Source organism: Tabrizicola thermarum (assembly GCF_003574395.1).
Taxonomy (GTDB): Bacteria; Pseudomonadota; Alphaproteobacteria; order Rhodobacterales; family Rhodobacteraceae; genus Tabrizicola; species Tabrizicola thermarum.
The window spans coordinates 227,417-282,094 of the sequence record NZ_KZ984536.1; the positions used below are offsets into that span (position 1 = coordinate 227,417).

General features: G+C 67.8%; 58 protein-coding genes and 1 tRNA gene (2 of these 59 only partly in view). 33 read left to right on the forward strand and 26 right to left on the reverse strand.

Annotated elements, in window-relative coordinates; all coding sequences use genetic code 11:
• Both D5084_RS01695 and D5084_RS01700 read right to left on the reverse strand, forming a co-directional pair.
• Window positions 1–317, reverse strand: partial view of a glycosyltransferase family 2 protein gene (locus tag D5084_RS01695; RefSeq protein WP_128513769.1) — the 5' portion only. It extends 631 nt beyond the left edge of the window; the window shows 317 of its 948 coding nt (coding positions 1–317); its start codon is at window positions 315–317; the stop codon falls past the left edge of the window.
• Complete coding sequence (locus D5084_RS01700) at window positions 314–1,057, reverse strand: WecB/TagA/CpsF family glycosyltransferase (RefSeq protein WP_238382487.1); 744 nt, start codon at window positions 1,055–1,057, stop codon at window positions 314–316. Before D5084_RS01700 ends, D5084_RS01695 begins: the two co-directional genes overlap by 4 nt.
• Window positions 1,058–1,289: 232 nt before the next feature.
• On the opposite strand from D5084_RS01700, the gene D5084_RS01705 reads away from it, so the two are divergent.
• Window positions 1,290–2,192, forward strand: coding sequence for a glycosyltransferase family 2 protein (locus D5084_RS01705; protein ID WP_162302352.1), 903 nt, complete (start codon window positions 1,290–1,292; stop codon window positions 2,190–2,192).
• 9 nt (window positions 2,193–2,201) lie between these two features.
• The gene (locus D5084_RS01710) at window positions 2,202–3,446 is read left to right on the forward strand and encodes a glycosyltransferase family 4 protein (RefSeq protein WP_128513772.1); all 1,245 of its coding nucleotides are present in this window, start codon (window positions 2,202–2,204) and stop codon (window positions 3,444–3,446) included.
• 9 nt (window positions 3,447–3,455) lie between these two features.
• On the opposite strand, the gene D5084_RS01715 is transcribed toward D5084_RS01710, so the two are convergent.
• Window positions 3,456–4,427 carry a glycosyltransferase family 2 protein gene (locus D5084_RS01715; protein ID WP_238382488.1) on the reverse strand — a complete coding sequence of 324 codons (972 nt, stop codon included), beginning with the start codon at window positions 4,425–4,427 and terminating at the stop codon, window positions 3,456–3,458.
• 175 nt (window positions 4,428–4,602) lie between these two features.
• Here D5084_RS01715 and D5084_RS01720 point away from each other — a divergent pair, with 175 nt between their 5' ends.
• Window positions 4,603–6,087: a hypothetical protein gene (locus D5084_RS01720; protein ID WP_128513774.1), complete on the forward strand. Its 1,485-nt coding sequence runs from the start codon at window positions 4,603–4,605 to the stop codon at window positions 6,085–6,087.
• On the forward strand, window positions 6,084–7,298 hold the full coding sequence (locus D5084_RS01725) for a glycosyltransferase family 4 protein (RefSeq protein WP_128513775.1): 1,215 nt from the start codon (window positions 6,084–6,086) through the stop codon (window positions 7,296–7,298). The genes D5084_RS01720 and D5084_RS01725 overlap by 4 nt, the downstream gene beginning before the upstream one ends.
• Window positions 7,299–7,304: 6 nt before the next feature.
• Here D5084_RS01725 and D5084_RS01730 read toward each other — a convergent pair whose 3' ends face one another.
• On the reverse strand, window positions 7,305–8,144 hold the full coding sequence (locus D5084_RS01730) for a 2OG-Fe(II) oxygenase (RefSeq protein WP_128513776.1): 840 nt from the start codon (window positions 8,142–8,144) through the stop codon (window positions 7,305–7,307).
• 84 nt (window positions 8,145–8,228) lie between these two features.
• A complete protein-coding gene (locus D5084_RS01735; protein ID WP_128513777.1) occupies window positions 8,229–10,046 on the reverse strand; it encodes an ABC transporter ATP-binding protein in 1,818 nt (605 codons plus the stop codon).
• Window positions 10,047–10,490: 444 nt separating this feature from the next.
• Between D5084_RS01735 and D5084_RS01740 the strand changes: the two genes are divergently transcribed.
• On the forward strand, window positions 10,491–10,700 hold the full coding sequence (locus D5084_RS01740) for a hypothetical protein (RefSeq protein ID WP_128513778.1): 210 nt from the start codon (window positions 10,491–10,493) through the stop codon (window positions 10,698–10,700).
• Between the two features lie 411 nt (window positions 10,701–11,111).
• Here the strand turns inward: D5084_RS01740 and D5084_RS01745 are convergent, their stop codons facing one another.
• The 4 genes from D5084_RS01745 to D5084_RS01760 all read right to left on the reverse strand — a co-directional run bounded on the left by D5084_RS01745 (window position 11,112) and on the right by D5084_RS01760 (window position 15,235).
• On the reverse strand, window positions 11,112–11,804 hold the full coding sequence (locus D5084_RS01745) for a sugar transferase (RefSeq protein ID WP_128513779.1): 693 nt from the start codon (window positions 11,802–11,804) through the stop codon (window positions 11,112–11,114).
• Between the two features lie 550 nt (window positions 11,805–12,354).
• Window positions 12,355–12,936: an isopropylmalate isomerase gene (locus D5084_RS01750; RefSeq protein ID WP_128513780.1), complete on the reverse strand. Its 582-nt coding sequence runs from the start codon at window positions 12,934–12,936 to the stop codon at window positions 12,355–12,357.
• Window positions 12,937–12,962: 26 nt separating this feature from the next.
• The gene (locus tag D5084_RS01755; protein WP_128513781.1) at window positions 12,963–13,793 is read right to left on the reverse strand and encodes a PIG-L deacetylase family protein; all 831 of its coding nucleotides are present in this window, start codon (window positions 13,791–13,793) and stop codon (window positions 12,963–12,965) included.
• The gene (locus D5084_RS01760) at window positions 13,790–15,235 is read right to left on the reverse strand and encodes a mannose-1-phosphate guanylyltransferase/mannose-6-phosphate isomerase (protein WP_128513782.1); all 1,446 of its coding nucleotides are present in this window, start codon (window positions 15,233–15,235) and stop codon (window positions 13,790–13,792) included. Before D5084_RS01760 ends, D5084_RS01755 begins: the two co-directional genes overlap by 4 nt.
• Window positions 15,236–15,600: 365 nt before the next feature.
• On the opposite strand from D5084_RS01760, the gene hisB reads away from it, so the two are divergent.
• From hisB to D5084_RS01775, 3 genes are all read left to right on the forward strand, one after another.
• Window positions 15,601–16,188 (forward strand): imidazoleglycerol-phosphate dehydratase HisB, encoded by a 588-nt coding sequence (gene hisB, locus D5084_RS01765; RefSeq protein WP_128513783.1) that lies wholly within the window; start codon window positions 15,601–15,603, stop codon window positions 16,186–16,188.
• Window positions 16,189–16,266: 78 nt separating this feature from the next.
• A complete protein-coding gene (gene hisH, locus D5084_RS01770; protein ID WP_128513784.1) occupies window positions 16,267–16,908 on the forward strand; it encodes an imidazole glycerol phosphate synthase subunit HisH in 642 nt (213 codons plus the stop codon).
• 2 nt (window positions 16,909–16,910) lie between these two features.
• Window positions 16,911–17,807 carry a glutaminase gene (locus tag D5084_RS01775; protein WP_435532653.1) on the forward strand — a complete coding sequence of 299 codons (897 nt, stop codon included), beginning with the start codon at window positions 16,911–16,913 and terminating at the stop codon, window positions 17,805–17,807.
• Here the strand turns inward: D5084_RS01775 and D5084_RS01780 are convergent.
• Window positions 17,804–18,646: a DMT family transporter gene (locus D5084_RS01780; protein WP_238382489.1), complete on the reverse strand. Its 843-nt coding sequence runs from the start codon at window positions 18,644–18,646 to the stop codon at window positions 17,804–17,806. The genes D5084_RS01775 and D5084_RS01780 overlap by 4 nt on opposite strands.
• 73 nt (window positions 18,647–18,719) lie before the next feature.
• Window positions 18,720–19,109, reverse strand: a complete 390-nt coding sequence (locus D5084_RS01785; protein ID WP_128513787.1) for a DUF2147 domain-containing protein — start codon at window positions 19,107–19,109, stop codon at window positions 18,720–18,722.
• 143 nt (window positions 19,110–19,252) lie between these two features.
• On the opposite strand from D5084_RS01785, the gene hisA reads away from it, so the two are divergent.
• Entirely contained in the window at window positions 19,253–19,972 is a 720-nt protein-coding gene (hisA, locus tag D5084_RS01790) for a 1-(5-phosphoribosyl)-5-[(5-phosphoribosylamino)methylideneamino]imidazole-4-carboxamide isomerase (protein WP_128513788.1), read from the forward strand.
• A gap of 39 nt (window positions 19,973–20,011) precedes the next feature.
• On the opposite strand, the gene D5084_RS01795 is transcribed toward hisA, so the two are convergent.
• Window positions 20,012–20,929, reverse strand: coding sequence for an HNH endonuclease (locus D5084_RS01795; protein WP_128513789.1), 918 nt, complete (start codon window positions 20,927–20,929; stop codon window positions 20,012–20,014).
• A gap of 104 nt (window positions 20,930–21,033) precedes the next feature.
• Between D5084_RS01795 and hisF the strand changes: the two genes are divergently transcribed.
• The gene (hisF, locus tag D5084_RS01800; RefSeq protein ID WP_128513790.1) at window positions 21,034–21,795 is read left to right on the forward strand and encodes an imidazole glycerol phosphate synthase subunit HisF; all 762 of its coding nucleotides are present in this window, start codon (window positions 21,034–21,036) and stop codon (window positions 21,793–21,795) included.
• Window positions 21,792–22,097: a phosphoribosyl-ATP diphosphatase gene (locus tag D5084_RS01805; RefSeq protein WP_128513791.1), complete on the forward strand. Its 306-nt coding sequence runs from the start codon at window positions 21,792–21,794 to the stop codon at window positions 22,095–22,097. Before hisF ends, D5084_RS01805 begins: the two co-directional genes overlap by 4 nt.
• A gap of 48 nt (window positions 22,098–22,145) precedes the next feature.
• On the opposite strand, the gene D5084_RS01810 is transcribed toward D5084_RS01805, so the two are convergent.
• The gene (locus D5084_RS01810) at window positions 22,146–22,559 is read right to left on the reverse strand and encodes a CoA-binding protein (protein ID WP_128513792.1); all 414 of its coding nucleotides are present in this window, start codon (window positions 22,557–22,559) and stop codon (window positions 22,146–22,148) included.
• Between the two features lie 168 nt (window positions 22,560–22,727).
• The gene (gene rlmB / locus D5084_RS01815) at window positions 22,728–23,516 is read right to left on the reverse strand and encodes a 23S rRNA (guanosine(2251)-2'-O)-methyltransferase RlmB (protein WP_128513793.1); all 789 of its coding nucleotides are present in this window, start codon (window positions 23,514–23,516) and stop codon (window positions 22,728–22,730) included.
• A gap of 119 nt (window positions 23,517–23,635) precedes the next feature.
• Here rlmB and D5084_RS01820 point away from each other — a divergent pair.
• The 3 genes from D5084_RS01820 to D5084_RS01830 all read left to right on the forward strand — a co-directional run bounded on the left by D5084_RS01820 (window position 23,636) and on the right by D5084_RS01830 (window position 25,672).
• Window positions 23,636–23,719, forward strand: a tRNA-Tyr gene (locus tag D5084_RS01820).
• Between the two features lie 196 nt (window positions 23,720–23,915).
• On the forward strand, window positions 23,916–24,707 hold the full coding sequence (locus D5084_RS01825; protein WP_128513794.1) for a dimethylarginine dimethylaminohydrolase family protein: 792 nt from the start codon (window positions 23,916–23,918) through the stop codon (window positions 24,705–24,707).
• Window positions 24,704–25,672 carry a GT-B fold glycosyltransferase domain-containing protein gene (locus D5084_RS01830; RefSeq protein ID WP_128513795.1) on the forward strand — a complete coding sequence of 323 codons (969 nt, stop codon included), beginning with the start codon at window positions 24,704–24,706 and terminating at the stop codon, window positions 25,670–25,672. Before D5084_RS01825 ends, D5084_RS01830 begins: the two co-directional genes overlap by 4 nt.
• Window positions 25,673–25,675: 3 nt before the next feature.
• Here the strand turns inward: D5084_RS01830 and D5084_RS01835 are convergent, their stop codons facing one another.
• The gene (locus D5084_RS01835) at window positions 25,676–26,251 is read right to left on the reverse strand and encodes a phosphatase domain-containing protein (protein WP_128513796.1); all 576 of its coding nucleotides are present in this window, start codon (window positions 26,249–26,251) and stop codon (window positions 25,676–25,678) included.
• Window positions 26,252–26,331: 80 nt separating this feature from the next.
• Complete coding sequence (locus D5084_RS01840) at window positions 26,332–26,934, reverse strand: LysE family translocator (protein WP_128513797.1); 603 nt, start codon at window positions 26,932–26,934, stop codon at window positions 26,332–26,334.
• 73 nt (window positions 26,935–27,007) lie between these two features.
• Here D5084_RS01840 and D5084_RS01845 point away from each other — a divergent pair, with 73 nt between their 5' ends.
• Together D5084_RS01845 and D5084_RS01850 are read left to right on the forward strand one after the other, a co-directional pair.
• Window positions 27,008–27,460, forward strand: coding sequence for an Lrp/AsnC family transcriptional regulator (locus tag D5084_RS01845; RefSeq protein ID WP_128513798.1), 453 nt, complete (start codon window positions 27,008–27,010; stop codon window positions 27,458–27,460).
• A gap of 46 nt (window positions 27,461–27,506) precedes the next feature.
• On the forward strand, window positions 27,507–27,959 hold the full coding sequence (locus tag D5084_RS01850; RefSeq protein ID WP_128513799.1) for an acyl-CoA thioesterase: 453 nt from the start codon (window positions 27,507–27,509) through the stop codon (window positions 27,957–27,959).
• Here D5084_RS01850 and D5084_RS01855 read toward each other — a convergent pair.
• The gene (locus D5084_RS01855) at window positions 27,956–29,716 is read right to left on the reverse strand and encodes a monovalent cation:proton antiporter-2 (CPA2) family protein (protein ID WP_128513800.1); all 1,761 of its coding nucleotides are present in this window, start codon (window positions 29,714–29,716) and stop codon (window positions 27,956–27,958) included. The two genes, D5084_RS01850 and D5084_RS01855, sit on opposite strands and share 4 nt — an antisense overlap.
• 160 nt (window positions 29,717–29,876) lie before the next feature.
• On the opposite strand from D5084_RS01855, the gene D5084_RS01860 reads away from it, so the two are divergent.
• Complete coding sequence (locus tag D5084_RS01860; RefSeq protein ID WP_128513801.1) at window positions 29,877–30,341, forward strand: hypothetical protein; 465 nt, start codon at window positions 29,877–29,879, stop codon at window positions 30,339–30,341.
• 7 nt (window positions 30,342–30,348) lie between these two features.
• Here D5084_RS01860 and D5084_RS01865 read toward each other — a convergent pair whose 3' ends face one another.
• Window positions 30,349–30,762 carry a VOC family protein gene (locus D5084_RS01865; protein WP_128513802.1) on the reverse strand — a complete coding sequence of 138 codons (414 nt, stop codon included), beginning with the start codon at window positions 30,760–30,762 and terminating at the stop codon, window positions 30,349–30,351.
• Between the two features lie 223 nt (window positions 30,763–30,985).
• On the opposite strand from D5084_RS01865, the gene D5084_RS01870 reads away from it, so the two are divergent.
• Window positions 30,986–32,275 carry an O-acetylhomoserine aminocarboxypropyltransferase/cysteine synthase family protein gene (locus tag D5084_RS01870; protein ID WP_128513803.1) on the forward strand — a complete coding sequence of 430 codons (1,290 nt, stop codon included), beginning with the start codon at window positions 30,986–30,988 and terminating at the stop codon, window positions 32,273–32,275.
• A gap of 16 nt (window positions 32,276–32,291) precedes the next feature.
• Here D5084_RS01870 and D5084_RS01875 read toward each other — a convergent pair whose 3' ends face one another.
• From D5084_RS01875 to D5084_RS01885, 3 genes are all read right to left on the reverse strand, one after another.
• The gene (locus D5084_RS01875) at window positions 32,292–33,107 is read right to left on the reverse strand and encodes a hypothetical protein (RefSeq protein WP_128513804.1); all 816 of its coding nucleotides are present in this window, start codon (window positions 33,105–33,107) and stop codon (window positions 32,292–32,294) included.
• The gene (locus tag D5084_RS01880) at window positions 33,107–34,297 is read right to left on the reverse strand and encodes a hypothetical protein (protein ID WP_128513805.1); all 1,191 of its coding nucleotides are present in this window, start codon (window positions 34,295–34,297) and stop codon (window positions 33,107–33,109) included. The genes D5084_RS01875 and D5084_RS01880 overlap by 1 nt, the downstream gene beginning before the upstream one ends.
• 124 nt (window positions 34,298–34,421) lie before the next feature.
• A complete protein-coding gene (locus D5084_RS01885; RefSeq protein ID WP_128513806.1) occupies window positions 34,422–35,117 on the reverse strand; it encodes an SIMPL domain-containing protein in 696 nt (231 codons plus the stop codon).
• Window positions 35,118–35,277: 160 nt separating this feature from the next.
• On the opposite strand from D5084_RS01885, the gene D5084_RS01890 reads away from it, so the two are divergent.
• Window positions 35,278–38,268, forward strand: a complete 2,991-nt coding sequence (locus D5084_RS01890; RefSeq protein ID WP_128513807.1) for a hypothetical protein — start codon at window positions 35,278–35,280, stop codon at window positions 38,266–38,268.
• 148 nt (window positions 38,269–38,416) lie between these two features.
• Here the strand turns inward: D5084_RS01890 and cobT are convergent, their stop codons facing one another.
• Window positions 38,417–39,424 carry a nicotinate-nucleotide--dimethylbenzimidazole phosphoribosyltransferase gene (gene cobT / locus D5084_RS01895; RefSeq protein WP_128513808.1) on the reverse strand — a complete coding sequence of 336 codons (1,008 nt, stop codon included), beginning with the start codon at window positions 39,422–39,424 and terminating at the stop codon, window positions 38,417–38,419.
• 83 nt (window positions 39,425–39,507) lie between these two features.
• Here cobT and D5084_RS01900 point away from each other — a divergent pair, with 83 nt between their 5' ends.
• The 6 genes from D5084_RS01900 to D5084_RS01925 all read left to right on the forward strand — a co-directional run bounded on the left by D5084_RS01900 (window position 39,508) and on the right by D5084_RS01925 (window position 43,814).
• Complete coding sequence (locus D5084_RS01900) at window positions 39,508–40,260, forward strand: adenosylcobinamide-GDP ribazoletransferase (RefSeq protein ID WP_128513844.1); 753 nt, start codon at window positions 39,508–39,510, stop codon at window positions 40,258–40,260.
• A 182-nt stretch (window positions 40,261–40,442) separates the two neighbouring features.
• The gene (gene ribB / locus D5084_RS01905; RefSeq protein ID WP_128513809.1) at window positions 40,443–41,525 is read left to right on the forward strand and encodes a 3,4-dihydroxy-2-butanone-4-phosphate synthase; all 1,083 of its coding nucleotides are present in this window, start codon (window positions 40,443–40,445) and stop codon (window positions 41,523–41,525) included.
• Window positions 41,526–41,528: 3 nt separating this feature from the next.
• Window positions 41,529–42,029 (forward strand): 6,7-dimethyl-8-ribityllumazine synthase, encoded by a 501-nt coding sequence (locus D5084_RS01910; RefSeq protein ID WP_128513810.1) that lies wholly within the window; start codon window positions 41,529–41,531, stop codon window positions 42,027–42,029.
• A complete protein-coding gene (gene nusB / locus D5084_RS01915) occupies window positions 42,026–42,493 on the forward strand; it encodes a transcription antitermination factor NusB (protein ID WP_238382490.1) in 468 nt (155 codons plus the stop codon). Before D5084_RS01910 ends, nusB begins: the two co-directional genes overlap by 4 nt.
• A gap of 41 nt (window positions 42,494–42,534) precedes the next feature.
• A complete protein-coding gene (locus D5084_RS01920) occupies window positions 42,535–42,960 on the forward strand; it encodes an META domain-containing protein (RefSeq protein WP_128513811.1) in 426 nt (141 codons plus the stop codon).
• 77 nt (window positions 42,961–43,037) lie between these two features.
• A complete protein-coding gene (locus tag D5084_RS01925) occupies window positions 43,038–43,814 on the forward strand; it encodes an ion transporter (RefSeq protein WP_128513812.1) in 777 nt (258 codons plus the stop codon).
• Window positions 43,815–43,821: 7 nt separating this feature from the next.
• On the opposite strand, the gene D5084_RS01930 is transcribed toward D5084_RS01925, so the two are convergent.
• Together D5084_RS01930 and D5084_RS01935 are read right to left on the reverse strand one after the other, a co-directional pair.
• On the reverse strand, window positions 43,822–44,739 hold the full coding sequence (locus tag D5084_RS01930; RefSeq protein ID WP_238382491.1) for an alpha/beta fold hydrolase: 918 nt from the start codon (window positions 44,737–44,739) through the stop codon (window positions 43,822–43,824).
• Window positions 44,740–44,777: 38 nt separating this feature from the next.
• Entirely contained in the window at window positions 44,778–45,065 is a 288-nt protein-coding gene (locus D5084_RS01935) for an SCP2 sterol-binding domain-containing protein (protein WP_128513814.1), read from the reverse strand.
• Between the two features lie 66 nt (window positions 45,066–45,131).
• Between D5084_RS01935 and D5084_RS01940 the strand changes: the two genes are divergently transcribed.
• From D5084_RS01940 to D5084_RS01960, 5 genes are all read left to right on the forward strand, one after another.
• Window positions 45,132–45,695 (forward strand): tetratricopeptide repeat protein, encoded by a 564-nt coding sequence (locus D5084_RS01940; protein WP_128513815.1) that lies wholly within the window; start codon window positions 45,132–45,134, stop codon window positions 45,693–45,695.
• Window positions 45,696–45,698: 3 nt separating this feature from the next.
• Window positions 45,699–48,548 (forward strand): helicase-related protein, encoded by a 2,850-nt coding sequence (locus D5084_RS01945; protein ID WP_128513816.1) that lies wholly within the window; start codon window positions 45,699–45,701, stop codon window positions 48,546–48,548.
• A complete protein-coding gene (locus D5084_RS01950) occupies window positions 48,549–48,872 on the forward strand; it encodes an RNA-binding S4 domain-containing protein (RefSeq protein ID WP_128513817.1) in 324 nt (107 codons plus the stop codon).
• 51 nt (window positions 48,873–48,923) lie between these two features.
• A complete protein-coding gene (fdxA, locus tag D5084_RS01955; protein WP_128513818.1) occupies window positions 48,924–49,262 on the forward strand; it encodes a ferredoxin FdxA in 339 nt (112 codons plus the stop codon).
• Between the two features lie 289 nt (window positions 49,263–49,551).
• The gene (locus tag D5084_RS01960) at window positions 49,552–50,061 is read left to right on the forward strand and encodes a CarD family transcriptional regulator (RefSeq protein ID WP_128513819.1); all 510 of its coding nucleotides are present in this window, start codon (window positions 49,552–49,554) and stop codon (window positions 50,059–50,061) included.
• Window positions 50,062–50,111: 50 nt separating this feature from the next.
• On the opposite strand, the gene D5084_RS01965 is transcribed toward D5084_RS01960, so the two are convergent.
• Together D5084_RS01965 and D5084_RS01970 are read right to left on the reverse strand one after the other, a co-directional pair.
• Window positions 50,112–50,663, reverse strand: coding sequence for a hypothetical protein (locus tag D5084_RS01965; protein ID WP_128513820.1), 552 nt, complete (start codon window positions 50,661–50,663; stop codon window positions 50,112–50,114).
• A 107-nt stretch (window positions 50,664–50,770) separates the two neighbouring features.
• Window positions 50,771–51,367, reverse strand: coding sequence for a riboflavin synthase (locus D5084_RS01970; protein ID WP_128513821.1), 597 nt, complete (start codon window positions 51,365–51,367; stop codon window positions 50,771–50,773).
• 142 nt (window positions 51,368–51,509) lie between these two features.
• Between D5084_RS01970 and D5084_RS01975 the strand changes: the two genes are divergently transcribed.
• The 3 genes from D5084_RS01975 to D5084_RS01985 all read left to right on the forward strand — a co-directional run.
• Window positions 51,510–52,790: a capsule polysaccharide biogenesis protein gene (locus D5084_RS01975; RefSeq protein WP_128513822.1), complete on the forward strand. Its 1,281-nt coding sequence runs from the start codon at window positions 51,510–51,512 to the stop codon at window positions 52,788–52,790.
• Window positions 52,791–52,888: 98 nt separating this feature from the next.
• Window positions 52,889–54,031: a polysaccharide biosynthesis/export family protein gene (locus D5084_RS01980; RefSeq protein ID WP_494337058.1), complete on the forward strand. Its 1,143-nt coding sequence runs from the start codon at window positions 52,889–52,891 to the stop codon at window positions 54,029–54,031.
• Window positions 54,028–54,678, forward strand: partial view of a capsule polysaccharide biogenesis protein gene (locus tag D5084_RS01985; RefSeq protein ID WP_238382492.1) — the 5' end (the start) only. It continues 1,386 nt past the right edge of the window; only the first 651 of its 2,037 coding nucleotides appear in the window; the start codon lies at window positions 54,028–54,030; its stop codon lies off the right edge, out of view. The genes D5084_RS01980 and D5084_RS01985 overlap by 4 nt, the downstream gene beginning before the upstream one ends.

Genomic DNA, 54,678 nt, shown 5'->3' on the forward strand with positions numbered 1-54,678 from the left:
GGGGCCGGAAAGGCGTCCGAGTTCAGGATGTAGACATAGTCCGGCCGCACCCCCCCCGGCAGACCCAGCCGGATGCCAACGTTGTTGCCCGCACCGAACCCGCCGTTGCGGCCCGACTGCACCACGCGGACCCGGGGGTGGTCCTTCAGCGCCTCGCTCATCTTCTCGAACGATCCGTCGCCGGAATCGTTGTCGACGACGACGATCCCCCCCGCGATCCCCTCCATCGCGCGTTCGGCAAATTCGGCCGCACGCAGGGTCATGTCGGCTGTCCGCCAGTTCAGAATCACGGTCAGGACCGTCGGGCCGTCGCTCATTTCCCCGCCCCCCCGTTCCGCGTCTTCAGCGCCGTCACCGTCATCGAGGGCAGAACCAGCGCACAGTCCAGATAGCGTCTGGCCAGCCGCCGCGGGTTCGACAGCATCCGCCACAGCCACTCCATCGCGATTCGGCGCACCCAGACCGGCGCCCGCGTCTGGTGCCCCGCGATGAAATCCAGTCCCGCCCCGATGGACAGGAACCCCAGCCCCGGATGCCGCGCCAGCCCCCGCGCTGCCAGAAGCTCCTGCTTCGGTGCGCCAAGCGCCAACAGACAGATCCGCGCGCCCGAGGCCGCGACCTGATCCAAGAGCGCATCCGCCGCCGCACTCGCCGGATCGAACCCGAAGGGCGGCGCAAGGCAAGCGGCGACCTCCAGCCCCGGATGATCCGCCTTCAACTGTGCCGCCGCCGCCTGCAAAACCGGCTCGGTCGACCCCAGAAACGCCAGCGGCGCGCCAATCCTCGCTGCCATCGCCGCAACCGGAGCGATCAGTTCCGACCCCGGCACCAGCGCCACGTCGCCCCGCCCCGACAGCCGCGCCATCCAGACGATGGGGTTGCCATCCGCGACCACATGGGTATGCGCCCGGTAGGCCGCCAGAAACGCCGGGTTCCGCCGCAGCTTCACCACATGGTCCAGGTTCAGCGTTGCCACCGCAAAGCCGCGCCCCTGCGCCAGACGGGCCTCCATATCGGCCAGAAGCGCCGCTTCGGTCGGAAAATTGACCAATGTCATCGGATCCAATCGCACATCTCCGGAAACAGCCAGATCACCCGCCACAACTCTATCCCTTGCCATCCTGTCGCCACACAGCTCTGGCACCGCTGCTGACTGACAGGCGATTGTTCATTCGCCGTCAAGACGATAGTCTGCGACATACAGGGTTTGGCAGGGCTTTTTCGTGGCATTCGCGCAAGAGACATTCAGTCCGGGGAACGATCCCGCGCCCAAAGCCGCATTGTTGCCGGTGTCGCTTTCAATCATTGTCCCGACCTTCCGGCGTGAGTCTCTGCTGCCCGCCCTCTTCGCCGCCGTCGCCGAAGAACGCGCCTCGATCCCCGAACCCGTCGAACTCCTCCTGATCGACAATTCCCCCGAAGCGTCCGCCCGAACCGCCGCCGCATCGGCCCCCGGATTTGTGCGCTACATCCACGAACCCCGGACCGGAGTCGCCCGCGCCCGCAACCGCGGCGTGGCCGAGGCGACAGGGACCCACATCATCTTCCTCGACGACGACGAAACCCCCGCCCCCGGCTGGCTCGCCGCCTTCGCCGAGGCCGCAAGACACGGCGCGCAGGCCGCCTTCGGCGCGGTCGAACCCCGGTTCCAGACCGACCCGCCCGCCCCCTTGCGCGGCCCCCTCGACCGCCTCTTCAGCCGACGCCTGCCCGCCGCCGACGGGGCCGAGGTTCAGCACCTGCGCGCCTATCTCGGCTCGGGCAATTCCATGTTCGCGCGCGAAACCCTCGCGCTCGTCGATCCGCCCTTCGACCCCGCCTTCGACCGTGGCGGAGAGGACGTCTGGCTCTTCCGCCACCTCGTCGACGACCACCGCATCCCGATGCTCTGGTGCCCCGGCGCACTCGTTCACGAAATCGTCCCCGCCTCCCGCGCCAGCCTGTCCTTCCTCCGCGCCCGCCGATACTCCGACGGTCAACTCCGCTGCCTGGTCGAAAGCGGCCACGGCGGGCTGCGCGGTGCCGCCCGCGTGGCGCTCTGGATGGCGGTCGGCGCGGCGCAACTTGCAGGGCACGGCCTCGCCGCCCTTCTGACCCGCCCCTTTTCCCCCAGCCGCTCCACCCGGTTCCAGCTTGCCGCCTGGGGAGGGGCGGGCAAGCTCTTCTGGTGGCGGCGCAAACTTGCGCGGTAAACACCCGGCATGACCCAGACCCCCGCCCCCCAGCCCGTCGCCTATCTGACCGGCGACTACCCCAAGGTCTCGCACACCTTCATCCTGCGCGAAGTGCAGGCCGTCCGCGCTGCCGGGGTCCCCGTCATCACCTGCTCGATCCGCCGCCCCCCGGCCTCCGAGTTCAAGGGGGCCGAGGAACAACAGGCCCGGGCCGAGACCTTCTATGTCATCGCCGCCGCGAAGAACCCGCTGCGCCTCCTCAAGGCGCATGGCCGCGCGCTCATTCGCGCACCGGGCATCTGGTTTTCCACCTTCGCGCTGGCCATCCGCATGCGCTCCCCCGGCCTCAAGGCCTTCCTCTGGCAGCTCTTCTACTTTCTCGAGGCCGGGGTCCTTGCCGATCACCTCCGCGCGCAGAACGTCCGCCACCTGCACAACCATTTCGGCAATTCCAGCTGTTCGGTCGCCGTCCTCGCCGCGAAACTCGCCGACATCCCCTTCAGCTTCACCGAACACGGCCCCGCCATCTTCTTCGAGGTCGACCGCTGGTCGCTGCCGGAAAAGATCGCCCGCGCGCAGTTCGTCGTCGCCATCACCCATTTCTGCCGCTCGCAGCTGATGCTGTTCTCCGACCCCGTCCACTGGTCGAAGATCGCCATCGTCCATTGCGGCCTCGACCCCGCGCTTTACCGCCGCGAAGCCCCCACCTTCGGCAAACGCGTCGCCTTTGTCGGCCGTCTCGACCCGGTCAAGGGCGCGCTTCTGCTGATCGAGGCGATGGCAACGGTCCTGAAAACCCACCCTGACGCGACCCTGACCCTGGCCGGCGACGGCCCCGCCCGCGCCGCCGCCGAAGCCCGGGCCAAGGCGCTTGGCATCGCAAACGCCGTCCATTTCGCGGGCTTCCTGACCCAGCCGCAGGTCGCGGACCTTCTGGCCAATTCCGACATGCTGGTCCTGCCCTCCTTCGCCGAGGGACTGCCCGTGGTCTACATGGAGGCGCTGGCCTCCCGCATTCCCGTCGTGGCCAGCCGCGTCGCGGGCGTGCAGGAACTGGTGGAGGACGGCGTGACCGGCTTCACCGTTCCCCCCGGCGACGTGCCGACACTGGCCGACCGCATGGCGCGCCTGATGTCCGACCCCGACCTCTCGGCCCGGATGGGCGAGGCCGGGCGCAGGGCGGTCGAACGCGAACATGACATCACCCGCGAAGGCGCCTGGCTGGCCGAGCTTTTCCGCAACGGCGGCCCGAACGGCAAGCTGCGCCCCTGACCGCCGCCGCTATTTGTACTCGATCAACCCGGCCTTCCGTCGCCGCAGCCGGTTCATCCAGTACTGCAACACCCCAACCGCCTCGGGCACCTTGGCCAGCACCATGAACACTCCGCGTTCCCAGCCGTGGCGACGGGCCAGCCGCAGCATCTGAAGGGGATACAGCAGCAGCAACAGCAGCGCCCAGGGGCTGACCAGCGCCCCAATCAGCGTGACCAGCGGCAGGACCGCCCCCCACAGGACCGCCCGCCGCGTCTCGGCCACCCAGTGCCGCTCGGGCGGGGCGCCATGCAGCGCAGCCCCTTCGGCAAAGGCATGCCCCCCGCGCCGCGTCCGCTTCCACCACTGGCCGATCCGGGTCATCGCCGCGTCGTGCAGCGTCATCTCCTCGTCGATCCGCCAGACCTGCCAGCCCGCCGCCCGCAGCCGCACGCAAAGCTCCGGCTCCTCGCCCGCAATCAGCGCCGGGTCATAGCCCCCCACCGCCTGCACCGCCGCCACCCGCATCAGCGCATCCCCGCCGCAGGCCAGGGCCCGCCCGACCGGAGTATCCCATTCCGCGTCGCAGAGCCGGTTCCAGATCGACACCTCGGGCCGGATCTCCCGCCTGCGCCCGCAGACCACACCCACCTCCGGGTGCGCCCGCAGGAACGCCTCGGCCGCGGGCAACCATCCCGGCTGCAACACGCAGTCGCCGTCGACGAACTGCACGAACTCCGGCGCGCCAAGCTGCATCAGCCGCGCGAACCCCTCGTTGCGCGCCCGTGCCGCGGTGAAGGGCACCGACATGTCCAGCGCCACCACCTCGGCGCCCGCTGCCCGCGCCGCCGCCACGCTGCCGTCGGTCGAGCCCGAATCGACATAGACCAGCGGTCGCACCGAGGCAGGGAAGGACGCCAGGCAGGCCACCAGCCGCGCGCCTTCGTTGCGGCCGATGACCACGGCCCCAAGGCCCCTGGGTCCAGGCGGCAGGTCGGTCACGCGGCACATCCGGGTCTTGCGGCTTTCATCCCGCCAGAATGCACAAAACCCAAGCGCTTCCAAGGGCGGCGGTCACGAGAAATCCGTCCCCTTCCCGCCCCGCGCGACGACTTGGCATTTTCCTTGCGCGCCAGAGCGGCTACAAGAAACCACCCAGAAGCCCGGACGGGTCCTGATGCCGAATATCTTTGCCTATCTGGTCCTGTTCGCCTCGCCGCTGGCCGCCGTGGTGCTGTTCCGCGTCCTGTCGCTGGAACGCGCGCTGGTCTGGACGATCATCGGCGGACATCTCCTGTTGCCGTCGGAAACCGCGATCAAGTTCCCGATGATCCCGGCGATCGACAGGGCGCTCGTGCCGGCGGTCTCGGCGCTCCTGTTGTGCCTGCTGATGGCACCGCGCAGAACTGCGCCGATGGACGCCGCCTCCCGGACCGGCAGACAGGTCCTGGTCATCCTGCTGCTTCTGGTCGTCGTCACCCCGGTGCTGACCGTCCTGCAGAACACCCAGCCCATCATCGACGGCCGCGTCTTCCTGCCCGGACTGCGGCTTTACGATGCCTGGGGCCTGATTTCGGTGATCCTCGTCGCGCTGATCCCGTTCTGGCTTGGCCTGCGCTACCTCAACAGCCAGGCCGGCCACCGCGCGCTTCTGGAGGCCTTCGCCTTCGGCGGCCTCGCCTACACCATCCCCGCCCTGATCGAGGTGCGCCTCTCGCCCCAGTTGCACACCTGGGTCTACGGCTTCTTCCCGTCGGACTTCGTCCAGCACATTCGCGCCGGAGGCTTCCGGCCCGTCGTCTTCCTGAACCACGGCCTGATGGTCGGCATCTTCTTCTGCATCGCGATCATCGCCTCGGCGGTCCTTTACAAGGAGGCCCGCCGCGAAGGTCGCACCGCCTATGGCTGGTTCGTGGCGATGCTCTGGCTGATCGGGGTTCTCTACCTGTCGAAAAGCCTTGGCGCCTTCGTCATCGCCATTCCCTCGGCGCTGATCGTGCTGTTCCTCGGACGCAGGCTCCAGGTGGCGCTGGCCCTGGGGATCGCCGTGATCGTGATGCTTTACCCCATGCTGCGCGGCGCGGGCCTGATCCCGGTCAACACCGCCCATGAACTGGCGCTGATGGTCAGCGAGGAACGCGCTGCCTCGCTGAAGTTCCGGCTCGACAACGAAGACGCGCTCCTGGACCGGGCAAACCTCAAGCCGATCGCCGGCTGGGGCAGCTGGGGCCGGAACGCGATCTTCGACCCGGCGACCGGCCGGATGACCAGCATCACCGATGGAATCTGGCTGATCTTCATCGGCGTCTACGGCTGGCTCGGCTATATCGGGCGCTTCGGCCTTCTGACGGTGCCGATCCTGCTGTATGCGCTGCGCCGCAAGATCACCGGCCCCTCATGGATCACGCCGGGGCTGACCGTCGTTCTGGCGGCGATGCTGATCGACCTCCTGCCGAACGCGGGGCTTGTCAACTACGTCTGGCTCACCGCAGGCGCGGTCGCAGGCATTGCCGTCTTCCGATCTGCCAGCGACAGCGCCGGTTCTGACGGGGCGGCGATGGCCGGGTCGGGCGAATACCGCGCCAGCTGGCTGATGCCGGAAACGACGCCAGCCGCCCAGGGGCGCCGGAAACGGTCTGGCCAGCAGGGCGCGCTGAGGTGAGCGTGTCAGCCCCGGTCGGCGGGTTGCGCATCGGGCTGGTCACTCCGGCCTGGCCCGGGACCACTGCGGCGAACGGCATAGCCTCGGCCGTCGCCCCCCTTGCCGCAGGACTCGAGGCGATCGGCCATCAGATCACCATCATCGCGCACCGGATCGACGCCCCGCATCAGGACCCCCGCGTCATCGCGCTGCCAGCGCGGCCGATGCCGCTCCTCGACCGGGCCCTGTTCCGGGTGATGCCCGACCGGATGATCCGCCGCATGATCGTCGCCCAACTGATCGCCGCCACGCGCCAAGCCATCGCAGAGAACGGCATAGAGGTGCTGGTGATGGAGGAAAGTTTCGGCTGGGCCGGAGACCTGCGCCGCGCCGTGCCGATCCCGGTCGTGGCCACCCTGCACGGGCCGCAATGGTTGCACCGCGCCCTCCCCGGACGCCCGCGCCGCGGCCCCGATGCCCGCCGCGAAACCTGGGAGGCCGCGGGCCTTGCCCGGGCCGACGGGATCATCTCGCCCTCGCGCGCGGTTCTGGAACAGACGCGGCAGGAATGGGGCCTGCCCGACGTGCCCACCGCCGTCATCGGCAATCCGGTGACTCTCGGAGCACCGCAAGATCCCGCCGCCCGGTCATCCGCGCCGCGCCTGTTGTTCGTCGGGCGCTTCGACCGCATCAAGGGCGCCGACATCGTGCTGGACAGCTTCACCCGGATCGCCGGACAGCACCCAAACTGCCGCCTGACCCTGGTCGGCCCCGACCAGGGCATCCGCCGTCCCGATGGCTCGGTCCTCCATCTGCCGCAGGCTCTGGCCGCCCTGCCCGCCGCCGTCCGCGACCGCATCGACGTTCTGGGGCAGAATACCCGCGCCGAGGTGGCCGACCTGCGCCGTCACCACCCGATCACGCTCATCGCCTCGCGCTACGAAACCTTCGGCGTCGCCCTGATCGAGGCGATGGTTGCAGGCTCTGCGGTGGTCAGTACCCGGGTCGGCGGCTGCGCCGAAATCCTGCGCGATGCCGAAACCGGGCTCCTGGTCCCGCCCGAAGACCCGCAGGCCATGACCGAGGCCTGCCTGCGGCTCTTGCACGACCCCGCGCTTGCCCTGCGTCTCGGCCAGGCCGCGCAAACCGATGTTGCGGCGCGCTTCGCCCCCAAGGTCATCGCGCGCCAGGTCGCGGCCTTCCTTGCCCCGATCTGCCGCCCGCAGGGCTAGGCTGCCTCAGATCCCCAGCTTGCGCAGGCGGTGCCCCAGCCGACGATAGATCACCGGCGGCAAGAAGTCCTGCATCAGCCGATGCCGCTGCTCCAGCCGGTCGGCCTGGTCCTTCGTGCCGGGGCGCGGCTTGAACAGCGTCGAATGCGCCACCTTCGTCGAATCCCAGGTCGCGGTGTAATAATACAGCGCGATCGACATCCGCGGTTCCTTGTCGGGATGGTTCACCGGCTCGGGGTTGCCATGCCAGGTGTTGGACCCGGTGTTGAAGCAGCACATCCGGTTGAACAGCGGCACGAAACCGGCGACCTTGGCGGTCATGTCCTCATTCCAGACCTCGAACGACCCGCCGTATTCTTCCTTCCAGTCCTTGTTCAGGTAGATCAGCACGTTCAGCCGCCGTTCCAGGTTCAGCTTGCCCTGCCGGTTGAAGTCGGCGTGGATGTCCAGATGCCCGCCGTTCGACACCACATGGATGCCGCCGCCCGCGTAATAGGGGTCAGGGATCAGCCCGTCGATGCCGGTCAGCTCTTCCAGGAAGGCCAGGAAGCCCTTGGAGTTCAGCGAATGGAACAGCGCCCGGGTATAGGGCCCCAGCCTTTCCGGCATGTAGGCGGCCTTCAGCTTTTCCTGCGGCCGGTTGAAGAAACTTTCCGCCGCAGGCAGGTCCCGCAGCTCTTCGCGCACACGGTCCAGGATCTCGGGCGGCATGAAATTGTCGAAACAGCCATAGGGATAGGGCTTCTTCGCCCGGTAGGCTTCGGCAGCGGCCTTGCCGAACTCGCGCGCGCCGTCGGCGTCGATCAGCAGCGTTTCGGGATCGATCGGCAGAGTGCTAACGGACATGATTACCTCTCAGTCTGATGCTCACGGGGCTTTGCTTGGTCGGGGCCCGCGCAAGGTGCGGGCTTGAGGTCGGGACACTCTCGTTCATGTCGTGGCATGGGCTTCTTCGCCCCCTGCGACCATTCGCCGGAAAACGGCATTCCCGGCAAGCAGTTCATCATAGCTGCCCTGCGCCAGAAGCCTGCCCCGGTCCATCAGGAAGATCGTGTCGCAGGTCTTCACGGTCGTCAGCCGGTGGGCGATCAGGATGATCGTCTTGTCGGCGCGGATGCGGTCGACGGCCTCCATGACCACTCTCTCGGTGATGTTGTCCAGGGCAGATGTCGCCTCGTCCATGATAAGCAGCGTCGGGTTGCGGTACAGCGCGCGGGCAATCCCGATCCGTTGCCGCTGGCCGCCCGAAAGCCGCACGCCGCGTTCGCCGACGAAGGTATCATAGCCCTGCGGCAGGTCCGACACGACAAAATCGTGCAAGGCCGCGATCCGTGCCGCGCGCTCGACCGCGGGCAGGTCGATCTCGTCCTTCGGCACCCCGAAGGCGATATTCGACGCGATCGTGTCGTCGGTCAGGAAGATCGTCTGCGGCACATAACCCAGCGTCCCCTGCCAGGCGCGCAGATTGTCCGGCGTGATCTTCTGCCCATCCACCCGGATCTCGCCATCGTCCGGGGTCAGAAGCCCCAGGATCAGGTCGACCAGCGTCGTCTTGCCCGCCCCCGTTCCGCCGACGATCCCCACCGTCGTCCGCGCCGGGATCACCAGATCGACCCCCCGCAGCGTGGGCTTGTCGGCCTCGGCATAGGCAAAGCTCACCCCGGACAGCTCCAGCTTCCGCTCCAGCCGCAGCGGCTCGGTCCGGGTGGCATCCGCCAGGGGCAGCGGCGGCGTCGAGGCGAAATCCGCCACGATCGCATCCAGGATCGCCGTTGCGCCACGCACCGATACCAGCGAGTGATAGATCTGCTGCAACGAAGGCAGCAGCCGCATGGTCGAAAAGGCGATGACCCCCAGCGTCGGCACGATGTCGGTGACATTGCCGCCGCTTTTCACCAGAAGCAGCAGGATCAGCGCCAGCATGGTCCCGAAGGTGATCGCCTCCAGCACGAAGCGCGGCAGTTCCTGCATCACCCCCATCGTCGCGCCCGACTGCGCAGCCTTCTGTGCGGCGGCCGAATAGCTGCGCACATAGGTCGCTTCCAGGCCCATCACCTTGACGTCCTTGATCCCGCCGGTCGCCTCCTGCGCGACAAGGAAGCGGTTCTCGAAGGCGTCCATCATCTCCTGGCCCAGCCGGTGCAACCGCCCGCGGAACCGCAGGTAGATCAGACCGTAGCCAAGGCCCAGCACACCGCCGGAAAACAGCGTGACCAGCGGGTCCACCAGCAGCAGGAAGCCCAGGATCGCCAACACCAGAAGACTGTTCGACACCAGCCGCAGACAGGGCAGGATGACCCGGCTGACCAGGCCGTCGACCTCGTTCAGCACGTTCTTTTCCAGCTCGGCGCTGTTGCGTTGCAGAAACCACGGGTAGGGCTGGCTCAGGTAGGCCGCCAGCAACCGGGACGAGATCGTATAGCCCCGCATCGTCGAAAAGCGGATCGTCGCATAGGTCCCAAGCGCCTTGATCGCCAGGCCGATCATCACCACCAGCAGCGCCGCAGCCGCCAGTCCGACCTGAAAGCTGAAGTCGCTTTCCAGACCCGAAACCCGCTGCAAGGTGGACAGCGTCCGGCTGCTGTGAATCGTCTCCGGCGCCGAGAGGACATTCAGCAGCATCAGCACCGAGGAGATTCCCGCGATCTCGGCCGCAGCGACCAGCAGCATGACGCCGGTCAGAACCCAGAACCTGCGCCGCTCGACCGGGTCGAACAACGAGAACAGCTTGCGATAGGTTCCGATCAATTCCGTCCCTCACGGCCTGCGACCGAAGCACCTTGCTGCCCGGCGGTGACAAAAGAAAGGCATTCGTCGTGCACTTCCTCGACCGAATCGCAATTTCGCCCTGCCCCGCCCCGCCCCCCTGCGGCTGTCCGATGCCAAATGCGCGGGGACCCCGGTCGTCCGCTTGTCTTACGCGAAGGGATCACGCCCAGGGATCCGATTTCTGCAAGCATTTTCAATGGATTAACACTCGCGCACCACAGGCGGGACCCGAACTTCCCGCCCTGATTGCATGGCAAGAACGGCCACCACCCAAAGCTGATAAGGCTGTCTTTTCAGAATCCTGCCCGGCCGGAATGTCCCGGCAGACCCGGCTTGACGACGAACTTTAACCAAAGCACAGCCATATTCTTGCCATGCGGCGCGAGCATCGTTTAAGCACACTTCGCGTGGGGGTTGCACAACATGATCGCAGGGTTGGTTCTTGTCTCGACCGTCGTGGGCATGATCGTCATGGGTCTGACCCTCGCGTTCTCCGTCCCACTCTGGATCAGCCTTCTGGCCTATCCGGTGGTTGGCAGTCTGACGCTTCTCATGGCAGCCGCCTGGTGGAACCTCCGCAGCACCGCGCCCGAGGTCCGAGAAACCACACCGGCCCGCTACTCGCACGGCTGACCGCCGCAGCATCCGCGGGTGACCGGGGCGCACCTCCACATCGGCAGAAATCCGGCCAGATCCGGCAGGAAGTTCGGCCAAGTTCCGCCAAATGCCAATGAATTCCGGCGCTCTTGAAAACTGAATCACGTTTCGCATCTCGACATAGGCCCCGAGTAGCCTAAGCTGAGTTCGTATCGGGGGTCTGCTATTGTTTGAGGATTTCTCCGACCAGGGAGACGGGGATGGCACTGGGGCTGGTTCTGATCGCGATGTTGACCGCAGCCAGCGTGTCTGTGATCCTTTTCGTCTACGACTTTGCCCTGTGGGCCGTGGCTCTCGCCTATCCGCTGACTGGCATGGCAGTGCTGCTGCCGGGTGTGGCCCTTGTGGGCTGGGTCCGTCAGCACGGCCCTTCCGATCAGACGATGATCACTTCCCCGTCGCCCGCAGCACCACACCCACAGTCGACAGCAGGATCTTCAAATCCCTGAAGAACGTGAGGTTGCGCTCATACTCGGCGTCGAATTCGGCGCGCTGCGCGAAGGTGGACTGGTTGCGGTCAGAGATTTGCCAGGTGCCCGTCAGGCCGGGCCGCAGCGCGTAATAGGCGGTTCCCGGATACAGCTCCTGCTGCTCCACCATCATCGGACGCGGGCCCACCAGGCTCATGTCGCCACGAAGCACGTTCAGAAGCTGCGGCAGCTCGTCCAGCGAGCTCTTGCGCAGGAACTGCCCGAATTCGGTGATCCGCGGGTCGTGCGACAGCTTCTGGTAGGCGTCCCATTCCCGACGCGCGGTCTCGTCCTTCTGCAGATACTCCTGCAGACGCTCTTCCGCATCCGGCACCATGGTGCGCAGTTTCCACAGCCGGAAGGTCCTGCCACCCTTCCCCACCCGCTCTTGCGTGAAGAACGGGGAATTGCCGCCAATCTTGAGAATCGCAGCCAGCACCAGAATCACCGGAAGCACGATCGGCAGCGCCATCAGCACGACGCTGATGTCGAAAAGCCGCTTCAGGGACCTCCGATACAGCGGTTCCCGGCGTATACGCACCCACCCTTCACCAAGGGCTCCAGACGTGCGTTCGAAATCATGTCTTGCCAATCCGGAACGAACGTCCATCTGTAACGCCTCCACAGGGGTACCAATCGCTGAGCTGAATGTTTCGGGGCCGACGCTATCCCGCCGGCCCGCAAGGAACTCTCGCACTCGATACGCCACTCTCTTCACTAAAAAGCTTCTACCATTGCGAGGAGGTCGCCGCAATGTGGTCCTGGTCGGCCACAAGCCGAAAAGTGGTTATTTCTCATGTGGTTACACGCTACGGTTGTATGCAGTTCCAGTGCTGATGGGGGCTCGAAACAGCCGAATTTCCAGGTCGGATGGCAGCCGTCGCCATAGTCCCGCGCCGGTTTCCAGTCACCGCTATGATTTTCTTCGCCTTTTAATCAATGCGTTCGAATATGCTTCTGTCTGACAGATGTAGCTTCCGTGACGGCAAGCTCACAAGTCAGGTTTCGCCGCCTCTGACGCCCCCTGCATTGTGCGGTTTTCTGAAACGGTGAATTTTCCGTCAACGTGATCCGTCAACCACAATTCGCGCCAACTCCGCCTCGAAAACCGGCGGAAACGCTACAATTGGTGGCTCGGCGCGATTCGAAACCGGCGCGGATCAGGCCCCGGCGCGGGCGATCCGGCGGCGAAAGGCCGCCAGCGCAACCAGCACCGGCCCCGGCAGTTCCAGCAGCCAGTTCAGCTTGATCCTGGACACCGTGCCACTCAGAAACATGTCCACATGGTGAAAGCTGGCCGCGCGGATCACCACGAAGACGCAGACAAGCCCCAGGCCCGGAAGCGCCGGCCAGACCCGCCCCAGGATGCCCCGCAACGCCAGCGCCATCAGTCCCAGCGCGAACGCCCCACCCCCGGCCACCAGATAGATGAAGGCCACCTGCACCCCGCGCCGCGCATCATACCAGCCGGAAAGCTGCGCCTGGCACCGCGCCAGCAGCGTCAGCAGGGTTTGCAGGTCCAGCTGCTTGTTGATCGCGAGGCAAAGCATCACCACCGCCGTGATCGCCCAGAACCGCCGCTCGCGCGGGGCCAGCGGATCGGGCCCCGACAGCCGCCGCGCGACCAGGCCCGAGGCCAGGGCGGCCACCAGATAGACCCCCACCGTCACCCAGCCCATCAGGGCGTTGTCGCCCAGGCCGGGGCTCCACTGCGCGAAGGCACAGGTCAGGGTCGTCGACATCAGACCCCCCCGATCCCGGCCATGGCCTAACCCGCCTTCCGCCCGTTCAGCCAGCTCAGCGCCTTGCGCATCATCTCGCGCCGCCAGGGCAGATGCTTGCGCCACGCATCATGATCTGCGGGCAACACGATGCGCTGCACATCGCCGACCCCGGCGCGCTGCCCTTCCGGCAGGACCTCGGCAGACCAGGGCAGGAACTGTTCGGTCTCCGGCCAGACATAGCTGTCGAACCAGGTCCAGGTCTTCGTCCGCTTGTAGATCTGCGCGATCTCTTCGGCGAAGACCCCGTCGATCGGCATCGGCGGCGTCGGCTTGCCGCAGAACCGCAGGTTGCGCCGCATCAGCACCTCGGACTTCGGCGCGACATAGGCCGGCACCCAAAGCTGGAACCCCAGCTCCCCCACCAGGCTCGCCACCGCGCGGAAGACCTGCACATGATCCTCGTGCCCGTATTCGCCCCAGGGCCCATGCGCGATGACGTTCCGCATCCCCGCCAGCCTGGGCCGCAGCGCCTCGCGCAGCGCAGGAAACTGCGCCCGATAGCGGTCGGGGTCGAAACTGTGCAACAGCTTCAGCGCCCGGTGCGGGTAAAGCCCGTACTCCGTCTCGCGCACTTCGGGCCATGAGGCGCTGTCGAACACCCCCGATTCCGTCATCGCCAGCCAGTCGAGCGTTTTCAGCGGAAACTCCGCCATCGCCACCTTGCGACCCGCGTTCTGCTCATCCCATCCCGGCATGTCGCCGTAGACCAGCACGATCTTTTCGGCCGCCCGCAGCGCCGAGCCCGCCCACAGCACCTCGTCATCCGGATGCGCCATCACGATGGCCAGCCGGTCGAGAATATCGGCCGAACTCACCGCGCCGGGCCCTTCTCGTCGCCCCGGGCATAGATGTCCTCATAGCGGATGATGTCATCCTCGCCCAGATAGGCGCCGGTCTGCACCTCGATCAGCACCACCGGCACCTTGCCCGGGTTCGCCAGCCGATGGATCGCGCCCAGCGGCACATAGACCGACTGGTTCTCGCTCAGCAGCCGCACCTCCTCGCCCACCGTGACCTGAGCCGTCCCGCTGACCACGACCCAATGCTCGGCGCGGTGGACGTGGCTTTGCAGGGACAGCGCCGCACCCGGTTTCACCACGATCCGCTTGACCTGGAACCGATCGGCCAGGGCCAGCGTCTCGAACCAGCCCCAGGGCCGGTGGTCGCGCGGAAAGACCTCGGCCTGCCGCACCGAGCGCGCCTTCAACTGCGCCACCGCCGTCTTCACGTCCTGGCTCCGCGACCGGTCCGCCACCAGCACCGCATCCGGCATGGCCACGACCACCAGGTCCTTCAGACCGATCCCCACCAGATGCTGCCCCTCGACCTCGGACCGCAGCAGCGTCCCCTCGCAATCAATCGCCGTCACCGGCCCCTGCGTGACCGCGCCCCCCGCCGCCCCGCCATTCTCGCGCCAGACCGCATTCCAGTCGCCCAGGTCCGACCAGGCCGCGCCCAGCGGCACAACCTCGATATTCGCGGCCTTCTCCATCACCGCATAATCGACCGAGATGTCCCGCACCCCCGCCCAGGGCGCCTCGGCCAGCCGCAGGAAGTCCAGGTCCTTGCGCGCCTCGCCGACCGCCTGCGCGACCGGAGCCACCAGATCCGCCGCATGCGCCTCGAAGGCCGCGATCAGTGCCTTGGCCTGCATCAGGAAGATGCCCGCATTCCACAGATAGCGCCCCTCGGCCAGCATCGCCTGCGCCGCCTGAAGCGCGGGCTTTTCGACGAACCGAGCCACCTTCTGCGCCTGCCCGTCCACCGGGGCCGCGCCAAGCTCGATCCAGCCATAGCCCGTCTCGGGCCGGTCGGGCCGGATGCCGAAGGTCACGATCTGCCCCGCCTCGGCCCGCGGCACCCCTGCCGCCACCGTCGCCCGGAACGCCTCGGCGTCCGGGATGCTGTGATCGGTCGGCATCACCAGCATCAGCGCCTCGGGATGCTCTGCCACCAGATGCAGCGCCGCCGCCAGGATCGCCGGGCCGGTGTTCCTTGCCGCTGGCTCGATCAGGATCGCCGAGGGCCGGATGCCTTCCGCCGCCAGCTGTTCGGCCACAATGAAGCGGAAGTCGGAACTGGTCAGCACCAGGGGGGCCATGACCCCGTCCGCCCCCTGCATCCGCCCCGCCGCCGCCTGGAACAGCGTCCCCTGCCCGGCGAGCGGCACGAACTGCTTGGGAAAGCTCTTGCGCGACACGGGCCAAAGACGGGTCCCCGACCCGCCACAAAGAAGAACCGGAAAAATCTCAGGCATGACCTGGACCAACTCCAAACTGACGTCCGGTCTCGTCCCGAAACCGTGGTGAATGTCTTGCTGCAAGTCTGGGCCATATTAAGCCCAGAATCGGGCCAAAGGGATCGCATTCGCACCCGGAACGCAACCAGTCTGCCCCGACCGCGCGCGGATTGCGATCAAGACGCGATCTGGCAGATGTCGCTTCGCCCCCAAGTTGGGCACGCCCCAGCGCACTCCGCCCGATAGGGCAAGACCCTGACAGCCCCGCCGCCAGGGCACGCCCGCGCAGCCACCACGCCGCCGCTGCACCCGGCCCCCCCGGAACCGCCTTCCCCTCGCGCGCCCCGCGCCCTATAACCCCCCCGTTGTCAGGAGAGCCGCCAATGCGCGAAGCCACCGTCACCCGCACCACCGCCGAGACCGAGATTTCGGTCACCGTCGCCCTAGACGGCACCGGGAAAAGCGACTGCCAGACCGGCGTCGGCTTCTTCGACCACATGCTGGACCAGCTGGCCCGCCACAGCCTGATCGACCTCACCGTCCGCGCCAAGGGCGATCTGCACATCGACGACCACCACACGGTGGAAGACGTGGGCATCGCACTTGGCCAGGCCCTGACGAAGGCGCTCGGCGACAAGCGCGGCATCCGCCGCTATGGCCACTTCCGGCTGGCGATGGACGACGCGCAGATCGCCACCGCGCTGGACCTCTCCGCGCGGCCCTACCTCATCTGGACCGTCGACATGCCCAGCCCCAGGATCGGCACCTTCGACACGGAACTCGTCCGCGAATTCTTCCAGGCGCTGTCCACCCATGGCGGGATCACCCTGCATGTGGACAAGCTGCACGGCTTCAACAGCCACCACATCGCCGAGGCCACGTTCAAATCCGTCGCCCGCGCCTTGCGGCAGGCGGTGGAACAGGACCCCCGCCTCGGCGACGCACTCCCTTCGACCAAGGGCGCCCTGTAACCGCAGGGCGCCGCAAATCTTTTCGAAAAGATTTGCAAGAGTTTTCGAAAACTCTTGCCCGCCCCAGAGACCCGACCGATGCCCCTGACCGTCCTCGTCGACTACGATTCCGGCAACCTCCACTCAGCCGAGAAAGCCTTCCAGCGCATGGCGGCCCAGGTCGGCGGCGGTGACATCCTCGTCACCTCCCGACCCGAGGACGTGGCCCGCGCCGACCGCATCGTGCTGCCCGGCGACGGCGCCTTCCCGGCCTGCCGCGAGGCCCTCGGCAGCTACGGCGGGCTCTTCGAGGCCATCGAAGAGGCCGTGATCCACAAGGCCCGCCCCTTCCTTGGTATCTGCGTCGGGATGCAGATGCTGGCGTCCCGCGGGCACGAATACCGGCTGACCGAAGGCTTCGGCTGGATCCCCGGCGACGTGGTGAAGATCGAACCCGAGGACCGTGCGCTGAAAGTCCCGCACATGGGGTGGAACGACCTGATTGTCGAACGCCCCCATCCCGTCCTCGACGGCATCGCCACCGGCGATCACGCCTATTTCGTCCACTCCTACCACTTCCGCGTCGCCGATCCCGCGCATCGGCTGGCCTTCTGCGACTACGGCGGCCCGATCACCGCCATCGTCGGCCGCGACAATATCCTCGGCACCCAGTTCCACCCGGAAAAATCCCAGGCCGCAGGTCTGCGCCTGATCGGCAACTTCCTCCGCTGGGCTCCGTGACCATCGCCGAACACCTGGCCGAAATCGCGGCCGAGATGGCCACCCGCACCGACCGGGGCCACCCCGCCGACTACATCCCCGAACTGGCCGCCATCGACCCGGGCCAGTTCGGCATCTCGGTCACCCTCGCCGACGGCACGCAGCACTCCGCGGGCGACACCACAACACCCTTCTCGATCCAGTCCGTCTCCAAGGCCTTCGGCCTTGCCATCGCGCTTGGCCGCCTGGGTGACCAGCTCTGGACCCGTGTCCGCCGCGAACCCTCGGGCCTCGCCTTCAACTCCATCCTGCAGTTGGAAAGCGAACAGGGAATCCCCCGCAACCCCTTCATCAACGCCGGAGCCATCGTCACCACAGACGCGGCCTTGGGTCACCGCCCGCCCAAGGAATACCTCGCGGAACTCCTCACCTTCCTCCGCACCGCCGCTGGCGACGAGGACATCCACATCGACCGCGCCGTGGCGAAGTCCGAAACCGAAACCGGCCACCGCAACTTTGCCCTCGCCCATTTCCTGAAATCGCAAGGCAACCTGACCAACGCCCCCGACCTCGTCCTCGGCGCCTATTTCCACCAATGCGCCATCGCCATGACCGTGGAGCAGCTCGCCCGCTGCGGCCGCTTCCTCGCCGGGTTCCAGCGCCTCATCGCCCCCGAACGGGTCCGCCGGATCAACGCCCTGATGCTGACCTGCGGCCACTACGACGGGTCAGGCGAGTTCGCCTTCCGCGTCGGCCTCCCGGGTAAATCGGGGGTCGGAGGCGGCATCCTCGCCATCGCCCCCGGCCGCGCGTCCATCGCCGCCTGGTCCCCCGGCCTGAACGCGCAAGGCAACTCCCGGCTTGGCACCGAGGCACTGGAGATGCTCGCCCGCCGCACCGGCTGGTCGATCTTCGGCTAGCGCCGCGCCCGCTCGATCAGCGCAAGGCCCCCCAAGATCAGCGCCAGGCCCAGGAAATGCCGCGCCTCCAGCCGCTCGCCCAGCACCAGCCAGCCCAGACCCGCCGCGCTGAACGGGATCAGGAAGGTGACCAGCGAAATCGCCGTGGCCCCCGCCCGCGCCAGGATGCGGAAGAAGATCAGGTAGGCCAAAGCCGACGACAAGGTCGCCAGCGCCACCACTGCCGCCACCGGCCCCCAGCCCGGCCAGTCCATCGCCCAGGGGCGGTCCACCGCCAGCCAGACCGGCGTCAGCATGACGCTGCTTGCGGTCAGCATCCCCGCGGCCGTCTGCAGCGGCGTCACTCCCGAAGCCCGGAACCGCCGTCCCCAGACCCCCGCCAGCCCATAGGACAGGGCCGCCCCCAGACAGGCCAGCATCGCGGGCACCTCGCCGCTCAGGTCCTCTCCCGCCATCATCGCGACGACGCCCGCAAACCCCAAGCCCACCCCCGCCGCCTTGACCGGCGTCAGCCGTTCGTCCGCCGTGGCCAGATGCGCGACCAGCACGGTGAAAAGCGGCGTCGTCGCGTTCAGGACCGAGGCCAGCGCCCCGGTGATCTGCCCCTGCGCCAGCACGAACAGCGTGAACGGCACCAGGTTGTTGCCGATCCCCATCACCACCAGCGCCGGCCACACCCGCCGCGGCGCCATCCCCTGCCCCGAGGCCCTGACCACCAGCCCCAGAATGACCGCCGCCAGCGCCACCCGGCCCCAGACGATGCTCAGCGCAGGCAGGCCCGCCAGTGCCAGCTCGTTGAAAACAAAAGACCCTCCCCACAGAAGGGAGAGGGTCCACAACAATATCCAGTCCACAGGTTTCATCCGTCCCCGATGCCTGGAACCCCGGGCAAAGGCGACCCGAAACCTGCGCTTACTTGACCCGCGTCCAGGTGCCGCCGTCGCGGCAGATGCCCAGCACGCAGCCGCGCACCTTCAGACTGTCGCCCGAAAGCTGCATGTCGCCGTTGTAGGTCTTGTCGCGGTCGGGCGAATAGATCTTGCCGTCGTCATAGAGCCCGTCGGGATAGGGCACCATGTCCCAGACGATCTTGCGCCCGATATTGTCGCTTGGCCGCGGCTTGCCATCCTTGTCGAAGGCCTTGATCAGCACGCCGCAGAAGGCCTTGCCGCAGGGCTTGATCTCGACATGGCCGAAGTTGCCGTTGTCGTCCTTCCTGGTCTGCCACACGCCCACCACCGGGTCCGCGAACGCCCCCGTCCCGAAGATCGCCAGCGCGGCTGCCATCAGCATCGTCTTCATTTCTGTCCTCCTCCTCCCAGAGATACCCCATGCTTTGCGCCAGCCGCCCGACCGATCAAGCGTGACGTGGGGTCGCGTCACCGGTCTTTTCATTTCCGCCACCCCGTGCCAAAGACCGCCGCGACCGGACCCGGGGGCGCGCCATGATCCTTTTCCCTGCCATCGACCTGAAGGACGGCAAGTGCGTCCGCCTCCTGCGCGGCGAGATGGAGGCCGCCACCGTCTTCGGCGACGACCCCGCCGCCCAGGCGCTGACCTTCCAGGCCGCCGGCTGCGAGTGGCTCCACCTCGTCGATCTGAACGGCGCCTTTGCCGGCCAGCCGGTGAACGCTGCTGCGGTCGAGGCGATCCTTGCTGCCGTGCAGGTCCCCGCCCAGCTCGGCGGCGGCATCCGCGACATGGCCACCATTGCGATGTGGCTGGAAAAGGGCCTCGCCCGCGTCATCCTCGGCACCGTCGCCGTGGAAAACCCCGCGCTGGTGCGCGAGGCGGCCCGCGCCTTCCCCGGCCGGATCGCCGTCGGCATCGACGCCCGCAGGGGCCGCGTCGCCACCCGGGGCTGGGCCGAAGAGACCGACGTCATGGCCACCGACCTCGCCCGCAGCTTCGAGGATGCCGGCGTCGCCGCGCTCATCTACACCGACATCGACCGCGACGGCGCGATGGGGGGCCCCAACATCGAGGCGACCGAGGCTCTGGCCCGCGCCGTCACGATCCCGGTCATCGCCAGCGGCGGCGTCTCCCGGATGGAGGACCTGATCGCGCTCCGCGACACCGGGGTGATCGCGGGCGCCATCTCGGGCCGCGCGCTCTATGAAGGGGCGATCGACCTCGCGGCGGCGCTGAGGGCGCTCGGCTCCTGAGGCGTATGCCGGACGGCCCGGTCGGGGAAGGAAACCGCGTCAGCCCCAAGGCTGGCCACCTTCCAGCGGCACCTGACCGAACACGTTCTCGCGGTGCCATCTCAGGTTGGCGGGATGGGGATGATCGCGCGCATCCTTCGGCAGACACAGCCGGCGGTCGGCGACCAGCAGACGGTCCTCAACTTCGCGTGGCACCTTGTTGCGCGACACGAGAATCGTGCCGTCATCCGCGACAGACACCAGCCCCCGATCGAACATCCAGTGCAGCGTGCCCGACAGCGCCAGCCCGTTCCTGACCGCGTCGCTGCCCTGATGGGCGACCGGACGGATGTGGGCGGCGTTCACCTCGGGTCGGCCCCCGCCGTTGCGAAGACGCAGGCCGGACATGGCGCATCGGTAGTCGTAGGCCTCCCGCACCTTGCGACGGAAGGCGACATCGCGGTAGGGGCGGCTGATCAGCCGCTCGATCACAGGACGTTCGAAGGGCGGCGGGGGCTCGGCGGCATGCGGCGTCGGATCATAGCGCCGGGCCTCGATCTCGGGCAGATCGACCGGCAGGCCCTCGCGCACGATCGCGGCGAACTCTGCCTCGGTCAGCCGCCGGACGGCGGACTGGGCCAGGCCACCGGTCAGGGGGCGTCCCTCCGAATCGGCAAGCGATGCCTCCCAGGGGCGGCCCTCGTGCAGTCTCGGCACGTCGCGGTCGAACGGCAGATAGCTGCCCGGCTCGATCAGGGCCAGATACCGCCCCTCTGCGCCCGGTTTCGGGATCACCTGCGCGATCTTCGCCACCGCGAAATACCCGCGCGGTCCCGCCTTGACCGGCTCGTAGTAGATCACCCAGTCGCCAACGGCTTCGCTCACGGCTCTCAGGTACTGGACCGGAAAGTCGTAGATGCGGTCCGGCTCGTCCTCGTAGATCGAATCCGCCCGGTGCAGGAGAACCAACTTCGTCATTCCATCAGAAAAGCAAATGGCTGCGATCCCGCAAGCGGAAATGCTCCGTCGGCCCTCCACGGGGCCCCCTTGCCTTTCGCCCCCGTCCGGGCCATTCCTCCGCCATGCTCAAGACGCGCATCATTCCCTGCCTCGACGTGGCCGACGGCCGCGTGGTCAAGGGCGTGAACTTCGTCGATCTGGTGGATGCCGGCGACCCGGTTCAGGCTGCGAAAGCCTATGACGCCGCAGGCGCGGACGAACTCTGCTTTCTCGACATCATGGCGACCGAGGACAACCGGGCCACGATGTACGACCTCGTGACCCGGACGGCGGAACAGTGCTTCATGCCGCTCACGGTGGGCGGCGGGGTCCGCACAGCCGAGGACGTGCGCAAGCTGCTCCTCGCAGGCGCCGACAAGGTCAGCTTCAACTCCGCCGCCGTCGCCGACCCGGATGTGGTGGCCCGGGCCGCCGACCGCTTCGGCAGCCAGTGCATCGTCGTCGCCATCGACGCCAAGACCACAAGCCCCGGCAAATGGGAGATCTTCACCCACGGCGGCCGCCGCGCGACCGGCATCGATGCGGTGGACTTCGCCCTCACCGTCGCGGCGAAGGGCGCGGGAGAGATCCTGCTGACCAGCATGGACCGCGACGGCACCCGGCAGGGCTTCAACCTGCCCCTCACCCGTGCCATCGCCGATGCCGTGGACATCCCCGTCATCGCCTCCGGCGGCGTCGGCACGCTCGACCACCTCGTCGAGGGCATCACGGAAGGCCACGCCAGCGCCGTCCTCGCCGCCTCGATCTTCCACTTCGGCACCTTCACCATCGGCCAGGCCAAGGCCCACATGGCGGCCGCCGGCATCCCCGTGAGGCTCACATGACCCTCGAACGCCTCGCCGCCACCATCGCCGCCCGCAAGGGGGCCGACCCGGAAACCTCCTGGACCGCCAAGCTCCTGTCCCGGGGGCCCGAGAAATGCGCCGAGAAGTTCGGGGAAGAGGCCGTCGAGGCCATCATCGAGGCGGTGAAGGGCGACCGCGCGCGTCTGACGGCCGAGGCGGCGGATGTGCTTTACCATCTTCTCGTCATGCTCGCCGCGCGCGATGTGACGCTGGACGACGTGCTGGCGGAACTCGACCGCCGCGAGGGCACTTCGGGCATCGCCGAGAAAGCCGGGCGCTGAAACGATTTCTTCGAAGAAATCGGACCGGACTTTTCGAAAAGTCCGGCGCTACAGCCCCAGCCGCGGAATCTCGATCGCCGGGCAGCGGTTCATCACCACCTTCACCCCCGCCTGCCGCGCGCGGCTGGCCGCCGCCTCGTCCACCACGCCCAGCTGCATCCAGACCACCTTAGCGCCCAGCCGCACTGCCTCGTCCGCGACCGCGCCCGCCTCCTCGCTGCGGCGGAAGATGTCCACCATGTCCACCGGACCCGCCTCGGCCAGCGTCGCCACCACCGTCTCGCCCAGCGCCTGCGCGCCCGCCTGACCCGGGTTCACCGGGATCACCCGATAGCCCTTGCGCTTCAGGTAGTCCGCCACCCGGTGGCTTGGCCGGTCGGGTTTCGGCGACCAGCCGACAAGGGCGATGGTCTGCACCGAAGTCAGGATGTCACGAAGCTCGGCGTCGCTGGTTGTCGTCATGGCCACTCCTGCATGAAAAAGGCGCCCAAGGATAACCTCAGGCGCCAAGTCGCGGAACGAGGGACAGTGAAGAGAGTACGGGGTTCCGGTCCCGTGCCTCTCTTGTGTGATTTAGAAAGCTGAAGGCCGGGTTAAAGACCTGTCGCAAAGAAGTGAACCTGCGGGCCGTCATCCGCGCGTCGCGGCATACAGCGACACGGCCGCCGCGTTGGATACGTTCAGGCTGCCGAAGGCGCCCGCGAACGGAATGCGCGCCAGCACGTCGCAGGTTTCGCGCGTCCTTTCCCGCAGCCCCGGCCCTTCCGCACCAAGGACAAGACCGATCGGCCGCCCGCCCACGCCTGCCACCGCCTCGGCCAGCGTCACGCTCGCCGCGCCGTCCAGTCCGATCAGGGTGAAGCCCATGGCCTTCAGCTCCTCCATCGCCTCGGCCAGGTTCGTCACCTTAAGATAGGGCTGCCGCTCCAGCGCGCCACTGGCGGTCTTGGCCAGCGCCCCGGTCTCGGGCGCCGAGTGGTGCCGGGGTGCGATGACCGCCCGCGCTCCGAACACCTCGGCCGACCGCAGGATCGCGCCCACGTTGTGCGGGTCGGTCACGCGGTCCAGCAGCACGACCAGCGGCAGACCCTCGCCCGCGGCGCAGACATCGTTGAACCGGCCCCAGTTCAGGGGCCGCACTTCGACCGCCGCGCCCTGGTGGACCGAGCCCTCGTCGATCGGCACATCGAACCGGCGCGGCTCGACCACTTCGGGCGTCATCCCCGAGGCCGCCACCGCCGCCTCCAGCTTGTCCAGCGCGTTCTTGGTGACCACCAGCCGCAGCTTTTCGCGCCGGGGGTTCATCAGCGCATCGCGCACCGCATGCAGGCCGAACAGCCAGACCGTCTCGCGCGCCTCGCGTCGCTCGCCACGTTCCTTTTCGACCACCCAGGCCGGTTTCCGTCCGCCCGTTTTCATCGCTTCGCCCCCGAAATTCAGGCCCGGACCTTTGCGCCCGCCCCGGCCCCTATGCAAGCCGAAATCTTGCCCCTGCACCCTTGACGCCTCCGGCCCCCTTGAGTACACGACGCCGCAGTGGGCGATATGCTACAAGGTGTGGCAGCGGACTGTAACTCCGCCGAGGCGACTCATGCCTGGTTCGATTCCAGGATCGCCCACCATTCCCCGGACCCGTTTCGCGCAACCTTCGACCGCTGTCGGGACGTTGACGCCGACTCTGGCACCCGGAAACCCCCGGGGCACGTCCCGCACCGCTTGCGGCCGCGGCCGGCCCACGGCGCTGCCCCGTTCCATCCCCCTTGCCTCGCCCCATCCGGGATGCGACACCCGTGGCGCAAGACCTCGGGCCCGCAGCGCATGTCCTTTTCCACCCGTTTCACCCATGCCATCACCCGGGCGCCTTCGGCGTCGATCACCCGGGGCCTGCGTGCCGTCGATACCAGCACCCCCGATCTCGCGCTGATGCAGGCCCACCACGCCGCCTACATCGCCACCCTTCGCGAGACCGGGGCCACCGTCGTCGAACTCCCGCCGCTCGACGCCTACCCCGACAGCGTCTTTGTCGAGGACACCGCCCTCTGCCTGCCGCAAGGCGCCGTCGTCCTGCGCCCCGGCGCCCCCTCGCGGCTGGGCGAGGCCGCCGAAATGGCCCCCCACCTTCTAGCCCTCTATGCGCAGGTCGTGCAGATCACCCAGCCCGACAGCTTCATCGAAGGCGGCGACATCCTCGTCACCGACCGCGAAATCCTCGTCGGCCGCTCCGCCCGCACCAACGCTGCCGGGATCGCCGAGCTCACCCGCCTCACCGCCCCCTGGGGCCACTCCGTCCGCGAAGTCCACACCCCCCCCGGCGTCCTCCATTTCAAGACCGACTGCTCTCTCCTCGACGCCGACACCATCCTGTCCACCAGACGCCTTTCCGCCTCGGGCTGCTTCACCGGCTACAGGATCATTGACGTCGCCCAGGGCGAGGACGCCGCCGCCAACACCATCCGCTTCAACGACCTGATCCTCATGCCCGCCGGCTTCCCCGGGACGCGCGACGCCATCATCGCCGCGGGCTTCACCGTCCGCGAAATCGGCAACTCCGAATGCGCGAAACTCGACGGCGGCATGTCCTGCCTCTCGCTCCGCTTCACGCCCTCATGACCTTCAACATCCTCGCCATCGGCCAGTCCGGCCGGCTGGAGCATGAGGCGATCCTCCTCGCCGCCTCCCTCCGCCACTCGGACCCCGGCTTCGCCGGCACCCTCTATATCGCCGAACCGCAGCCCGGCCCGAAATGGCAGGACGATCCCCGGATGTCCGACCGGACCCGCAAGCGGCTCACCGCCCTTGGCGCGCAGATCCTGCCGTTCGAGACCCGCGCCTTCGGCACCGATTACCCGCATGGCAACAAGATCGAGGCGCTGTCGGCCCTTCCCGACGCGCCGTTCCTGTTCCTCGACACCGACACGCTGGTCACCGGCCCGCTGTCACGGATCCCGTTCGACTTCGCCCGCCCCTCCGCCTCGATGCGGCGCGAGAACACCTGGCCAAAGGTAGAGCTCTACGGCCCTACCGCGACCCAGACCTGGAAGGCGCTCTACGACCGCTTCGATCTGGACTTCGAGACCAGCCTCGACCGCAGCTACCCCGAGGATTACTGGCAGCGCTTCCTCTATTTCAACGCGGGCTGGTTCTTCCACGAAAGCCCGCAGGCCTTCGGCAACCGCTTCCTCGCCTGGGCCACGGACATCCGCGCCAACCCGCCCGGTGAACTCGTCTGCCAGGAGCTTTACCCCTGGCTCGACCAGATCACCCTGCCCCTCGTGATCCACTCCTTCGGCGGGGGGCGGCCCGGCCCGGACCTCGCCGCGCTGGACGGCACGGTGACCTGCCATTACCGCACCCTCCCGCTGCTCTACGCCCGCGAAAGCGACCGGGCCGTCGCGGTGCTGGAAGGGCTTGCGGACGCGCTGCGCCCCGACCTGCGCCACTGGGGGCAGTTCAAGCGGATGGTGATCCAGGGTGAAGGCGCCAGGGCCCGCAGCCTCTTCGACCGCGCCAACCTGCCCCGCCGCGAACAGATGATCCGCAACAGGCTGAAGCGCGAAGGCCTCTGGGTGCGCTGACGCTCAGCTGGCTTCGAAACCCAGCGAAGGCTCCAGCCGCTCCCAGGTTTCGTCCATCGGCCAGGCGTCCGACAGCACCGGCACCGCGAAATGGCCGAACCGCAGCGACAACTGGCGCTCTGCCGTCGCCTCGTCCGCCCCGCTGATCGCCGCCAGATACAGCGACATCGCCAGCCCGGTCCGGTCCGCCCCGTGACGGCAATGCACCAGCAGGGGCTTGGGCAGGTCGCGCATCAGGGCGATCAGCCTGCCCGCCTCCGCTTCGCTCAACGGCACCGAGGCATTCATCGCAAAATCCGCATGCGTGATGCCCAGCGCCGCGCTGGCGGCAACTTCCTCGTCATACCAGGGCTGGCCGGGTGACGCCCCGCGCAGGTTCAGGATGCTGCGGATGCCGTATCTGGCGCGATAATCGGCAATGTCCGCCTTCGACACCTGCGCCGAGCGGTAAACCTCATCGGCAATCACCGGATGGAAATTGCCGGACAGGGCCAGATAGCCAAGATGGACGAGCAGAGCCACGACGGCCGCCGCCCCGACACCCAGCCCGCCCCGAAGAACTCGCCTTGTCCGACCCATGCCTCTCTCCATGCAACAAGGTCAAAAGTGGCCCGTCGCAGGCCAAAGGGCAATAAGCGGCTGTAGCATGTGGCCCTCCGTCACAGGATCCGGACCGTCACCACCGGCCACAGCGACAGGACCAGCAGACCCGCCATCGTCCAGTTGAAGACGCGCAACCGCCCCGGCCGGTCAAGCCAGCGCCGCACCGCCTGCCCCATGCCCGCCCAGACCGAGACCGACGGCAGGTTCACGCAGGCAAAGATCCCCGCCACTGCCGCATAGGCCCAGACCGAAGGCTCCACCACATAGGCCGACACCGCGCCCAGCGCCATCGCCCAGGCCTTGGGGTTCACCCACTGGAACGCCGCCGCCTGAAGGAAGCTCATCGGTTGCGGCTTTGCCCGCCCCTCCCCCGGGGCGCCGGCATGGGCGATCTTCCAGGCCAGCCAAAGCATATAGGCCACCGAGGCCAGCTTCAGCCCCACCAGCGCCAGCGGCCAGGCCCTGAACACCCCCGCCAGCCCCAGCCCCACCAGGAACACCATCAGCGCATGGCCCAGGCTGATCCCCAGCATGTGCGGCAGCGTCCTTCGGAATCCGAAGTTCACCCCGCTGGCCAAGAGCATCATGTTGTTCGGCCCCGGCGTGACCGAGGTGACGAAGGCAAAGCCCAGAAGCGCGATCAGCAGGTCATGTGTCATGCGCGCAATCCTGCATCGACCTGACCGCCACAGGATTGCAAAGATGCCGCTCTTGGCACAATCATTGCAACAAATGACCAGACTCGACGACATCGACCACCGGATATTGCGCGAGCTTTCCCGCGACGCCCGCCAACCCAACCTGGCGCTGGCCGACCGCGTGGGCCTGTCGCCCTCGGCCTGTCTCCGCCGGGTGCAGGCGCTGGAAAGGGCCGGCGTCATCAGATCCTACCGCGCCGTCCTCGACCCCGCGAAACTGGGCATCGGCTTCGTCGCCTATGTCACCGTGGGTCTCGGCACCCATACCAAGGCCGCGCAAGAGGCCTTCGAACGCGCTGTCGCCCGCGCGCCAGAGGTGCGCGAATGCCACAACATCACCGGCAGCGTCGAATACCTCCTGCGCGTCGAGACCGCCGACCTTGCCGCCTACAAGCACTGGCACACCGAGGTTCTGGGCACCCTGCCCCAGGTCCGCGCGATCACCACCTTCGTCGTCATGGGCAGCCCCAAGGACGACCGCGCTTGACCTGACGCCCCGCCTGCCCCCACCTTCGGCGCAAAGGGGGACAGGAATGACCGTCTGCTACACCACCGACCGCATGCTGCATTTCGGCGATTGCGACATCTCGGGCACCGCCTATTACCCGGCCTATCTCAACCTCCTGAACGGCGTGGTCGAGGAGTTCTGGGCCCATATCGGCTGGCCCTGGCACGAGATCATCTGGAAGGAACGCTGGGGCACGCCCACCGTCCACCTCTCCTGCGACTTCTCCAAACCCTCGTTCTTCGGCGACAGGCTGACCTTCCGCCTCTCGATCCTGAAGGTCGGCAGATCCTCGGTGCGCCTCCACCACACCATCCACTGCGGCGACGAACACCGCTGGTCGGTGGAACAGGTCCTCGCCGCCTCCTGGCTCGACACCCACACCTCGATGCCCTGGCCGGCCGAGGTAAAGGCCAAACTCGAAAGCCTGATGACCCCGCCCGACCCCGCCGACCGCCGCGCCGTCGCCGCCCCGCGCTAAGAGGCCGGGCGCGCCGTGTGTTCGGCATTGCCCAGCAGGAGACTCGTGCCCGAATAGATGTCCCCCGCCATCTGCAAGGCCAGCCGCTCGGCGTCGCGGCGGATCACGCCTTCGGCAATCGCCCCGATCTCGTCGGGGTCCACGCCCAGCACCTCCAGCACCTCGGACCCCAGCGCCAGGGCCGAATGGAACACCTCGCGCATCTGGTGATCCACGCCTTCCTTGATCAGCTCCAGCGCATGTTCCCGGTCGAAGGCGCGCGCCAGCACCACCGCGTTCGGAAACGCGTCGCGCACCAGTTTCGCGATCCGCGTCGTCACCTCGCGCTTGTCCGTGGCAATCACCACCGCCCGCGCTGACCCCGCCCCGGCGGCCTGCAATATGTCCAGCCGCGTGCCGTCGCCGAACCAGACCTTGAAGCCGAAGGTCTCGGCCGCGCGGATCATCTCGGGGTCGTCGTCGATGATGGTGATCGGCACCCGCCGCGCCAGAAGCGGTTGGCAGGCGATCTGCCCGAACCGCCCGAACCCGATGATCAGAACGCTGCCCGACAGCTCCTCGGGCGCCTCCATGCCGTCCAGCGACACCACAGCCGCCGGTCTGAACCGGTCATGCAGCATCACCATCACCGGTGTCAGCGCCATCGACACGATGATGATCGCGTTCAGGATCGCGTTCTCGTCCAGGCTCAACAGCCCTACCGCCAGCGCCGCCGAATACAGCACGAAGGCGAACTCCCCGCCCTGCGCCATCAGCACCATGCGCTCCAGCGCCTCGGGGTGCGGCGCGCCCATCAGCCGGGCCACGCCGTAGATGACCGCCGATTTCAGCACCATGAAGGCCGCCACGCTGACCGCGACCAACCCCCAGTTGTCCGCGATCACCGACAGGTCCAGCGCCATGCCCACGGCCAGGAAGAACAGGCCCAGCAGGATGCCCCGGAACGGCTCCACATCCGCCTCAAGCTGGTGGCGGAAGGTCGATTCCGACAGAAGCACCCCCGCGAGAAACGCCCCCATCGCCGCCGACAACCCGCCCAGCTGCAACCACAGGGCCGAGCCCAGCACCACCAGCAAGGCCGCCGCCGTCATCACCTCCCGCGCGCGCGACGCCGCCAGCAGCCGGAACATCGGGTTCAACAGGTAGATCCCCGCCACCACCAGCGCCGCGATGGCCCCCAGCCCGATCCCCACGCCCACCAGCCGGTCCGCCAGCGTCACCTCCTCGCCCCCCGGGGCCAGAAACGCGACCAGCGCGAGAAGCGGCACGATGGCCAGATCCTCCAGAAGCAGGACCGACACGATCCGCTGCCCCTTGGGGGCGGCGATGTCGCCCCTCTCCTGCAACATCTGCATCACGATGGCGGTGGAGGTCAGCGTGAACCCCGCCCCCGCGATCAGCGAGCCCGCGTATGGATAGCCCAGCGCAAAGCCCACCAGGCTCAGCACCGCGACGCACAGCAGCACCTGCGCCAGCCCCAGCCCGAAGATATCCCGCCGCATCGCCCAGAGCTTCGACGGCTCCATCTCCAGCCCGATGATGAACAGGAACATCACCACGCCCAGCTCGGCCACATGCAGGATCGCCATCGGGTCCGAAAAGACCCCCAGCCCGAAGGGCCCGATCGCCAGCCCTGCGGCAAGGTATCCCAGCACCGACCCCAGCCCGATCCGCTTGAACACCGGCACGGCAACCACCGCTGCGCCCAGCAGCGTCACGACCGAGACCAGATCAACGCCCGCCGATTCCGTTGCCATGCGATGCTCCTCTGCCGGTGGGCCAGCTTTGGCCGCTCGATCGCCAAGCGCAACCGGAAACGCATCGTAGGGTGCGCTACAGCGCACCGGACGTTTCAGGATTGGCGTCGACCAAATGAGCAGATTAAACAATGTGCGGATGGAAAGGCGGACCGCACCAATGATCCAGGCACTCCTTAATCCTGACGACGACCCTTGGGTATGGGCGGTTGGCCGCTTCATTATGAACATGGGCGTAGTAGAGAGCGCCACCCGTCTCCTGATCGTTGAAATCACGGGATCAGATCAGGATGCAATCTTCTCTGGCGATCTTGCTGCCCGCATTGGCTACTTGAGGAAGCGCTATCCGAGAAACGCAGCAGAGCGCCACGCGCAGGCAACGAAGGTCTTTGCAGTTGCGCTCAAGCTCTGCGGCTTCCGAAATATCATCGCTCATTGCCCATTAGTTATGACTAAGCGAGAAGATGGGTCGTTCGACATACATGGGATCATCAGCTTCACTCCCAAGGACCATACGAAAGCTGGCGAGATCATTTCCCTTGATGAGTTGACACGTCGGATAGATGAGTCCGCCAAAATTGCGCAAGAGCTTCTGAAAATGCAGGGCGTCTTTTCAACGACCTAACCACCACTCACCCCTGAAACACCCCCTCCATCCGCGCAAACCCCTTCACCTCGATCGGATTGCCCGACGGATCGCGGAAGAACATCGTCCACTGCTCGCCCGGCTGACCCTGGAACCGAACCTGCGGCGGCAGGACGAACGCCACCCCCGCTGCCGTCAGCCGGTCGGCCAGAGCCCGCCACTCCGGCAGATGCAGCACCAGCCCCAGATGCGGCATCGGGACCATGTGGTCGCCGACCTTCCCGGTGTTCGTCGTCCTGAATGGCTCGCCCAGATGCAGGCTGATCTGATGCCCGAAGAAGTCGAAATCGACCCAGGTCTCCGCCGACCGCCCCTCGCGGCAGCCCAGCACGCCCCCATAGAAGGCGCGCGCCTCATCAAGGCTGGTGACGTGATAGGCCAGATGGAAGGGGGTCAGCATCGGCATTTGGCTCCGCGACAGGACGGGACAATCCAAGCACGGACCCCCCGCAGCCGCAACGATCCTTCTCCCGAAACCTGCGGGCAAGGATGAAAATTCCGTAAACGCCCGCGCTCAAGCCATTGATTTCCCTATCTCGGCCAAAGGCGCCGCGCGCGGCGCGGTCCCCGTTGCCTCGCGCCCCGTTCCCCCCTACCCTCGCCTCCAGACAAGGGAGGACAACATGACCGACAGACCCCTCGGCTTCGAGACGCTTGCCATCCACGCCGGCACCGCCCCCGACCCCGCGACCGGCGCGCGGCAGGTCCCGATCTACCAGACCACGGCCTACGTCTTCCGCGACGCCGACCACGCCGCCAAGCTCTTCAACCTGCAAGAGGTCGGCTACATCTACTCCCGCCTGACGAACCCCACCGTGTCCGCGCTGGCGAACCGGGTCGCGGCGCTGGAGGGCGGGGCGGGGGCCATCGCCTGCTCCTCGGGCCACGCGGCGCAGATCATGGCGCTTTTCCCGCTCATGGCGCCCGGCCGCAACGTCGTGGCCTCCACCAAACTCTACGGCGGCACGATCCAGCAGTTCTCGAACACCATCCGCAAGTTCGGCTGGTCGGCGAAGTTCGTCGATTTCGACGACCCCAAGGCCATCGAGGCCGCCATCGACCCCGACACCCGCGCGCTCTTCTGCGAGACGATCTGCAACCCCGGCGGCGCCCTTTCCGACCTGCCCGCCATCGCCCGTGTGGCCGAACAGGCCCATATCCCGCTGATCGTGGACAACACCACGGCCAGCCCCTACCTCTGCCGCCCCATCGAGCACGGCGCGACCCTCGTCGTCCATTCGGCCACCAAATACCTGACCGGCAACGGCACCGTGACCGGCGGGATCGTCGTGGACAGCGGCAAATTCGACTGGTCGAAGGACGACAAGTTCCCCTCCCTCTCCCAGCCCGAGCCCGCCTATCACGGCCTCGTCTTCCACCCGACCTTGGGCAACATGGCCTTCACCTTCCACTCCATCGCCATCGGCCTGCGCGACCTTGGCATGACCATGAACCCGCAGGGCGCGCACTATACCCTGATGGGGATCGAGACGCTCGCCCTGCGGATGGAGCGTCATGTCCAGAACGCGAAGATCGTGGCCGAATGGCTGGAGCAGGATCCCCGGATCGGCAAGGTCACCTGGCCGGGCCTGAAATCCTCGCCCTATCATCACCTGGCGCAGAAGATCACGCCCAAGGGGCCGGGGGCGCTCTTCACCTTCAGCGTCAAGGGCGGGTATGAGGCCTGCGTCAAGCTGATCGACAACGTCAAGCTCTTCTCCCATGTCGCCAACCTGGGCGACACGCGGTCGCTCATCATCCACTCGGCCTCGACCACCCACCGGCAACTGTCCGAGGAGGCGCAGATCAAGGCCGGGGCCGCGCCGGATGTGGTCCGCGTCTCCATCGGGATCGAGGACGTGCGCGACATCATCGCCGATCTCGATCAGGCGCTGGCCAAGGCAACGGCCTGAGCCTTCGCCTCGCCGGTCAGCCGCGCGAAGCGGGGGCCAGCGGCGGGGCCAGGAACAGGCCCTTCGGCAGGGGGGCCAGCCAGCCGATCTCGGCGCGCGCCTGGACCGGCTGGCCGGGCAGCCAGTCCAGCGACAGCCGCAACATCCGGCAGGCCTTGCCGTCGGTCCGGGCGGCACAGGCGTCGGTCACCGTCGCCAGCGCCGTCGCCAGCGCCGCTTCGGCACTGGCCGTCCCCTCGGCTCCGGCTTCCAGCGTCCGTTCGACGGTCTCCGTCCGAAACACATGGGCGGCCAGATCGGGCAGTCCCTCGGCCTGCTCGGGCAGGCGATAGGCCAGTTCCAGCCGGAACCGCGCCGTGCCCGCGACCGGATCGACGCTGCCCGCCACGACGCGCGCCCTGTTGACCGCGCAATCGGTTGCCATCGCCCGCAGCAGCACCTCGCACAGCCCTGCCGCCACGCGCGGCGCGCGGATATCGGCCAGAACCTGAAGATAGTCGGCGCTCGGCAGGCTTTCGCCCGCAGCCAGAAGATCGGCCAGACGGGCCTGCCGCGTCACCAGAACCGTCCGGGACGGGGCGAACCGGTCCTGCGCGATGTAGTTCCGCACCTCGTCTTGAGGAATCAGGTCGCCGACCGGCGACATCAGCCAGACCTGCCGCATCGCGGGCGCAGCTGCGGGCACATCTGCGGCCGCCGGGCCGGGGGGCGCGGGGGCGACATCTTCGGCGGCGGCCTTGGCGGCGGGAAGCGATTGCCAGTATTGCCACCCGGCCGAACCAAACCCCACCGCCATCAGAAGGACGCCGGTTCCGATCAAGAGCCGCAGCATCAGAAGGACACTCCCTGCCGCAGGCTGGCCAGATCGCCGAAGGCAAAGGCCGTGGCAATGGCCCGGACCCGCCCGGCAAAGCTGTTGGCGTCGGTCGACTGGCCGACGATCTCGAAATAGCTGTCCTGCGTCATGCGGATGCGCGCGCCCTGGATCGGCGCATAGACTGCCTTCGGATCGGCCGACCCCGGCTGCGGACCCACGACCGACATCATGCCCGCATCGAACCCGGCGCGCGTCGTTTCGGACTCGACCCCGAAACTGTCGCGGAACCAGCCGTTCCAGACGGCGACGTCGGTCTCACGGCGGGCAAGCAAAGCCTCCGCCTCGACCTTGGCCGGCCCGGCTGCGCCCGCCCGATCCCTGAAAAGCCCGTGGCCGGGGTTCAACGGATAGGCCGGAGGGATGCCACATTCGGCCAGACCTTCCGCCGACATCACCTCGACCGGCACCACGGGGTCGAGGTTTGCCACCCCGGCATGGGCGCCGCCCAGAAGCACGACACGTTCGATCCGCGCGCCTTCGGCCAGGTGGATGTTCCACAGGCGCTTGTCGCGCGGATCGGGGTTCACCAGCACCAGATAGACCGGACGCTGCGTCTCGGTCACCGCGACGTCATAGGCTTCGTAGGCAATGCCCGCCGGCAGCGGCACCTGCATCGACCCGGTTTCGCGATAGCTGTCCACAAAATCCTGGACCGCGGCCGCAAGCACGGCATCGTCATAGGTCAGAAGGGCCAGGGTCAGCCCGCTGGCGCCCGCCGTCACATGGCCGACCGCCGTCCCCGAAAGCGGAGGCGTCGGCTTGCAGCCGGAAATCGGCCGGATCATCGTGATCTCGGCCGGAATATCCTGATCCACGGTGGTCTTGTGGCCCGTGATCACATTCGCGATGAGGACGGGCCGGTTGCCCGACATCGCGGCGATCGGGCCTGCCGCCTGCAAGCCGTCGGGCCCGTCGAACAGGAACTGCCCCGGCCCGTCCTGCGACAGGGGGACGCCCAGCCGGTCTGCCGCAGCCGGGTCCCGCTCCATGCCCCGACCGGCAGCTCCCGTCAGGCCGTCCAGCACCGCGATCCCCTCTGCCGGCAGGACGCCCTTCAGAAAATCGTGGCGCAGCACGACAAACCCGATACCGACGGCCGCGGCCACGACCGCGATCCCCACAGCGATGGACTTGCGAGACACCATCAACCCTCTGCTCAGGCCCGGCTTTCGTTTTGCCTCTCTGTGCCCGGCGACTTGGGCCAAATCATGACGGAAACCGGCGGAATCCTCATGAATTCCGCCGTTTGCCCGTCAATCGCGGTGCGGCTCAGTCCGCGATGGCAAAGGTGACCGCGACATTGGCGATCAGGCCCAGCTCACCGCCCACCACCGGAACCGGCGCGGCGGACGCCGCCTCGCGGTACATCGGCGCCGGATCGGTCATCGCGCCGTTGTCGGCGATGGACAGGACCCCGCCCAGGCTCACCCCCGCCGCCTCGGCCAGAAGCGCGGCCTTGGCCCTGGCATCGGCCACCGCCTCCTTGCGGGCCTCGGCATAGGCGGGCTCGGGGTCGGCCAGGCCGAAGGTCAGCCCGTTCAGCGTGTTGGCCCCGTCCGCCACCGCCGCATCCAGCACCGCGCCCGTCGTGTCCAGCTTGCGGACCCGCACTGTCAGCATGTTCGACGCGACATAGCCCGAGATCGTGGGGGTCGAGCTGTCATAGCCCGTCCAGTTCGGGTTGATCGACAGGTTCGAGGTCTGCATGTCCCGCGCCTCGATCCCCGAGGCGGTCAGCCGCGCGATCACCGCATCGGTCGCGGCGGTATTGGCGGTCAGCGCCTCGGCGGCGGTCTTGCCTTGCGTCGTCACGCCGATCATCAGCGTGGCCATGTCGGGGGCGGCCTCGACCGTGCCGGTCCCGGTGACGCTGATCGTCCGGGTCGGGGCCTCCTCGGCCAGGGCCGGGAGGGCGACAGGCAGGACAAGGGCGGCGGACAGGAACAGGGCAGATAGCACACGCATGGGGGTCTCCTTCATCTCGCGTGACAATTCGAAACTATGACGCGCGCCGCAACCGCTTCCTTGGCCGTTTTCCTTCCCTTCGGCGAAAAGCTGCTTTACTAAGACGACAACCGGCTGGGGCACGTTCCAGCACTTCCAAGATCCGTGCTAGACCCGCGACATGAAACCGACATTTGCACTTGACCTCACGCGCGAGACCATCGGTCTTCTGCACCGGACGCCGAAAGGCTGGCTCTCGATCGGCGAAGTGGCCTTCGACGCCCCCGATCTGGCCGAGGCGATGGACTACATGCGCAAGACCGCGCTGGGTCTGTCGCCCCTGGGGGTGGCAACCAAGCTGATCCTGCCGAACAGCCAGATCCTCTACACCGAGATCCACGCCCCCGGCCCCAGCCGCGAGGACAAGCGCCGCCAGATCGCCGCCGCGCTGGAAGGCCGCACGCCCTATGACGTCGAGGATCTGGTCTTCGACTGGTCGGGCAAGGGGGCAACGGTCAAGGTCGCGGTCATCGCCAGGGAAACCCTGGCCGAGGCCGAGGCCTTCGCCACCCAGCACCGGCTCAACCCGGTGTCCTTCGTGGCCATCCCCGAAGAGGGCACCTTCATCGGCGAACCCTGGTTCGGTCCGGCCGCCGCCGCCGCGTCCATCCTGGCCGAGGACGAGACCGTCGAACGCGACCGCGAACCGGTGTCGATCCTGCACCGCGAACTGCCCAAGGCCGATCCGGCGCCGGAACCCGAACCAGAGCCTGCGCCAGAGCCTGCGCCCGAACCCGCCGCCGACTCTCCGCCCCCGCCGGCCACCGTCGCTGCCCCCGGCGACGACGATCCCCTGCCCGGCCTCGAAGAGGCGCTGAACGCCGACCTGCCCGACGACCCGGGGCCTGCACAGGCTACCGCCCCCGCCCTCCCCGCATCGGCCCCGGTCGCGGATGACATCGACGAGGACATCCACGTCGCTCCCGACCCGGTCCCCGCCCAGGTCACCGGCCCGGTGAAGGCCGCCGCAGCCGCTCTGCCCCGGGTCGACGATCCTCTGCCGCCCGCCGCGACAAGTCCCCGGGCCGAGCCGGAAGAGGCCCCCTTCGCCCATGTCACCGACACCTCGGCCTTCCCCGAGGATGACCTTGCGTCCGCCTCTGCCTCGACCGCGCGCAAACCGGTCGCGGCCGATGCCGACGACGACATCCCGCCTGCACCGCCCTCGGCGGCGATGGTGGCCTTTGCCAGCCGCCGCGCGGCGGCAGGCGATGCGACGGCACGCCCCGTCGATGGCGTGACCCGACCCTCTGCCGCCGCCGCCCCGGCCAAGGGCGCGATCCCCCGGCCCGCCACGGCCAAGGGCTATTCCGGTCTGGTCACCGCGCCCTCGATCCCAGGCACCCGCGCCAAGGCCAAGGTCAAGAGCCCCGACATTCCGCGCCCCGCCATCGCATCCGGCACCGGCCCGACCACGGTGAAATCGCCCGCCCGGCCCGGCGGCACGTTCGGCACCGCCGCTCCGGCAAAAAAGCGCAGCGGCGTGGTCTTCATGGTGCTGGTCGGCCTGCTGCTTCTGTTCCTCGCGCTGATCGGCCTCTGGTCCTCGATGTATCTCGGCGGCTCTCCCACGATCGACCAGGCGGACGCCTCGCAGGTCATCCCGGACGCCAGCGACGAGATGCTGGCCGACATGCAGGACCCCGAGGGGATGACCGAGCCCCTGCCCGAGGCGGCAGGCGTCACCGATTCGGCGGAGCCTGGCACGCTGGCGACCGAAAGCCTGCCGGTCAACATGGGGGGCACGGACCCTGCCGAGGGGGTCACCGACCTGGCCACGGCCGACGAGCCGATCGTCGAAGACGCAACCGGACTGGCCGAGCCGGCCCCGGACCTCGCAGCCGAAGCGACCCCGGAAGCGACCCCGGCAGCGACCCCCGAAGCCGCGATCGAAACCGCAGCCGCCCCCGAACCGGCCCCCGAACCGACCCCCGAACCGGCTCCAGGCATGGCGGTGACGACCGAGGTCGCAGCAGCGGCGGCCCCGGTCGAGGATCAGGACGAAATCTTCCTGTCGGCGATGGACACCCCGCCGCCCGCACTTGACGCGCTGGCGCTGCCCGCCCCGACCGACCTGCGCGACGCGCTCCCCGATCCGGTGATGCCGCCCCCGGCCCCGGGCACCGTCTACCAGTTCGATGCGAACGGGCTGTTGAAACCGACGCCCGAAGGAATCGTCAGTCCTGACGGCGTCCTGCTGATCGCGGGCAAGCCACCGGTTGTGCCGCCCTCCCGCAGCGAAACCGCTTCAGCCGCCGCCTCGGCGGCTCTTGCGCTTTCGGCCCCCGCTGCCGATCCGGGTGCCGCCGCGACACCGATCACCGCAGGCAATGCCTCGCTTGTGCCGTCCGGCGAGGCCGCCGCGCCGGCCGAAGCCGCGCTGCCCCCGCCGGACCCGGCCATGGCGGGCTTTCGGCCTCGCCCGCGGCCCGAAGGCCTGACCCCGCCCCCGGCCGACGACGATGCCGCGCTGACCCCAGAAGCGGCCCCCCGGTTCGCGGGCATCCGTCCGCTGCCCCGTCCGGCCAGCGTCGTCACCGCCGCCGCCGCCGTCCTGCCCGCCAGCGCCGCGCCCGCCGATATCGGGGCGCAAGGGGCCTCGCTGACCGCCCAGGCCGAAGCCAAACTTGCCGAGGCCGCGGCGCTCGAGGCGCGGAACCCGTCCATCGTCGCCATCTCGATGCGCCCCGCCGCCCGCCCGAGCGATCTCAGTGCCGCTGTCGAGGCCGCCGTCGCCGCTGCCGTCCGCGAGCCCGCGCCGAAAGCCGAGGTCGTCGAGGTCGCCGCCGCGATGCCCGAAGCCAAGCCCGAGGAACTGGACGAACTGAACGAGCCCGAGGTCGCGAAGGCCGCGCCCTCGATTCCGACCAAGGCGAATGTGGCCAAGCAGGCGACCTATGCCAATGCGATCAACCTGTCGAAGATCAACCTGATCGGCACCTACGGCACCGACTCGCGCCGCTATGCGCTGATCCGCCAGTCGAACGGCAAGTACAAGAAGGTGAAGGTTGGCGACAAGATCGACGGCGGCACCGTCAGGGCCATCACCGAGACCGAGGTCCGCTATCAGAAGGGCGGCCGCCTCATCAGCCTGACGATGCCGAAGGCCTGACCGAACGGCGACGCGTTCAAGGTCGTCCCCTCACCCGCGAGGAGGGACGAAGTCACCGACGAGCCTTTCTTGCCAGATCGTGAACGCCCACGCACAAGCCCTTGATTTTGCAAGGATGCAAGGTCTGCCCGCGCGTGGGCGGGTGGGGTCATGCCCCCGCCGCCACGCCCGCCTCGGCAAAGGTCAGCATCCCGGAATGGCAGGCCACCGCCCCCTGCACCACCCCGATCGCCAGCGCCGCGCCCGACCCCTCGCCCAGCCGCAGGCCCAGGTTCAGCAAGGGCTCCTTGCCCAGCTTCTCCAGCAGCCGCGCATGTGCCCCCTCGGCGCTCTGATGGCCCGCCACGCAGTGATCCAGCGCCCCCGGCGCGGCCTTTTCCAGCACCGCCGCCGCAGCACAGGCGATGAACCCGTCCAGGATCACCGGCACCCGTCCCATCCGCGCCCCCAGGATCGCCCCCGCCATCGCCGCGATCTCGCGCCCGCCCAGGCAGCGCAACACCTCCAGCGGATCGTCCATGAGCGCGGCATTCTTCTCGACCCCCGCCGCCACCGCCGCCTCCTTGCGTCGCAGCCCCGCGTCATCCACGCCCGTGCCGCGCCCCGCCCAGCCAACCCCGCCATACAGCGCCGTCGCAATCGCCGCCGCCGAGGTGGTGTTCCCGATCCCCATCTCGCCCGCAACGAACAGGTCGGCGTCCAGGTTCACCGCCTCATAACCGCGACGCAGGGCCTCGACGACCTCTGCCTCGGTCATCGCCGGCCCTTCGGTGAAGTCCGCCGTCGGACGGTCAAGCTCCAGCGCATGGACATCCAGCCTGGCCCCGAAGGTCCGGGCCAGCTGGTTGATCGCCGCCCCGCCATGGGCAAAGTTGGCCACCATCTGCGCGGTCACTTCCGCGGGAAAGGCCGACACACCCTTGGCCGTGACCCCGTGATTGCCCGCAAAGATCGCGATCTGCGGCTTGTCGGCGGTCGGCTTGTCGGTGCCCTGCCAGCCGCCCATCCAGATCGCCAGCTTCTCCAGCCGCCCCAGGGCGCCCGGCGGCTTGGTCAGCTGACCATTGCGCGCCTCGGCAGCCGCGATGGCCGCCGCATCGGGGGCGGGCAGCGCGGCAAGCATGGCGCGGACATCGGCGAGGGACTGAAAGGGCATCGGTTTCTCCGGATTGATCCTGCGTCGGGATGGGGCTACCCCAGAGGCCCATCGATTGCCAGCCGGGAACAGCCGCTTTGACCATGCTTCGCGACATCGCCCACAGGCTGCCCGCCGACCTTCTGTCGGCCTTTGCGCTCTTGTCCCGCCTGCCGCTGCCCGACCACCGGGGCACGGGCGCCGCCTCGGCCTGGGCCTGGCCGCTGGTCGGGGCGGTGCTCGGCGCGCTGGGGGCGGCGCTCGCGGCCTCGGCCCAGTGGCTGGGCGTGACCCCGGGGGTGACGGCGGCGCTGGTCCTTGGCCTTGCCGCGATGCTGACCGGGGGGCTGCACGAGGACGGGCTTTCGGACAGCGCCGACGGGCTTTATGGCGGCTGGACCCGCGAGCGGCGGCTGGAGATCATGAAGGACAGCCGCGTCGGCAGCTACGGCGTCCTGGCGCTGGTCCTTGTCACCCTGGCGCGCTGGTCCGCGCTGACGGCGCTCCTGGTCCATGGCGCCTACGGGCCTGCGCTGGTCGCCGCCGGGGCGATGTCGCGCGCACCGATGGCCCTGGTGATGTCGCTACTGCCCAATGCCCGCACCGAGGGCCTGAGCCATGCCACGGGGCGGCCCGGCCCGGCCACGGCGCTCACTGGCCTGGCGCTGGCCGTGGCGATCGGGGCGGTCCTGACCGGCTGGAGCGTCGTCCCGATGACGTTCGCCGCGCTGGCGGTGACGCTCTGGCTGGCCGTCTCGGCCCTGCGGCGCATCGGGGGGCAGACCGGCGACATCCTGGGCGCAACCCAGCAACTGGCCGAACTGGCCTGTCTGGCCGTGCTCTCGGTCCGGGCCTGATGCGCGACCTCGGCGGCGGGGCCGATTTCCGTCCGGAAATCGGTCCGGAGTTCGTCACGAACTCCGGTCGCCGGGGTGTAGCCCTGCACAGCGGATCTGCTCACCGCCCGAGGCACAGCCTCTGGCCTTTGCATCCGCCCCGCGATACATCGGCGGCTGAGAGCTTGTGAGGCCCACGACCGATGTCCGACTATGCCGACGCCATCTCCTCGACCGAGGAGATCATCGAAGACGCCCGCAACGGGCGCATGTTCATCCTTGTCGATCACGAGGACCGCGAGAACGAGGGCGACCTGGTGATCCCGGCGCAGATGTGCACGCCCTCGGCGATCAACTTCATGGCGACGCATGGCCGAGGCCTGATCTGCCTGGCGCTTCCCGCCGCCCGGGTGGAGGCTCTGGGCCTGCCCCTGATGAGCCCGAAGAACTCCAGCCGGCACGAGACCGCCTTCACCCTGTCGATCGAGGCGCGCGAAGGCGTGACCACCGGCATTTCGGCCGCCGACCGGGCGCGGACGGTCAGCGTGGCGATCGACCCGACCAAGGGTCCGGCCGACATCGCCACACCGGGCCACATCTTCCCGCTGCGCGCGCGCGACGGCGGCGTGCTGGTCCGCGCCGGGCATACCGAGGCCGCGGTGGACGTGGCGCGTCTGGCGGGGCTCAACCCCTCGGGCGTGATCTGCGAGATCATGAACGACGACGGCACCATGGCCCGCCTGCCCGATCTGATCACCTTTGCACAGAAGCACGGCCTGAAGATCGGCACGATCAGCGACCTGATCGCCTATCGGCGGCGGCACGACAACCTGATCACCGAAAAGGCGGTCAGCTCGGTGCGTTCCGTCCACGGCGGCGACTGGCTGATGCGGGTCTTTGCCGACGAAGCCCATGGCGACGAACATATCGTCCTGTCCAAGGGCGACCTTGCCGCGCCCGGCCCGGTGCTGGTGCGGGTCCATGCGCTGAACCCGCTGGAGGATGTCCTTGGCATCGGCGGCGGGGGCGAGCTTCCGGCCGCCATGCGCATCATCGCCGCCGAAGGCCGGGGCGCCGTGGTCCTTCTGCGCGACACGACGATGAAGATGGTGACGCCCGGCGAACATTCGCCGCAGACCCTGCGCCAATACGGCCTTGGCGCGCAGATCCTGTCCTCGCTGGGCCTGTCGGCGATCACGCTGCTGACCAATTCCGCCGCACCGCGCTTTGTGGGCCTGGATGCCTATGGGCTGACCATCGCGGGCACCCGCCCGATCAAGGAGTAGGCCATGGCCACCGCCGAGACCCATTACACCCTGCCGCTGCCCAGCTTCGACAAGCCGGTCAAGCTCCTCATCGTCGTCGCGCCCTATTACAAGGACATCACCGACAACCTGGTTGCCGGCGCGCGCGCCGTGGGCGAGGCCTGCGGGGCCGAGGTCGATCTGGTCGAGGTCCCGGGCGCGCTGGAGGTGCCCTCGGCCATCGCCATGGCGGAACGGCTGGCCGACTATGACGGCTATGTCGCCCTTGGCTGCGTGATCCGGGGCGAGACGACGCATTACGATACGGTGTGCAACGATTCCAGCCGCGCGCTCAGCCTGCTGGGCCTCCAGGGCGCCTGCATCGGCAACGGCATCCTCACGGTGGAAAACCGCGCCCAGGCCGAGGTGCGCGCCGACCCCAGGGGTCAGAACAAGGGCGGCGGTGCCGCTGCGGCGGCCTTGCACCTGATCGCGCTTTCGCGCAAATGGGCCGGAAAATCCAAGGGGATCGGTTTCCGGGCATGACGGACAGGCGACAGGAAAAGCGCCAGATGAAATCGGCGTCACGGCTTTACGCCGTGCAGGCGCTGTTCCAGATGGAGGTTTCGGGCCAGACGGTCGAGGCTGTGACGCGCGAGTTCGAGACGCACCGTTTTGGTGCTGTCTATGACGAGGGCGAGTTCGCCGAAGGCGACGTCGATCACTTCCGCGCCGTGGTGGCCGCTGCCGTCAACTGGCAGGCGAAGATCGACCAGATGACCGACCGCGCCCTTGTCGCGGCCTGGCCCATCGACCGGATCGACCCGGTCCTGCGCGCCCTCTTCCGCGCGGCGGGGGCGGAACTGGTGGACCTGCCCACCCCGCCCAAGGTGGCGATCACCGAATATGTCGACGTGGCCAAGGCTTTCTTCCCGGACGGCAAGGAACCCAAGTTCGTCAACGCCGTCCTCGACCACATGGCGCGCGAGGCCAGGCCCGAGGCTTTCTGACGCGTCAAAGGGATGCCTGCCCCAATGACGGAGCCCGACCCATGCGCCTTTTTCCCCTTCTTGCGGCCATCGCCATGACCGCCTGCACCACCGCCGATGCCCAGGACCCGACCGGGATCGAATGGGAGCTTCTGGCCATCGACGGCCAGGTCGTCGACATCCCCGCCACGCTGACGGCGAACGGCGAGGGCGCGATCTCGGGCAAGGCGCCCTGCAACCGCTATATGGGGCGCAACCAGGCAAGCCTGCCTGACCTGAAGCTGGGCGGGGTCGCCGCGACCCGGATGGCCTGCGACCGTCTGGCCGACGAACAGCTGTTCTTCGATGCGCTGTCGGCGATGACCCGGCTGGAACGGCAGGGGGACCGGACGCTGGTCCTGACCGGCCCGGACGGCCGCAGCATGGAATTCGCAAACGACCTGAAAAGCACCCTGACCCGCTGCGTCACCTGCGCGCCAAAGGACTAGCTTTCGCCGGATCGGGGCTGGACGCCGCGCGCGCGCCACCACATATGAGCGGCTGAAGTTCCTGCTGCCGAGGTCCCATGCCCGCCCGCGCCGCCGTCGCCGCTTTCCTCGACCGTCCGTCCGTCTCGCGTTTCATCATCGCCGTGATCCTTGTCAACGCCGTCACGCTGGGGCTTGAGACCTCGCCCGCGGTGATGGACCGGGCCGGTCCGCTCTTGATCGCCCTCGACCGGACCTGCCTTGCGATCTTCGTGGTCGAGCTCGCGGCCCGGCTCTTCGCCCAGGGTCTGCGGTTCTTCCGGTCGGGCTGGAACCTCTTCGATTTCGCCATCGTCGGCATCTCGCTGATCCCGGCCGGGGCGGGGCTGTCGGTCCTGCGCGCGCTGCGCATCCTGCGGGTGCTGCGTATCGTCTCGGCCGTGCCGTCCTTGCGCCGCGTCGTCGACGGTCTGGGCCGGGCGCTACCGGGGATGGGCTCGGTCTTTGTCCTGATCCTGCTGATCTACTACATCGCCGCCGTGATCGCGACGAAGCTCTTCGCCGCCAGCTTCCCCGACTGGTTCGGCAATCTCGGGGCCAGCGCCTATTCGCTGTTCCAGATCATGACGCTGGAAAGCTGGTCGATGGGCATCGTCCGCCCGGTGATGGAGGTCTACCCCTACGCCTGGGCCTTCTTCCTGCCCTTCATCCTGATGACCACCTTCGCGGTGATGAACCTGATCGTCGGCCTGATCGTGAACTCGATGCAGGAAGCGACGGCCGAGGAGACCCGCGAGGAAACCCATGCCTTCGAGGAAAAGGTGCTGGCCCGCCTGGCCGAGATCGAGCGCAAGCTCGACGCAAGCAAGGGATGAGCCGCCCCTAGCGCCCCTGCGCCTCGAACAGGGCCGCCGCACGATCGAAGAAGCGTTTTCGCATCGCAGGTCCCTCCATCATGATCTCGTGCTCGGCCCCCGGATACAGGTCCAGCTGACCATTGGCCCAGCCCGCCATCCGCAGATGCACCGGCGCCACGTCGACGACCTTTTCCGCCGTCCCAAGGGCGCAGATCGCCGGAACCCCGGGCGCGGGCATTGCCGCCAACGCCGAACATTCGCGCAGCGCGGCCTTCAGCCAGCCGATCGACGGCCCCCCCAGCGCCAGCGCGGGCACTTCGGCGACCTGACGGCGCATGTAGTTCCACATCTCGCGGTCAGAGGTCAGCACATTGCCCTCGAACGGGACCTGCAGAAGATAGGCCTGGCCACTGGTCGAGGGCGCATAGCGGCCGACCAGACCCAGGGGCCCGGCAAGCGCCGAAACGACGCTGGCGACCGGCCGCAGCCAGGCCGCCATCGCGATCCCCCACATTGGGGCGGAGAAGGCCGCAGCCTTGATCGGCAGACCGCGCATCAGGGCGCGCAGGCCGATGCAGCCGCCCATCGAATGCGCGACCATGAACCACGGCTGCGGCAGAGCCAGACGCCCCGCCTCGGCCAGCATCGCGTCGAGGTCCAGCTGATACTCGGCGAAATCGCCGACATGGCCCATCATCGGGTCGGCAAGCGGCCGGTCGGCTAGCCCCTGTCCGCGCCAGTCGATGGTGATGACGGAAAACCCCCGCGCCACCAGATCGCCCGCCGCGCGGCCGTATTTCTCGATACACTCGGTGCGACCGGGCAACAGCAGCACCGTCCCCTTGTCGCCCGCCTTCCACGAGGCAAGCCGGATGCGCGCAGCCTTTGCCCCCGTCCCTGCGGTCGCCCAGACGACCACCGCCCCGGACGGGGCATCCGCCACGCCCGCGTGGAACGGCGCTGGCTGGGCGCTGTCGTGCTTCACCCCAGCACCGAGCCCAGCTTCATCGCCAGCCCCATGCTGCCATCGACCGACAGCTTGCCGGTCATGAAGGCCATCGTCGGGTTCATCTCGCCCTCCAGAATCGCCCGGAACACGTCCGCCTCTGCCGTCAGCGTCACATCCGCCTCTTCATCCCCGGCGCGGACGCCCTGCCCGTCCAGCATGATCGAGCCCTCGCCCGGGATGACGAACTTCGCAATCCCGTCGAAGCCGCCCGAAACCTTTGCCGACAATGCCTTCACGGCTGCATCGATCATCTCGCTCATCACAAGTCTCCGGTTCGTGACCCTGGCACCACTGGCAATCTGGCGCGGATCGGTTACTTTCCAGTTATGCGTGTCCCCGCCGCCATTCTCAATCGTATCGTTGCGGCACTTCTGCCGCTTTTCCTGACCTGTGCCGCAGCCCTTGCCCAGGACAATGCCAAACTGGACGACCTGTTCGGGCGCCTGAAGACTGCCGAGGCGGGCGAGGCCAGCCGGATCGAACGGGAAATCTGGATCGAATGGGCGAAATCCGGCTCTCCGGCCGAGGACCTTTTGTTGCAGCGCGGCAAGGATGCGATGGACCTGGGGGACTATCCGGCGGCCATCGAGCATTTCAGTGCCATCATCGACCAGGACCCCGAATTTGCCGAGGCCTGGAACGCCCGCGCCACCGCCTTCTACCTGTCGGGCGCGTTCGGGCCTGCGGTTGCCGATATCGGCAAGGTTCTGACGCTCAATCCCCGGCATTTCGGGGCCTTGTCCGGGTTGGCCGCGATCCTTGAAGAGACCGGCAAGCCAGAGCGTGCGCTGGAAGTCTACCGCGCAGCACTCGCCATCCACCCCCATCTGCAAGGGGCAGCCGAAGCCGTCGAGCGGCTGGAAAAACAAGCCGAGGGGCAGGAGCTTTAAGCCATGGACGCCACCCGGCGGGTGACGGCGGTCCTCGGGCCGACGAACACCGGCAAGACCCATCACGCGATCGAACGGATGCTTGCGCACCGGACAGGCGTCATCGGCCTGCCCCTGCGGCTTCTGGCGCGCGAGGTCTACGACCGCATCGTCGCCAAGGTGGGGCCATCCGTGGTGGCGCTGGTCACGGGCGAGGAACGCATCGTCCCCGACCGCACGCAATACTGGGTCTGCACGACCGAGGCGATGCCCCTGGAAATCGGCGCCGATTTCGTCGCGGTGGACGAGATCCAGCTTTGCGCCGATGCCGACCGGGGCCATGTCTTCACCGACCGCCTGCTGCGCGCGCGCGGCCTGAACGAGACGCTGTTCCTCGGCTCCGACACCATGCGCGGGGCCATCGCGGGCCTTGTTCCGCACGTCACCTTCCTGAAGCGTGACCGGATGTCCACGCTGTCCTATGCCGGGTCCAAGAAGATCAGCCGGATGCCGCCGCGGTCGGCCATCGTCGGCTTTTCGGTGGAAAACGTCTACGCCATCGCCGAGCTGATCCGGCGCCAGAAGGGCGGTTGCGCCGTGGTCATGGGTGCGCTGTCGCCCCGCACGCGGAACGCGCAGGTGGCGCTCTACCAGAACGGCGACGTGGATTACCTGGTGGCCACCGACGCCATCGGCATGGGGTTGAACCTCGACATCAAGCATGTCGCCTTCTCGGCCACCGCGAAATTCGACGGCCGCCGGATGCGCAGCCTTTTCCCGCAGGAACTGGCCCAGATCGCCGGCCGCGCCGGACGGCACACCGAGGACGGCACCTTCGGCGTCACCGGCGAGGTCCGCCCCTTCGACGAGGACACCGTCGAGGCGATCGAGACCCACCGCTTCCAGCCCGTCCGCAAGCTGCACTGGCGCAACGAATCGCTCGACTTCGGCAGCGCCGACCGGCTGATCCGCAGCCTGGAAGAACCCACGCACAACGACTGGCTGACCCGCGCCCGCGATGCCGACGACCTCCTGGCGCTGAAGGCCCTCTCCGCGCTCCCCGAAGTGCAGGACCGCCTGACCGAACCCAAACGCGTGCAACTCCTCTGGGACGTCTGCCGCATCCCCGACTTCCGCTCCTGCTCCGGGCCGGAACACACCACGCTCCTGACCCGCATCTTCGAATTCCTCGTCGGTCGGGGTCTGGGCGGCGGGCGCATCCCGTCGGACTGGCTGGCGACCGCAATCAAGCGGATCGACAGGACCGAAGGCGACATCGACACCCTGTCGCGCCGCCTCGCCTATATCCGCACCTGGACCTACGTCACCCAGCGGAAAAACTGGGTCGAAGACGAAACCCATTGGCGCGAGGAAACGCGCGCTGTAGAAGACCGCCTGTCGGATGCCCTGCATGCGGCGCTGACGCAACGATTTGTCGACCGGCGGACGAGTGTCCTCCTTCGCCGGTTGAAGCAGAAGGAGGCTCTCGTGGCCGAAGTGAACGACAAGGGCGAAGTGACGGTCGAAGGCGAATACGCCGGAAAACTGGAAGGTTTCCGCTTCAGGCAGGACGCCAGCGCCACGCCCGATGCGGCGCGCACCCTGGCGCAGGCCGCGCTTCAGGCGCTGAAGCCCGAATTCCACCTGCGCGCCGACCGCTTCTACAATGCGCCGGACACCGAGCTGGATTTCACCGAACAGGGCGGCCTGATGTGGGGCACCCATGCGGTGGGCAAGCTGGTGAAGGGCCCCGAACCCGCCAAGCCCTCGGTCGAGGCCTTCGTGGACGAAGAGGCCGGCCCCGAAGTCGCCGAAAAGGTCCGCCGCCGCCTGCAACACTTCATCGACCGCAAGGTCGCCGCCCAGTTCGAGCCGCTTCTGAACATGGCCCGCGACGAGACCCTCACCGGCCTCGCCCGCGGTTTCGCCTTCCGGCTGTCCGAGGCGATGGGCGTCCTCCCGCGTGAGAGCGTGGCCGCCGAAGTCAAGGCGCTGGACCAGGAGGCGCGCGGCGCCCTGCGCAAGCACGGCGTCCGCTTCGGCCAGTTCACCATCTTCCTGCCCGCCCTTCTGAAACCCGCGCCGACGCGGCTGCGGCTGGTGCTCTGGTCGCTCTGGAACGGGTTGCAGGAATTCCCCGAATCGCCGCCTCCGGGTCTGGTGACGATCCCCTACGTGCCGGAAGTGCCCAAGATGCACTACACGCTCGCCGGGTATCACCCCGCGGGCGCCCGCGCGATCCGCATCGACATGCTGGAACGCCTGGCCGACATCCTGCGCCAGAAGGACAGCCGCGCCGGCTTCGAGGCGACACCCGACATGCTGTCGATCACCGGCATGACCCTTGACCAGTTCGCCGACCTGATGGGCGGCCTGGGCTACAAGGGCGAAAAGGGCGAACGCCCGAAGGTGAAGGCCGCCGAGGCCCCGAAGGTCCCCGAAATCTCCGAGGAAGCCGCCGCCGCAATCGCTGCGGGCGTGCCGATCCCGGAAGAGGTCTCGATCCTGGCCCCGACACCGGAACCCGAGCCCGAAGCCGCCCCGGAAATGGAAGCCTTCTACACCTTCACCTGGGCCCCCAAGCCCCGCCCCCGTCCCGACCGCGCCCCACGGCCCGAGCGGAAAGAGGGCGCGCCCCGCGGCGACCGCCCGCAGGGCGATCGTCCCAAGCGCGAAGGCCAGGGCGACCGTCCCCGTCCCGACGGGCAGAAGCACGACCGCCCCAAGGGCGACCGCCGCGACGACCGGAAAGGTGGCAAACCCAACCGCGACGACCGGCAGAAGTCCTATGAGGCCCGCCCGCCTCGTGCCGAAAAGCCCATCGACCCCGACAACCCCTTCGCCGCGCTTCTCGCGCTCAAGGGCAAGGTCTGATTGGCGGGGCCTTCGGGCAAACCTGATCCAGCCGCCGCTCTCAGGCTGCGGCTGGACAAATGGCTCTGGCAGGCCCGCTTCTTCAAATCCCGCACGATCGCCGCCGAAGTGATCGCCGCTGGCCACGTCCGCGTGAACGGCACCCGCGTCTCCCGCCCCGGCCGCGACGTCGGCGAAGGCGACACCCTCACCTTCCCGCAAGGCGCGCGCATCCGCGTTGTCCGCATCCTCGCCCTCGGCCAGCGGCGCGGCCCCGCGACCGAGGCCCGGGCGCTCTATCTCGACCTGGACCCCGGAACATCTTCCCCCGACCCGCTTGAATGATCCCGCCACCTGCTCTAGCTAAGCTCAAACCATCCGCTTCGGGGCCGATCCATGACCTACGTCGTCATCGACAACTGCATCGCCTGCAAATACACCGACTGCGTCGAGGTCTGCCCGGTCGACTGTTTCTACGAAGGCGAGAACATGCTGGTCATCCACCCGGATGAATGCATCGACTGCGGCGTCTGCGAACCCGAATGCCCCGCCGACGCGATCCGCCCCGACACCGAGCCGGACATGGAGGAATGGGTCGCCTTCAACCGCAAATACGCGGTGCAATGGCCGGTGATCGTGACGAAGAAGGACCCGCTTCCCGGTTATCAAGAGCGTGACGGCGAAAAGGGCAAGCGCGAGAAGTACTTCTCCGAGGCCCCCGGCACCGGTGGCTGATCTGCGGGGCCGATTCGGGCGAAATCTGGGCCACGAATCGGTTACCGCGTGAAAAGCGATGCCAATTCAGGATGTTAGTCCTGAACTGCCCGGTTTCGCGGCAGTTGGAATCAGAGCATTTTTGTGTTATACAATGTTTACAAAGCAAGCATGGAAGCCTGACACTGGCTTAGAGCAGTCCGCCTAGGCCAGATTCTTTTGTGACAATCCGGCTCCACACGCCTGAACCAAGGGGTTCAGGGCGCGGGGCCTTTGTCGCGGAGGGGGCCTCCTTACTGGGGAACCGTGAATGACCAAGTCGAAGAAACCTGAATTCCGTCCGAACGATTTCGTGGTCTACCCGGCGCATGGCGTCGGCAAGATCATCTCGATCGAAGAACAGCAGATCGCCGGTATTCAGCTGGAGCTTTTCGTCATCTCCTTCGAAAAGGACAAGATGACCCTGCGTGTCCCCACCCACAAGGCCATCGACATCGGAATGCGCGCGCTTTCCGCTCCGGACGTGGTGACCAAGGCTTTGGACACGCTGAAGGGCAAGGCCAAGGTCAAGCGCGCGATGTGGTCGCGCCGCGCCCAGGAATACGAACAGAAGATCAACTCCGGCGACCTCCTGTCGATCGCCGAGGTCGTCCGCGACCTGCACCGCGCCGACGACCAGCGCGAGCAAAGCTATTCCGAACGTCAGCTCTACGAGGCCGCCCTCGAACGCCTGACCCGCGAAGTCGCGGCTGTGTCCGGCGTGGATGAGGCGGGTGCGGCCAAGCAGGTCGACAGCGTCCTCGTTGGTCGCGCGGCCTGATCCGACGGCGCAGTGAATGCGAAACGGCGGTCCCCCGGGGCCGCCGTTTTTCATTGCCCGAAATACCGCTCCGCCGGCAGATATCCCGCGAGCCGCCCCGCCGCGCACCAGTCGCGCTCCAGCCCCAGGTCGCCCACCAGGATCACCTGATCCGCCGGCACGCGCCCCAAGGCCGCCCGCACCCGCTCCCGCATCTCGCCGAACCCCGCCAGCGCATAAGGCGCTGGATGCACCTCATCCAGTACCGGATTGGCTGCCGCCACCATCCCGGGGCTCAACGGCGCCACTGCCAGCGCCAGCCGCCCGCATTGCACAACTGCCAGCTTCTCCACCCGATCCACCGGCATCGCAGGCCGAACCAGCGACACCCGCAAGGCATTGGAGGAAAACAGGAAAGCAACCACATCATGCCCCGTGGCAGCCCGAACCCCCGCATAGGTCCGATAATCCAGCCCCAAGGCCTGCGCCCGCTTCACCCGCGTCCGCACCACCTCGATCGGCAGGACCGGCACCAGACGCTCCCGCGCCGAGGCCCAGCAGTGCCTGCGCCAACTGACCCCGCGCTCCAGCGACGGCCCGCCGTTATGCCCGATCCCGCCCATCCGCAACTCCGAACACCTTGATTCAAATTGCGCTTGCTCTTTTCCCAAATACTCCACGGGAGGTCCGGAGGGTGTGAAACCCTCCGGGGCCAGCCCCAGGCGCGCCCTCAGTCATACTCCCGCAGCCGCGCCACATAGCGGGCCATCGTATCGACCTCCAGGTTCACCCGATCCCCCACGGCCACCTCGCCCCAGGTCGTCACCGCCTGGGTATGCGGAATGAAATTCACCCCGAACTCCGCCCCGTCAACCTCGTTCACCGTCAGGCTGGTCCCGTTCAACGCCACCGACCCCTTCGGTGCGATGAACTTCGCCAAGGCCTCCGGCGCGCGGAAGGTCACCCGGACCGAGCCACCTTCGGGGCGCACCGAAACCACCTCGGCCAGCCCGTCGACGTGGCCCGAGACGATATGCCCGCCCAGCTCATCCCCCACCTTCAGCGCCCGCTCCAGGTTCACCCGCTTGCCGGGCGCCCAGCCGCCCAGGTTGGTCTTCGACACCGTCTCGGCAGAGATCTCGACGTCGAACCACCCCTCCGGCTCTGACCCCAAAGCCACCACCGTCAGGCAGACCCCGTCGCAGGCGATGGACGCCCCGATGTCGATCCCTCCCACGTCATAGCGCGTGGCGATCCGGGCGCGCAGATCGCCCGTGACCTTCGTCTCCACGATCCGCCCCACATCGGTGACAATTCCGGTGAACATGCCCGCCTCGCCCGTTTCAATTCTACCCCTCCGAGGTAAAGCCCGACCCCACGGCTTGCAAGCCTCGGTCCCTTGACGGCATGGTCTGTTTGCCGTTTTACCGGCAGACTCTGCCAGACCGCCCGCGCGCACAAAGACCCAGGTGACCGAAACCAGCCGCAGCTTCCTGTTCCTGCAGGGCCCGCACGGCCCCTGGTTCCACCTTCTTGGCCAACGGCTGCGCGCTGCGGGGGCGCAGGTCTGGCGGGTCGGCTTCAACCTGGGCGACCGGGTGTTCTGGCCCGGACCCGGCTACATCGCCTTCCAGGACCCGCAGGACCGCTGGCCCGAGGTTTGCGCCCGCCTGATGACCTCCCACGCCGTCACCGATCTCGTGCTTTATGGCGACACCCGCCCGATCCACGCCCGGGCGATCGCGCTGGCCCGCGCCCGCGGGATCACCGTCCACGTGTTCGAGGAAGGCTATCTCCGCCCCTATTGGGTCACCTACGAACGCGGCGGGTCGAACGGCCACTCCCGGCTGATGCAGCTTTCGGTGCCCGAGATGCAGGCCGCGCTGGCCCGCGTCGACCTCGACCTGCCCGAGGTGCCCGCCACCTGGGGCGACATGCGCCAGCACATGTTCTGGGGCGCGCTCTACCATGGCTGCGTGGCCGCAGGCTTTCGCGCCTACCGCAACTTCCGCCCGCACCGCGCGCTGACCGTGGGGCAGGAGTTCCGCCTGTATCTCAAGCGCTTCCTGCTGATGCCCCTGCACCGGCTGGAACGCCGCCTTGCCACCCGGCGCATCCGTCTGGGCGGCTTTCCCTACCACCTCGCCATCCTGCAACTGGAACACGACGCCAGTTTCCGCGACCATTCGCCCTTCGCCAGCATGACCGAGTTTCTGGCCCTGGTGATCGAAGGCTTTGCCAGGGGCGCACCGCGCCACCATCACCTTGTCTTCAAGGCGCACCCGCTGGAGGATGGCCGCGTGCCGCTTCTGCCGGAAATCCGCCGCCTTGCCGCCCTGCACGGGATCTCTGACCGCGTCCACTTTGTCCGCGGCGGCAAGCTGGCCCAGCTTCTGAACGACGCCCGCTCGGCGGTGACGGTGAACTCGACCGCCGGACAACAGGCGCTCTGGCGCGGCCTGCCCCTGCGCACCTTCGGCGCGGCCGTCTATGCCAAGCCGGAATTCGTCTCCTCGCAACCGCTGGAGGAGTTCTTCGCCGCCCCCGAACGTCCCGATACCCGCGCCTACCGTGAGTATCGTCACTACCTGCTCGAAACCTCGCAGCTGGTGGGCGGCTTCTATTCCGCGCGCGGGCGCAGGCAGCTGCTACGACAGGTTGTGGACCTGATGCTTGCGGACAACGACCCCTATGAGGCGCTGTCGCAGGGAACAACAGTTCCGCGGCAGCAGTTGCGGCTTGTCAGATGATTTCCGCAGCACGGACTCGCCATGCCGAAGGGGTTCCGCTAGTGTCCGCCAGGGGATTCTCGATACGGGTCCCTGGCGGAACTCTGGGTATGCAGGTTGTGATGATGACGATGTCCCATGCGGCGCGGGCAATGGTCTTGCTGGCCTCGGTGGCATTGGTCGCGTCCTGCGGCTTGCCTCGGTCGGGCCCGACCAAGCGCGAGATCTATGCCGGCTCGGTCGACAAGAAGGGCGATGCCCATGTCGTGAAAGTCACACCCGAGATTGCGCGGGCGACCGCCATGCAGCCGTCCTTCGGCTTCAGTGAAAGTTTCCGAAACGCCGGGGTCCTGGCTTCCGACATGATCTCGCCGGGCGACACGATCAACATCACGGTCTACGAAAACGTCAAGGACGATCCGCTGCTCGGCAATACCGGCCAGCGCGTCTCGGGCCTGTCGCAGATCCAGGTCGACGGCCAGGGCTTCATCTACATCCCCTATGCCGGCCGCATCAAGGCGGCGGGCCAGACGCCCGAGGGCCTGCGCCAGGCCATCACGCGCAAGCTGGAAGACCAGACGCCCGACCCGCAGGTCAGCGTCTCGCGGATGGCGGGCGAAGGCTCGACCGTGTCGATCTCGGGCCAGGCCGGGCTGAACGGCGTCTACCCGATCGAGGCCTCGACCCGCACGCTTGGCACCATGCTGGCCAAGGCGGGCGGCGTCACCGTCGATCCCGGCATCGCCATCGTCCGCGTGACGCGCGGCAACCATACCGGCAAGATCTGGCTGAAGGACCTTTACGAAAACCCCAACCTCGACATCGCGCTGCGGGCCGGCGACAAGATCGTGGTGGAAAAGGACAGCCGCAAGTTCATCGCGCTCGGGGCGACCGGCGCGCAAAGCGTGGTGCCCTTCGAATCCGAAACCCTGTCCGCGCTCGAGGCCATCGCCACCGTGGGTGGCCTTTCCACCATGTCCGCCGACCCGACCGGAGTCTTCGTGCTGCGCGACGAAAGCGAGTCGATCGCGCGGGTCGTCCTTGGGCGGCCGGACCTGATCGGCGACCAGCGCATCGTCTATGTCCTCGACCTGACCGAACCCACCGGCCTGTTCGAGGCGCGCGATTTCCTGATCCGCGACGGCGACACGCTTTACGTCACCGAGGCGCCCTTCGTGCAATGGCAGAAGACGCTGGGCGCGATCACCGGCAGCACCGCCGCTGCGTCAAGCCTCGCCAATACTGCCAACGCGGGCAATTGACCGCGGCCGGGTTTCGCCCTCTGGCCGGGGTGCCCCGGCGGCTGTGCCACCAGAACCTGTCGATCCTGCGCAATGCGCGGCTGCACCGGGTGTTGCAGCTTGCGGGGCACGAGCTGCGCTTCGGCCTGCCCCGCCCGGGTGAGGGAGTGCTCGTCTGGGGCCGCAGCCCCACCGCCTGGCGCGGAGAGCGGCTTGCCGCCCGTCACCGCCTGCCGCTCATCCGGGTGGAAGACGCCTTCCTCCGCTCGCTCCACCCAGGGCGCGCGCGGGGCGAACCTGCCATCGGTTTCCTGTTCGACCCGGTCGGCGTGCATTTCGACAGCAGCCGCCCCTCGCGGATGGAACAGATTCTGGGCGATGCAAAATTGTATAATTCAAACATTCTGGATGAGGCCAGACAGTTAACTGACTGTTTTATCGAATCCGGCTTGTCCAAATACAACAATAGCGACCCGACGCTGCCCGTCCCCGAACCGGGCTTCGTCCTGGTCATCGACCAAAGCGCCGGGGATGCCTCGATCCGTCACTCCGGCGCCTCGGCAGACACCTTTCGCACGATGCTCGCCGCCGCCCTGCGCGACCATCCCGACCGCCGCATCGTGATCCGCAGCCACCCCGAAACCGCGCTTGGCCTCCGGCCCGGCCAT

Bases quoted from the DNA above. Each gene is read 5' to 3' on its own strand.
- D5084_RS01700 (WP_238382487.1), bottom strand. From the start codon at position 1,057: ATGACATTGGTCAATTTTCCGACCGAAGCGGCGCTTCTGGCCGATATG.
- D5084_RS01710 (WP_128513772.1), top strand. From the start codon at position 2,202: ATGACCCAGACCCCCGCCCCCCAGCCCGTCGCCTATCTGACCGGCGAC.
- D5084_RS01720 (WP_128513774.1), top strand. From the start codon at position 4,603: ATGCCGAATATCTTTGCCTATCTGGTCCTGTTCGCCTCGCCGCTGGCC.
- D5084_RS01730 (WP_128513776.1), bottom strand. From the start codon at position 8,144: ATGTCCGTTAGCACTCTGCCGATCGATCCCGAAACGCTGCTGATCGAC.
- D5084_RS01740 (WP_128513778.1), top strand. From the start codon at position 10,491: ATGATCGCAGGGTTGGTTCTTGTCTCGACCGTCGTGGGCATGATCGTC.
- D5084_RS01745 (WP_128513779.1), bottom strand. From the start codon at position 11,804: ATGGACGTTCGTTCCGGATTGGCAAGACATGATTTCGAACGCACGTCT.
- D5084_RS01750 (WP_128513780.1), bottom strand. From the start codon at position 12,936: ATGTCGACGACCCTGACCTGTGCCTTCGCGCAGTGGAGCCCCGGCCTG.
- D5084_RS01760 (WP_128513782.1), bottom strand. From the start codon at position 15,235: ATGCCTGAGATTTTTCCGGTTCTTCTTTGTGGCGGGTCGGGGACCCGT.
- hisB (WP_128513783.1), top strand. From the start codon at position 15,601: ATGCGCGAAGCCACCGTCACCCGCACCACCGCCGAGACCGAGATTTCG.
- hisH (WP_128513784.1), top strand. From the start codon at position 16,267: ATGCCCCTGACCGTCCTCGTCGACTACGATTCCGGCAACCTCCACTCA.
- D5084_RS01785 (WP_128513787.1), bottom strand. From the start codon at position 19,109: ATGAAGACGATGCTGATGGCAGCCGCGCTGGCGATCTTCGGGACGGGG.
- hisA (WP_128513788.1), top strand. From the start codon at position 19,253: ATGATCCTTTTCCCTGCCATCGACCTGAAGGACGGCAAGTGCGTCCGC.
- D5084_RS01795 (WP_128513789.1), bottom strand. From the start codon at position 20,929: ATGACGAAGTTGGTTCTCCTGCACCGGGCGGATTCGATCTACGAGGAC.
- hisF (WP_128513790.1), top strand. From the start codon at position 21,034: ATGCTCAAGACGCGCATCATTCCCTGCCTCGACGTGGCCGACGGCCGC.
- D5084_RS01805 (WP_128513791.1), top strand. From the start codon at position 21,792: ATGACCCTCGAACGCCTCGCCGCCACCATCGCCGCCCGCAAGGGGGCC.
- D5084_RS01810 (WP_128513792.1), bottom strand. From the start codon at position 22,559: ATGACGACAACCAGCGACGCCGAGCTTCGTGACATCCTGACTTCGGTG.
- rlmB (WP_128513793.1), bottom strand. From the start codon at position 23,516: ATGAAAACGGGCGGACGGAAACCGGCCTGGGTGGTCGAAAAGGAACGT.
- D5084_RS01825 (WP_128513794.1), top strand. From the start codon at position 23,916: ATGTCCTTTTCCACCCGTTTCACCCATGCCATCACCCGGGCGCCTTCG.
- D5084_RS01830 (WP_128513795.1), top strand. From the start codon at position 24,704: ATGACCTTCAACATCCTCGCCATCGGCCAGTCCGGCCGGCTGGAGCAT.
- D5084_RS01835 (WP_128513796.1), bottom strand. From the start codon at position 26,251: ATGGGTCGGACAAGGCGAGTTCTTCGGGGCGGGCTGGGTGTCGGGGCG.
- D5084_RS01840 (WP_128513797.1), bottom strand. From the start codon at position 26,934: ATGACACATGACCTGCTGATCGCGCTTCTGGGCTTTGCCTTCGTCACC.
- D5084_RS01845 (WP_128513798.1), top strand. From the start codon at position 27,008: ATGACCAGACTCGACGACATCGACCACCGGATATTGCGCGAGCTTTCC.
- D5084_RS01850 (WP_128513799.1), top strand. From the start codon at position 27,507: ATGACCGTCTGCTACACCACCGACCGCATGCTGCATTTCGGCGATTGC.
- D5084_RS01855 (WP_128513800.1), bottom strand. From the start codon at position 29,716: ATGGCAACGGAATCGGCGGGCGTTGATCTGGTCTCGGTCGTGACGCTG.
- D5084_RS01860 (WP_128513801.1), top strand. From the start codon at position 29,877: ATGATCCAGGCACTCCTTAATCCTGACGACGACCCTTGGGTATGGGCG.
- D5084_RS01865 (WP_128513802.1), bottom strand. From the start codon at position 30,762: ATGCTGACCCCCTTCCATCTGGCCTATCACGTCACCAGCCTTGATGAG.
- D5084_RS01870 (WP_128513803.1), top strand. From the start codon at position 30,986: ATGACCGACAGACCCCTCGGCTTCGAGACGCTTGCCATCCACGCCGGC.
- D5084_RS01875 (WP_128513804.1), bottom strand. From the start codon at position 33,107: ATGCTGCGGCTCTTGATCGGAACCGGCGTCCTTCTGATGGCGGTGGGG.
- D5084_RS01880 (WP_128513805.1), bottom strand. From the start codon at position 34,297: ATGGTGTCTCGCAAGTCCATCGCTGTGGGGATCGCGGTCGTGGCCGCG.
- D5084_RS01885 (WP_128513806.1), bottom strand. From the start codon at position 35,117: ATGCGTGTGCTATCTGCCCTGTTCCTGTCCGCCGCCCTTGTCCTGCCT.
- D5084_RS01890 (WP_128513807.1), top strand. From the start codon at position 35,278: ATGAAACCGACATTTGCACTTGACCTCACGCGCGAGACCATCGGTCTT.
- cobT (WP_128513808.1), bottom strand. From the start codon at position 39,424: ATGCCCTTTCAGTCCCTCGCCGATGTCCGCGCCATGCTTGCCGCGCTG.
- D5084_RS01900 (WP_128513844.1), top strand. From the start codon at position 39,508: ATGCTTCGCGACATCGCCCACAGGCTGCCCGCCGACCTTCTGTCGGCC.
- ribB (WP_128513809.1), top strand. From the start codon at position 40,443: ATGTCCGACTATGCCGACGCCATCTCCTCGACCGAGGAGATCATCGAA.
- D5084_RS01910 (WP_128513810.1), top strand. From the start codon at position 41,529: ATGGCCACCGCCGAGACCCATTACACCCTGCCGCTGCCCAGCTTCGAC.
- nusB (WP_238382490.1), top strand. From the start codon at position 42,026: ATGACGGACAGGCGACAGGAAAAGCGCCAGATGAAATCGGCGTCACGG.
- D5084_RS01920 (WP_128513811.1), top strand. From the start codon at position 42,535: ATGCGCCTTTTTCCCCTTCTTGCGGCCATCGCCATGACCGCCTGCACC.
- D5084_RS01925 (WP_128513812.1), top strand. From the start codon at position 43,038: ATGCCCGCCCGCGCCGCCGTCGCCGCTTTCCTCGACCGTCCGTCCGTC.
- D5084_RS01935 (WP_128513814.1), bottom strand. From the start codon at position 45,065: ATGAGCGAGATGATCGATGCAGCCGTGAAGGCATTGTCGGCAAAGGTT.
- D5084_RS01940 (WP_128513815.1), top strand. From the start codon at position 45,132: ATGCGTGTCCCCGCCGCCATTCTCAATCGTATCGTTGCGGCACTTCTG.
- D5084_RS01945 (WP_128513816.1), top strand. From the start codon at position 45,699: ATGGACGCCACCCGGCGGGTGACGGCGGTCCTCGGGCCGACGAACACC.
- fdxA (WP_128513818.1), top strand. From the start codon at position 48,924: ATGACCTACGTCGTCATCGACAACTGCATCGCCTGCAAATACACCGAC.
- D5084_RS01960 (WP_128513819.1), top strand. From the start codon at position 49,552: ATGACCAAGTCGAAGAAACCTGAATTCCGTCCGAACGATTTCGTGGTC.
- D5084_RS01965 (WP_128513820.1), bottom strand. From the start codon at position 50,663: ATGGGCGGGATCGGGCATAACGGCGGGCCGTCGCTGGAGCGCGGGGTC.
- D5084_RS01970 (WP_128513821.1), bottom strand. From the start codon at position 51,367: ATGTTCACCGGAATTGTCACCGATGTGGGGCGGATCGTGGAGACGAAG.